The sequence below is a fragment of the Martelella sp. FOR1707 genome (assembly GCF_053484265.1).
Genome location: NZ_JBAKFP010000010.1, coordinates 1 through 53,980, shown reverse-complemented (window position 1 = coordinate 53,980; position 53,980 = coordinate 1). Strand labels below are relative to the sequence as shown.

Genomic DNA, 53,980 nt, shown 5'->3' with positions numbered 1-53,980 from the left:
CGCCGGACCGCCGCCGCCGTCGCGGCCCATGGCCTTCTGCATGAACTCAAAGAACTGGTGACCCTTGGCGCTATCGCCCAACATGGCCTTTGCGTATTCGGCCGCATCCTTGGAAAGACCGCCGTTCTGACCCACGAGGCTGTCGATATAGGCGAAGTTTTCGTTCATACGCGTTTCGATCGCCTGCTTCTGCCCGTCTGCCGGCAGGTGCTTGGCCGCCTCCGGCAAGAGTGCTGCCCGCTCGGCGGCGATATCGATCGGCGGTTCCATCAGGCCCATCTCGGAAGAGAGCGAAAGGAACTTCGAAGTGATCTTCTGGAAGATGTCGACCGGGATTTTCTCTGCCTTCAGGAAATCCGCCATCGGCTTCGACATCGCCTCGTCTTCCGCGATCTCGGCGAGATAGGGCCGGATTTCCTCGGGCTGATCGTCGGCGAACTTGAAATACTCGCCGGCATCTTCGGGAACCTTCACCTTGGCGTCGCGATCGCGATAGCCATTGAGCGCCTTTGCCATCTTGTCCATGGTCTCGCGCTCATCCTTGCCCAGCATGCTGTCGGGCAGTCCCTCGGGGCGATAGAAGGCAGGCGGATCGCCGCCATCTCCAGCGCCGCCATCTCCAGCACCACCGTCGCCAGCTCCCGCCGCAGCCGCCGCGGCATCATCGCCCGCGCCGCCGCCGTCGCCGTCACCAGCACCGCCGCTAGCGCCTCCATCGTCGGCGGCAAACAACAGGATATTCAGAAGATCACGCATCGGGCTTCTCCGTTTTCTTTCTCTTGTTTTCGGTCGATTGTTTGCCGGCCTCGACGGCCTGCATCATCAGCATCGCAACCGCGTCGCGGCCCTCGCGGCAGGCCGCGTTCAAGGCAGTCTGCTCGAAGCTCTGTCCCGTCACCCGGAACGCCTGGCGCACGGTCACGTCCATCAGCCATTCAAACATGGCGCGGCCCGGGGCGGTGCAATAAAGCCCCCACATGAATTCGGCCAGATCGTCGGCGGGCTTCAGCGGCCCGGCCGTTTCCGGGGCCTGGGCGAATACCTTTTCCAGCGCTTCCCAGCCGCCGCCCGCCATGCCGCTCTCAAGCAGGTCCAGCGGCTGAGCCGCCCGCTCAGCGATGAATGGTCCATTGCCCATTTACGCGGCCTCCTGCTCGGCTTCGCGGGCAATCATCTCCGGGGCCTTTTTGGCCGCCTCCTCGGCAAACATCGCGCCGAGCTGTTGAATCCGCGCGTTCTCGATTTCCTGAATGACCTTGGCCTTCTGGTCCTCCGTTGGGATCATGTCCTTCGGGATTTGCAGGCCCTCGGCGATCTTCGCCATCATCTTGTCCTGGTCCTCGTAAAGCCGCGCCCGTTCCGGCCCGGCAATGGCAAGCGTCATCTCGTGATAGTTCGCGATCGCCGCGATCCTGTCGGCATTGAGCGCGGCCGCCATCGGCGAACGCACAGAGGCGGAAATCAAAAGATTGTCGACTGTCCGAAGCTCGCTGAGGAAACCCCATTCCATCAGGATTTCAGCCGAACGCGGCACCACCACCGGCATGATCTCATGCACGAGCCGGCCGAACGCGCCGATATGGATATTCGCCCGCTGCTGAAGCCTTCCAGCCATCTCGGAAGCCGAGCGCGGCGTGCCCTGGTATTCCGGCAGGCGGGTATCGAACATCGCATCACGGATTTGCTGCTGAAGATCGCCGATCAGCATCTTGCCGACGTCCAGACGGCCGTTCGCAGGGTCAAGCCGCTGCACGTCGGGGCCCAGCATGCCGCCGGTCGATTGCATCGGCCAGAACTGCCCGGGCCCCATCCGCACGGTATCGGGATTGAAGGTGCCGCCGGCGCGATAGCCCCATATGCCGAGCATCGCGATCGCGGCGGATTTCAGCGCCAGCTCCTGGGCCTTGTTCACCGTCTTGATCGTCGGCAGCGCCGTCAGCACCACACCGCGCCCATAGGCCTCGCCCGGCACGCGATAGTAGCGGGCAACCGCGATCGGCTGCGTCCGGTAGCGTTCATGATCGATCACGCTGCCCTCGTTATCGAGGCGGGCGCAGAAATGCCAGCCGCCGCGCGGATCCGCGTCCGCCCACCATTCCTGATGCAGGATGATGTTGTCGGAGGGGTTCCGCTGGGCTTTTTTCCGAAATTCCTCCGAAAACCGCCCGTCAGGAAAGGCCGCGACGATCTGGTCGGCGGAAAGCTCCTGATCCCAGCACACATAGCGCACCCGCCCGAAGGCGTCGCACAGGATATAGAGCTGATCGAAGGGGATGCAGGCGAACATCAGCGGCTGATCACGCGTCCCCTTGACCGGGAGAATGGCCCCGGTGCCCATCGAAAGGTCGATGCACATTTCGTGCACCGCCGTATCCCAGTCGCCGGCAAGGAAAAACGGGTGGATTTGCTTTGCCATCTCCTCCAGCCGCCGGTTGAGCGTGGCAAGGTCTTTCTCGATGACGGCAAGACGTGCGAGCGGCCCGGCTTCCAGCGAGAATGTCGGTTGTCCGGCGGGGAAAAGATCACGCTGCAGCGCGCCGGCGAAATACATGGCCGACATCGGCGCGGTCATGTCGAACAGCCGGTCGGGCTGGTTGGCCTTGCGCCCCTTGCCGGTCGGCCGTCGCATCGGCATCACGTAATCATAGGCGTCCTGATAGAGCGGGTTCCAGTGCGAGCGGAGGCTGAACGCCTTGCTGCGTCTGGTTTCCAGCGCCTTGGTGTCGACGTCCCGGTTGCCCTTCATCCGCCAAGCACCGCGCTCATACCGTCCGGGCCATCCTCGAAAAGGCGACGGCCGCGCGGCGGGCGGCGGGAAACAGCGGCCTTGTTGTCGGCGCGGTTGACCTCGGCAAGCTGCCGGTCATTCGACACCGCCTGCAGCTCGCGGCTTTTCTGCGCCTCCTGCTTGGCTTCCTTGCCGGCTCCGCCGCCGAACAGGCCTCTGACGATCCGTCCCATCGCTCGCGATCCCTTCGAATATCCATTTGTCGCCGTCCACATGCCGAAAGCCCGTCATCGCGGCCATGCGTTCGCCCGGCCGGTGACCGGGCCGCACCCGGCATGTGATCACGGCACCATTTTCCGCGAGCCGGGAAAGCGTTAAGTGGGCAAGGCGCACCAGCCCTCGCATGCGCGCCCGCGCGCGAGGGAGGATCGCAAGGCAGAATTCCAGCTCATCGCCGGCCGGCACCAGAAACGCTACCGCCAGCAATCCGTCATCGTCGAACACGGCCGCGCTGTCGCCGGCCTCGCGCATCCACAACAGCGCGCGCCGCACAAATCCGCGCGCCCCGGCCGCCTCCAGGCAATCCGTCAGCGCCGCCGGAGCCGAAAACCTCAAACGTCCCATACGTTGAAATCCCGCTTCGGCCCGGCCTCCTCGCGCTTCTTGCGCTGGCTGAACAGGCTCGACACATTGGCGGGCAGGGAATTCTTGGCGGCATCGCCGATGACCGAAGCGAGCCCGCGATAACCCAGGCAGCGATATTGCTCGGCGTCATGGGGGTGAGAATATTCGTTCTTCACCACGGCGAGCTTGTCGGTTCCGCCGATGCTGGCCTGTTTCGTCAGCTTGTAGTGCGCGGCAAAACCGCCGATCATCAGCCGGCAAGACGGGTCGACCAGATAGCGCTCCGTTGTGCCGTCGATCCGGCCGCCAAGATACCAGCGGACCGCCTCTTGTCTGATGCCGGGTTCGTTTGATGGCGCCGGCATGATCGGCATGCGGATGACGTTCTGAACCGTCAGCACCCAGTTGAATTCGCCGGTGTTCGTATCGCCGCCCATGAACGCGGCGGGGTCGCACCAGACGCCGGCGATCGGCATGCCCGGAAAGCGCGACATCAGCACTTCCAGCAACATGTTGCCGAAGGTGGAAGGTCCGGTTCCGGGCTCGCTCGCCACCTCGCAAAGCAGCCGGTTTTGCCCATTGGGCAAGAACTGGCCGATCGTCGCTGCGGGCGATCCGCCGGCATCCATGCCCATCGTCAGCGGAATGCCTTTGACCGGCGCGATCGCCTGGTCGGCAACATGCCGGTTCTGCGAGAATTCGGGATAGACCGGCTTGCCGTCCTGGGCATAGCCCGCAAGGCCGTGCACCATGCGGCGCACGATATGTTCCGGCTGGGTCTTGGCCTCCAACTCGTAGGACGAACGCGGCTTGCCGACGCGGTTTTCCGCCCCGGCATCAAGGCCGCCGGGCTGCTGGAAAAAATTGAAAGCCGGGTTCTTCTGATCCTTGTGATGGCCGTAGCCGCATTGCTTCAACAGCGGGTGGTCGATATCCGGCGGGTTCATGTCGCCCCAGAAGATGCGCGGCAGAACCACCTCGTTGGGCTCGACCGTCATGCCCATCAGCTCCATGGCCTTGCGGCCGTCCTTCGACACGCGGTCAAGCTCGGACGGCGCGATCATCTCGACCGGTGGATAACGTCCGGTGCGCTGAAACAGGAGGCCCGGGACGCGTTCGTCAAGGAGATCGACCTCGTTGCCCCAGCCTGCCGAAGTCTCGAAACCCTTGATGTACTGCTCGACATTGGCGTCGCCGATCGCGCCGGTTTCGAGGATGAAATCGATCATCACCTTGTCGGGTCCGCGCCAGGCCTCCCATTTCAGCCGGTGCTTGATCGGCCGGTCTTGGCCGCCCTCGTAGGAAACCGTCCAGGGATGATCCCGGGGAAACATCTCATGCCAGGAGGCGAGTGCGGTTCGGGCGAAATCGCGATAGGTGTCGCGCACGGTCGACAGCTTGAAGCGGACCCAGCCATCCTTGCAGACCGGCATGTAGGACGCGGCCAGCATCGGCCCCTTGGCGCAGGAAACGACGGTCTTCCCGGAGCCCGCAGGCCCCATGATGATATCGATCGGCCCTCGCGAGACCAGAAATGCCGCACCCACAGGCCCGGGCGGCCTGTAATGTTTGAGATCGATACCCAAGACCCTTGCCCTCGCGGAATTTGTGGGGTCGGGCGCGCCCGCGCCCCGTCCATCGCGAGAACAAATTTAGTTCGCGGCAAATCCGGTTAACTGGCAAACTCGGCAGGGCCGGTGTGTGTGAGGCACGACACCCCGGGGGAGGGGTGGCGAAAAAAATTTTGAAGCTGGGCGGCGGCGGAAAATGCCAGGGGAGGGCGATCTCGCGCGAAAAAGAGGGGTCGCCCCACTGATATGCAATCAGTCGCATCCCCAACGATATCAACAACTTAGGTGACTTGTGACTTTCACCGCAAATGTCACACGGCTAACCCATTGATTTCATTCAATCCGGTTTGTCGAACCGGGTCATGTCAAACACCGCGTCATCGCGCGCCCGTTCGATATGCATCTCCCCGATCACCATGACGCCCATCGGTCGATCGGGCGGAAGGTCAACCTTGGTCGGAGCCTTGCTCTCGAAGTAGGGCAGAAGCTCGGCGTTGGCCTTGCCGATCATCTCCTGCGCCTTGATGACCAGCCCCGTCATAGCGCCAGGCAGAACCTTCCCGGCGCGCACGAGCGCATGCAGGTACAGGCGCGGATCGTGTTCGCCGGGATCGTATCCGGCCAGCTCGGCCGCCAGAGCATAGGGGTTCGCATTTGCCATGCCCAGGAGGTTCAGCCCTGGGTGACGATAGCCCATCCGCATCGCCACGTCCCGAAATTCCGCATTCGCCTTGTTCTTCGAGCCCTTCGGCCTCCCGCGCCCGCGTCGCGCCTCTGATATTTTGTCCGCCACATGGCGCACCGGGCCCGTAAACAGCGATTGCTGCTCGTCGATCTCGTCGAGCATCAGCGGAAGCTGGTCGGCCTCGGCCTCGTCGGGCGCAAGCTCGGCCGCAAGCCCGGTCAGCGCCGCCTCGACCTCGGCCTTGCCGCTGCCGATCTTCGCCGCCCGATCGGGATCCACTTCGGGCCCAGGCGAACCACCGCCATCGCTGCCCGCCGCGCCGGAATTCCCCGGCGTGTGAGCCCCTTCAGTCCCCTTTTTCGCGTCGTCGTCGGCCATGTCCGATTATCACCCCAATTCTTTATTCGGTTCACTGGATCAACCGCCGGTCAACCGGCAAATCAACCGCGATTTCTGTTTGTTTTCAGTTATATACACCTATGGGTTGACGGGTTGACGTGTTTTGTTTCGCGTATACGCATGCGCGCGCGCGTGAAAAACTCCCTATATCGGTCAACCCGTCAACCGTCAGCATAAGCCCTTGTTTTCCCTGAAGTATCGCGGTTGACTTACGGTCAACCCATCGTCAACCGCCGTCAACCACCCGCGCCCGTCGAAGATGCCGGAACGCTCCGCGCCAACCGTGACACCGATTTCGCCGCGTCAAGTGCCCGCGCCGGGCAAAATCACGGGGCATTCGCCGAAAGCGCCGCGACCAGCGGCGCTCTGGCACGATCCGGCGCGGGCTCCGCTTAATCCCCCTCAGGGCGCGGGAATGTTCAATGCGCTGGCGCATTGGCGACAACGGTTGACGGCTTTGCGACAAGGGGCGCGGGTCGACGGGCAGGGGCAAAGCGATCGATGTCGCCCGACATGAAGGGCGCTACTCCTTCAGCGCATCCGTCCAGGGCGGCGCGCCTGGCGTGAACACCCGGTGGGCGATCGACGTCTGCCAATACAGTTCGCGATCGCCCGTCAGCGCCTCGGCGATCTTGTCGATCGCGTCGGTCATCTCGCCGGCGGCCGCATATTCCGGCGCGGAGAAATGCGCCTCGGTGCGCAGCTCGATCGCTACCTTCCGGCAATAATAGAGCTTGTCGAGGAACTGCTGACGGGTGAACGGGTGGAGGGTCTTGCGTCGTTTGCGGGTCATGGCGTTCTCCTTTTAGAACAAAGGAAGAACATAATTTATTCAGCAAGCAAGTGCTAGGCCTCGACAACCGCCCGCAGTCAGCGATAGCTTTCTTCATGCAGGTTTCAGAAAAGTTCAGCCATCCGATCTTCCGTGGGAACGACCGTGGGCTTTGGGGAAAACCTGGGGACGGCGAATTTTTTGAAGAAAAAATCGTCTATAGTGATTCTCTCGGGCATGTCCCGATGCAGAAATGCGGCCGGCGAAGGAAGTTGGCGCTTCCTTGCCGGCCGCAAAATAAATGATCCGCTTGTGTTGGTGCACTTGGAACGCGGATCACTCGGAACAAGAAGGTTGTTACACTCTTCTCAAGCAGCTGGAGCGTATAGCCGACGACCTTTCGAGACAAGTGCTCTACTGTCGATACGAAAGGAATTCGGCAATGGTGAAGAAAATACGTTCTCGTCCTGTTCGCAAGAGTTCGCCAGAGGTGACACGCGAGATGGCGGTTGTAATCAAAGTGCTTTTGGCGCTCGGAGTGCCACAACACAAGATCGCCGCTATCTTCAACATAAACCCCGGGCGCGTCAGCGAAATAAACACGGGGAAAAAATTCTCTGGCGCTGATCCGGACCAGGGCGACCTTTTCATATGACATCTGATAATCGAGCGGGCCGGCTTGGGCACGGCCCGCTCACCCATCCTCATCAACCCCGCCCAGCGCCAGGTCATAACCGGCAAGATCAATAATCGTGCAGCTCTTGGCCTGCCGGTTGATCTTCACCATGTAGTGCTTCCGCTCCAGCCCCGGCGGGGCCACCATTTCCGGGGCCTGTCGCAGCGCCTGGGTCCACACGCCGCGGGCATAATCCGTGCGGGCGAACAGCTCCTGCAGCTTGCCCTCGTCATTCACCGGCACGGCAAGGCCGTAGCCCTTGCAGGGCTTGCCCTTGTCGCGCAGGCCAAGCCCCATCATCGCAAGGCTCGATCGCGCCTCGTCCAGCGGCACGGCGTCAATCTCCAGCAGCTCCAGCAGCCGGCCCACGGTGTATTTTTCGCCATGGCGGTACTGGTCGATCGTCGCCGCGAGGATCCTGTCCAGCACCTCCTGCCATTTCGGCGTCTGCGCCGCCCGCTCGTCGGCCGTGGCGTCGCGCAGCATGGTGATGATCGCTTCTTCGTTGTCGGCGGGAAAGCCGGTCAGGTCGGCCATGCCCTGGCGGCCCACGGCCAGCTCCGCCGCCGCAAGCAGCGCGCCATAGGTGTCGATCGCGCGCGCGTCGAACCCCACCTTGTTGAGGATCACCTTCCAGGCCGGCAGGATATGGGCGTGGAAATCGTGAAACCCGTCCATCACCTGGCGCAGCAGCATGCGGCCAGCAACATCGGAAATCACCGGCGCGCGGCCATGGCCCTTGTCCAGCGCGCGAAGGTTCAGGATCGCCATGCGGGTCTTGTCCTGCACCGTCAGCGGCGGGTGCAGGATGGAGGAGAACATGAAGGCGTTGCGCAGCTGGAATTCCACGCCGGAGTGGTTCTGGCTGCCGCGATGCATCTCAGCACCGGAATAGGCCTGCCGCGCCAGCTCGATCACCTGTTGCTCCTTGGCGCTGCCCGCCCGCGCCTCAAATTCGTCAACAGCCACCGGCCGGCTGTCATGGCCGATGTTCTGATAGATGCCGGCGGCCGTCGTGTTGGCCGTGGAAAACAGCGTGCGGCCGAACAGCGAGCGGATAATGTTGTGCAGCGTGGATTTGCCGACGCCGGCGCCCCCCGTGGTGAACACGATCGGCCGCACGTCCAGCGCACCGCCCATCAGGCTCGCCATCATCCACCCCAGCAGAAAAAGCGGGTCCAGCTTCGGCCGCTGCCATTTCCACGTGGTCAGGTCCTGCAGCAGCTGGTGGGCCGGGCTGTCCATCACGCCGATCGGCTCCATCCACGGCTCCATGATCGCCGCATCCTGCTTGTAGAAATAGCCGAAATATTCGCCGGGCTTTGCCCGCTGCAGCTTCCAGCCGGTCGCCCGGTTCTCGCGGTTCACGGTCGTGTCCACGGTCCACAGCCATTTGCCGGAATGCCAGATCATCCGTTCGTCGTCGGTCTTCCAACCGCCGCGCCCGCGCACATTTTCGGCCGGGTCGAAGATCCCGCGCCGCCCGGCCTCGTTGATCAGCGCTTCGGTGCATTTGTCGCGCTCCAGCCGGTTCACCTGCGGCGGTATCAGCTCGCCGGTCTTGGGGTCTTCCTTGGCCTTGGAATAACCCGGCCAGGCCCATTTCAGAAAATTGCCATAGGGCGCAAACAGCATGGTTAGCGTCGGCAGGTCCCAGCGCCGCACCTCATGCAGCTGGCCGGAGGCGGAGATGATGTAGACAGCATCGCCCTTCAGGCCCAGCACGGTCACCGGGCAGTCCGGCGGCAGCGCATTGGCGGGAAAGCCCGGCCATTTGCCGGGCTGAATGCCGTTGCGGGCTTCGTTCGGGTCGGCCATGTCGGCCGCCGGCGTCTGCTCCTCCATCTCGCGCAACGCGTCGGTAAAAGCCGCCTTCGCGGCCTTGCGCCCGCCCTGAATTTTCGGTGTTTTCGCCATGTCCGCCCGTCATTTCCAAAATGCATTGCGCCGTGGCGGCCGCAGCCGCCACGGGGATTACCTTGCCTACAGCGTCTTGGTGTTCACGCCGGATCGGACCGAAAGCTCGGTTTCATAGGCTTCGGCCTCGCGTTCCGCGCTGTCGGCCATCGCCTCGAAATATTCCAGCTCGGAGATCACGCCCTTGTCGATCAGCAGTCGGGCAAGCCCGCCCTGGTCGGCCTTCGACATGTCGACGCCAACGCGCAAATGCTTCGGCGTCTGGTTCTGGTGATCGGGCATGAACGCGATCGCGGTCTGCACGCGGTGGGCGGCACGCTCATAGCGCTCGCGGGCGTGGATCAGTTTTGCCTGGTCTGTCATGCTCTCACCGCGTCTTGATCGTCGCGCCGAACCCCTCGACCATCCCCGTGGTCAGGTCCTCGGGATCGATCTTCTTCTTCGGCGGGGCAGGGGCCATCACGCGGGCAAAGGCGCGGTGCTGGTCCGCCGCCTTCTTCAGCTCCAGATAGACGGAGACGAAAACCATGAAATAGGCCCGGTCCCAGTCCATCATCTCCTTGCCAGCCAACACACCGGCAAGCTTCACATGGGTCCAGCACACCTCGGGCGTGGCGCGCTCGCCGATCTTGTCGGCCAGCGCCTTCACTTCCAGCATCAGGTGGTCAGGCCCGGCCATCTTCGGCCCCTGGGTCGTGGCGTCGGGATCGAACGTGTCGAAGGAGATGTTCACCCGCACCATGCCGTAACTGGCAACCCGCGCGGCCTCGTCGGCGACCATCGCCAGCATGCGGTTGCTGTCATCAAGCGGCGTGGAAAACGCGGCCGGCCAATAGTCGCCGGGTTCGGCGTTCACGTCTCTGGCGGTTCCGGCTTGCTCCTGGGCGAGGTCTGCGTTGGCTGCTGGCTTCTCAGCACTTTCGCCGCCTGCGATGTCATCGCCATGAGTATCGCCGCCGTTGCCGGCGCTCTCCCCGCCATGATCATCGCTCTGCTGGGCCCCGCCGATGTCGCCGCCGGCCGTTTCTGCATTTTCTGCTCCCGCTTCGCCGTCCGGGCCGGGGGCAGCCTCACCCACGGGCGCGTCATCAGCTCCATCAGCCGCGCCCGGCGCGCCGGCCGGCTTCTCGCTTCCGCCTTCAGCGGCGTTAGCACCGTCGCCCGGTACCACCGCGCCAGTCGCCTCTGTCGCGCCGCCTGCCTGTTCAACCGGCTGGTCTTCTTCCGGCTTTGCATCTGCTGGCTTTTTCGCATCGGTCTTTTTCCTTGTCATTGTTCGTCTCGCTTCATGCCCAGCGCAGCCATGTATGTGTCGAGGATCGCCGCTTCCTCCATGCGCTGCTGTTCATCCTTGCGGCGCAAGGCCACCACGGCCTTGATCGCTTTCTTGTCGAAGCCGGTGCTCCCGGCCTCGGCATAGACCTCCTTCTTGTCGTCGTTGATCGCCCGGCCTTCCTCCTCCAGCCGCTCGATCCGCTCCACGAAGGCGCGCAGCTGGTCGGCCGCGATCCCGGAATTGTGTCCCGCTTCACTCATCATCCTCATCCTGCATCATGTCGTTGAAGTCCTTGCCGATATGGCTGGCGATGGTGGCGAGCGGCTTGCCGGCGCGCTCCAGCGCCTCCATCGCCGCGTCAAACTGCTTGGCCGCCTGGCGGTTGCCCCAGTCATTGTCCTTCGACACCACGATCTGGCTCACGCAATCCATCCACACCGGCGCATTGGCGAGGTTGGAAAGCATGCCCGCCGCCCACACGCGGGCCTCGGGAATGGAGCCGGCAAGCGAAACCCCGTCCTCGACACCCTCGCACAGGATCAGCGGATGCGGCCGGGTCGCGCGCTCTGGCGACAATCCCTCCGGCCCGTGGGCAATGCGGATCACCGCGCCCTTGGCCTCGCCAAACATCAGCTTGGCGTTTTCATCCGCGCTCACGGCAAATTTCTTTGGCGTCAGCGGGTCCAGAAACGTGCAATGCACGGCGGTCAGCTGTCCGGTCGGCGCGCGCATGGCGGAAAGCACGGCCGGCAGAAGCGGGCCGGGGTTTTCCTTCCAGCGCCGGCCGTTTTCGCTCCGCCACACCGCGCGCGGCCAGTATTCGGCGGCGGCGGCAAAACGGAAGGTCTCAAGATCAAGGCTCGCGACATGCTCCAGCGCGCAATTGCGCCCGGCGAAATAGCGCCGCGCATGCGCCTCGGCAGCGCCGCCCGTGCCGGCGGCCGCGCCGTCCAGAAAAAGCCGCTCGGCCGCCTGCATGCGCCGCTGGCGGGTGCGGGCGGCATCGCGCTCGGCGGCGGCGCGCGCGGCCTTGGCGCGCTCGGCCATGCGCCGGCGCTCGCTCTCGCTCATATGGCGAAGCCCGAGAAAATCGCGCCCCCATTCGCAGGCCGCGCGAATATCCTTCTCGTCGCCGGCGGTGAGGTAAGCCACCATGCCCAGCACATCGCCGGAAAGCCCGGTGCGCCAGTCTTTCCACGCGCCAATATCGCGGTCGAGCGCCACCTTGAATTCCGGGCTGCGGTCATGGTCCAGCGTCACCGGGTTATGCGCCACCCAAAGCCGGCCCTGGCGGCGGCCGTCGGGCAAAAGCTGCAGGCATACGGTCTCGATCCGGTCCTTCAGCCCCTGCTTGATTTCCGGCAGATCGTTCCTCATGCGCCGAACACCCGTTCGATATCGGCAAGCAGCGCCTCGGTCTCGCAGCTGTCGCGCTCGTCTTCCAGCGCGTTCAGCGCCATGGAAACGGCGGCCTTGCTCATGCCGGCGGCCTTTGCCAGCCGCGCCTGGGGAACGCCCATGTAGATGTTGGCGATATAAAGCGCGAGCCGGCGCGCCTTTGCGGCCGCCATCCAGGCCGGGTCCGCCGTCGCGCGCCGGCCCGGGCTTGCGTCCAGCACCTCGGCCGGGCAAAGCGAAAGCGCGCGCGCGGCATAGGCAACAGCCATGCGGTAGGCGGCACTTGCCGCCGCGTCGGCCTCGCCATCGCCGCGCGCAAGCCGGCGGATCGCCAGCCGCGCCCTGGTCAGCGTCACCCGCGTCAGCGGCCGCCGCCCGCGTTCGATCTGGCGCAGATAATCCCCGGAAAACCCGGCCGCCCGCGCCACGGCGCTGCGTGAAAATCCGCTGGTTTCGATCGCATCCATAAGTCCCGCAATATCCATCGCCACCCCTCGAAAAGAAGCGGCCCACGCACTACAAAAGAGCCTTGAAAAATGCGGCCCGGGGGCCGCAGTGGTTACCCCTTGGCGGCAAGCCGCGCCTCCGCCGAGAGCTTCAGCTCAGCCGCGCGCACCCAGTTGGAAAGCGCGCCGGCGGGGCCGCTGGTCGATGTCGCCTTGATGCCGCCGAGAATGATCTGCGCGCCGTTCCAGTTGTCGCGCACCTTCGCGCCCTCGCGTTCGGCAAGCCGCTCGAACGCCGCCTTCGCGCCGGCGCGGTGCGCCTCCACGCTCGCGCGCATCTCCGCATGCGGCACGAGCTCGACGGGCGGAATACCCGCCCGCGCGGCCTCCACCACGCCAATCAGCCGCCGCAACTCATCATGGTTGATCGCCGCCTTTTTCATCACATGCCCATCCGTTTGCGCCGCTCGGCGGCCTCGCGGTTCATGTCGCGCTGGATATCCTCGGCGGTTTTGGGCTTGGGCCTGGTCTCGTCCGCCCAGGCGGGCAACACGATCTCGATCGTCTCCGCGTCGATATGATCCCACCGCACGGCCTGCGGCTTTTCCGCCCGATCGACGAAATGCGTCAGGTGCCCGCAATTGAACACGAGGCAGTTCCGCTGGTTGACGCCTCCGCCAAGCTTGCGCGGCTCCGCCGTGAGCGGCGCGCGATCGACTACGACCAGCCTGATCAGGCCATGATGCTCGCCGGTCCCCACATGCAGCTCGCGACCAACCGTCGGCAGGTTCCCGCGAAAGAACCTGCCGGCGACATCGCTGTCGACGGTAATCCGCAGCTTCGCCGCGCCGCCCTTCAGCTTCACCAGCGACACACGGACGCCGGTATCGTCCGCATTGCGGCTCGCCTCTACATCAACCTTCTCGAATGCCATTGCCTTCACCTCTCTCCAAGTGCCTTGATGTCATCCACCACCGCGCGCCGGCCTTTTGTTGCGAGGCCGCGCAGCATCAGGTGGCCGGTGGCGGCGTCGAAGCCTGCTTCCGTCAGCGCCGCGCCGCCGCATTCAAGGGCGGCGGAAGCGCGGTTCATGGCGTCGATCATGGTCCGGCAGAAGCCGCGCACGGCGGCGGGATCGCGCGCCGTCTCCGGCAGGCGGGATCGCACGGTGATGATCGCGCCCTCGTGGCTCATGGCGTCACCGCCGGCGCCAGCGCGAGCGCGAAAAACAGCGCCATGGCGCACACCAGCAGCGCGCCGCCGATCGTGATCCGCGCGTTCATCGCCGCGCCCCCGTCACACTGTCCCATTGCCGGCCGACCAGCTTGACGATCACGCAAAGCGCGGCCAGCACATGCCACACGGCAATGCCGGGCGCGGCTGCCACAAACAGAAATTCGAAAAGGGAGAGGGGAAAGGTCATGCCGCGCCGCCTTGCCGGTAGGCCGGGCAGGTCGCACAGTCACGTTCCGGCCGCACCATCTGCCCGCCGGAAACCAGCTGCAGCAGCCATGTCGGGCAGTCGACGAAGCGATGGGGCTCATTGTCGGGGAAATCGCAACGCATCACGGTTTCCTTGCGGGGACCGTTAGCCCCGTTCCGCATGCCTTCGGTTTCGGAAAGGTGAACGCACTTCATGCGTCACCTTCCCGATCTTCATCAAACTCGTCGAGTTCCCTCGTGGTCATCTTGATGGCCATGTCCAGGTCGGCCGTGATCACACCGTAGGGGGCCGGTTTGCTTGGGGAGGGCATATTGCGCGCCGCCGCTCTCGAGCATGCAGCCTCCCACCACTTGGAATTCCTTGCGTCGACGTCAGAAAAGTCACGCTGCCAAAGCCAGAAAGAACCCGGCGTGTTACAGGTTTCACGCCATCCCCAGCGTTTTAGGTAGGCGCGTTTCAGGTTGTCGAGATCATTCTCCGCCCGCTGAATATCCCGGTAGAACGTGGTCATGCCGCACCGCCTTTCGCCTGGGCGCGGAACTCGACCTCAAGGGCCGCCAGATCGAGGGCGCTGGATTTCACGAGGTCGCGGATTGGCGTCGTCGGCTTGTACCAGCTATCCTCGAAGGGCCACCATGCAGGGGAGCCGGTCAGCCGGAAATCGTCATAGGCATGCAGCGCGTAACACCCGGCGGCGGCCGCCAGCTCGCCGGGATCGTGCCTGTCGTCATGCTCGGGCGTCCAGCCCTCTTTCTCGACCTGCCGCACCCGCTCCTCGATGACCGAAAGCAGCGCCTTCAGCCCGGCCTCGCCGGTAAGGCAGGCCAGCTCGTCGAGCGCCACGCGGACGGGATCGATCTTCTCGTCGCAGGCGGAGCAGAAATCATCCTCGACCCAGCAGCACGGCGTTCCGTCCGCATGCAGACAGGCCGAGATATCGGTACAGCCGCACATGCGGCACTTTCGTTCGTCGAGCATCACCGCCCTCCCTTGTGTCGAAACAGAGACTCACCGCATGCTTTCGCCTTTCGGAGAAAGGAGAGGCAGATGGAAATGAATGATCGGGAACTGCGCGATTTCATAGAACTGGTGGCCGCCTCGGCCGTAGCGTCGAAAGCGGTACTGACCTGCTCGTTGGCCGGCATGCCGGTCAGTCGCGAGAATTGCGCGCGCATATATGGCCAATGGCTGGACGGCAGCACGCCGTATTTCGATAGCCTTGTGCTGGCTGTCGATCGCCATATCGAGGAAATGCTGACGACCGGCGAGCTTATGTCTCCGCCGCAGGGCTCGGCCTGACGCAGCGCCGACGCTTCGCGGGCAATTGCCACGATCGCCGCTGAGGTCACGTCGCCGTGTTGCGCCGGCGGCGGGGATTTGATTGCCTGAAATGCAAACTCGGCCATCACCGCCCTCCCTCTGCCGTCATTGCCTCGAGGCGTTCCGCGATCAGCTCGTCGAGCGCGCCAGACAGCTTGCGCAACGTCCGTTCGCTCACCGTTCGCCGGCCGGCCTTGCGGGCGGTGTAGGTCGTTGGATGAACGCCCGCTCGCTTGCAAAGATCGGCCTGCGAAATGCCGGCTCCCGCGCGCTTCGTCTCGATTTCTGAAAACATTGCAAATCACCCTTGCGGTTTGCTCTGCATATATGCATAAGCAAAATTGCTTATTCTGCAAGGTGTTTCTTGTGACCGCGTTTGCACTTCAACAGAATATATTTGCGCGCATGACCGAAAATCAGCGCGACACAAAGGCTTGGCTAAAGGCTGTGGCAGATCATATGAACCTGTCGCTGTCCAAGCTCGCCAGCAATTCAGGCATGGCAGCCTCCACGCTCACGCGCTATTACAACGACAATTCGGGCTCGGTTGGCATCACCCAGGGAACGCTGGAGAATGTCGCCCGCTATTCCGGCTTCCGTCCGGGGCAGATGCCCGGCCGCAACATCAACGGCATGGCCGAGCCGGATGCGCTTCTTTACGCCAACGACAACGAGCCGCATGCCGGCTGGGTCGATGCCGCCGTGAATGCCGCCAAGAGCGGCCGCAACGGCATAGAGGCGTGGGTGATGAAGGGCGGCGCGCTCGACGGAATGGGCGTCATGCCCGGCGACGTGGTGTTGATTGACCAGAACCGCCGCGCCAAGACCGGCGATATCGTCATCGCGCAAATCATAGATCCCGTGCGCGGCACAGCGGAAACGGTGATGCGTCTCTATCAGGCCCCGTTCATCACCGCCCATTCCATGCGTCTCGGGCCGCAGCGTCCCGAGCATGTCGATGACGATCGCGTGTCGATCGCCGGCACGGCCATCGGTATCATCAGAAACCCCCTTTCGCACTGAACTGAGCAGGCATGCGGGCCAATAGGCGCGCACTGAACTGAGCAGGCATGCAAATCCCATCCCTCTAGATCGTCTTCACGTGCCCCGCGCGACCGCTGGGCCGCTCCAGCCTTGTGCGCTCGCATTGAACTGAGCAGGCATGCGGAATTGCTTAGTCCGTTCCGGCCCCGATAAGCGTCACTCAGAACCATCGATATGCAGAAATGCAAATCTCTGCTTGCCATAATAAGCAAAAACGCTTATTGATTTGCAGTATCGCAAAACGATGGAGATGCGGCATGACCTACGAGACCATGAGCGCGGCCGATGTCGCCGAGACATTCGGCATCGCCCGCGCAACCTTCCTGCACCGGCGCGGCGAGCTGGAGCGCAAGCACGGCTTCCCGCCGCCGCTGCCGATCGCCAAGCCGTTGCGCTGGCGCGCGGCCGCCGTGCGCAAATGGCATGCGGCATGGGATGAGGCGGGCCCGAAGCAATCGGCCGCCGACCTGCGCCAGACGGTCATCACCCAGGATCGCGCCCTTCTCCTCAGCCGCTACGCCGCCGCCAACCACAACGGAGCCGCGGCATGAGCGTCCACTTCGATATCGCGGCATCGAGCGCGCGCCTGCGCGGGCAACTGGCGAAGGTCCAGACCGACGAGAACTCGACGACTGGCACCCGCATCAAGTTCCGCAATCCAGAAACGCTGGTCGCCATCAACGAGATGATCATGCGGGAGATGAACCGAGGCACGGAAAGCCCGGACATTGTCGCCGCAATTCTGGAGATCGCGGCGGACATGCTGTTCTCTCTGACCGGCGGCGATCGCGAAATGATGGAGCGTAACGCACCGATCTTTTCGGCGCTGTTTCAGCTCCAGCTGCGGCGCAAAGTGACCGGAAAAGGCGTTCGCGGCGGCGCGCGCGCCAAGCCCATAACCGAACCCGGAGGCCACGCATGAGCGCCGCCGCCGTCACCCTGTTCGACAAGCCCGCCGTGGCCGCGCCGAAGCGCGCGCTCACCGCCGCCCAGCGCGAGGCGCTGCGCCATGTCAAACAATATCGCCGCCACCGCTGCACCTTTTCCGGCGGCTGGTATCTCGGCCCGCAATTCTTCAAGCGCGCCACCATCGCCGCCCTTGTGCGCGAGGGCCTTGTCCGCCGCGAGAAGAACCCCGGCCACGGCAAGGGCTACCACCTGGAACTCACCATGGCCGGCGGCGTCGTTCTGGAAAAGCTGGAGAAATCCGATGCCCGATAAGGCCGCCCGCATGAACGCGATCAAGCGCCGGCTCATGGAGCTGAACCGCGAGATCACCGAGACCATGGCCGAGATGGTGGAAACCGCCGGCGAGGATCCGCACTGGGAAGGCTTGGCAGACCTGAAGGCGGAGAGAAACGCCGCCCGCCTGGCGCTCAACAATGTCTGCGCCACCGCCCAGGCAACCGCCATGGAGTTTTCCTCCGGCATCGCCCCGCCGCGCTTCCCGCGCCGGCCCTCCCGAATTCAGCGGCAAAGTACTGCGTAATCGCCGCCAACTTCCCGCGCTCTTGCCAAGTGGGCGCGGGCAGGGGAGGCGGGCCGTATCTCCCAACGGCCCGCCTCCGGAAATCCCCGAAGAAATCCCAAGGGGCCTTTTCCCAACCGGCCCGGCGGGTGTGACCCAACGAAAAGACCACGCGGGAGCCAACCCGTTCCACCCCGCGCCGGCGTCTTCCCCTCCCGCCGGCGCGGCCCCTTTTGATGGAGATGAGGCATGAAATCGTCATGGATCACACTATCAGGCGCAGGCTTCGCCGCCATCGCCATCGCGGGCTTCGTCCGCTTGCCGCAGTTCTGGCTCCCGGAGCTGGTCGTGCTTGTCTGCGGCGCGGCCATCTTCGCGATCGGCGCCGTGCTTTGGCTCGATGATTGCTTCGACCTGTTCGACAGCCGCCTGCCGGAAGACGCGGCCCCGCGATGCGAAGCCTGCGACGCGGAGATCATCGATCTCTACGCCTATGACACGCTCAACGGCGTCGTCATGTGTCCCGACTGCGCGCCAACCTGGCAGGATTTCCAGGACAATCCGGAAAGCTTCTATCACTTCCAGAACGGCGAGCCTGTCCACTACACCGCCAAAACCGCCGCCCCCGTCATCGCCGCCCATCTGGCATCCGGCGGCAAGCTCACGGACGCCAAGGTGCCGATGTCCGACATACGAAAAAACAGGAGATGAGCATGCCCAACCAATACGATATCGAATTCGAAGATCAGGGGCAGGACCTGCTCCGCATCAGCTGCAACGCCGAAACCGGCGAGATCACCGACGCCGGCCCCTTCCACCGCTCGTTCTACGTCGACGGAAATCACTTCGTCGACGTCGACCAGCTCACGGACAACCGCCTCGTGCACTTCCGCAGGGGCGACGGCGGAGACAAATATTTCCGCTGGCCGATGATCCGCCTGTCCCTCGATGGCCGCGTGATCGCCGAAGTCGCGCCGGCGCAGAAATAGGGGGCGGATATGCCAGCCCTCAACTTTCAGCGCCGCTTTGCCGAAGATGTCGAATACGGCATCAAGCGCCAGTCCGTCCGCGCCCGGCGCAAGGATGGCCGGCCCCACTGCAAGGTAGGCGACGAGCTGAAGCTCTACACCGGCATGCGAACCAAGGCCTGCCGCCTGCTGGGCAGGGCCACGGTAATCAGGCTCGCGTCCGTGCGCATTGAAGGCACCTGCATGTATCTCGACGGGCGGCCGCTGCTCTCCGCCATCTACGATCGCGACCAGATCGAGGAAACCGACAACGAGTTTGCCCAGGCCGACGGCTTCAAGGGCTTCATGGATATGGCCGACTGGTTTGACGACACCCACGGCCTGCCGTTCGAGGGTGTCGTCATCTATTGGGATCAGCCGCGATGACCAGGCTTTCACAACAACAACGCGACGAACTGATCCGCGCCACCGATCGCGCCCGCCAATACCTGCGGGAGGGCGACCGTATCACCTTCTCCTCTTGTCCCGGCACAAAGCGCTGGGGCGTGTTCGTCGGCTTCTCCGGCGAATGCGTCGTCACCAAGACCCGCGACGACATTTCCGCCCGCAGCATTTCCAAGGTCAACGGCCTTCGCGTGGATTTCACCGACAAGGGCGTTTGCGATGTCTGCGCCAACAACGACATGGGCCAATGGAACGGCGTGATCAATACGCACCGCTGGTCACATCTCGGCTGCAACGGCCTCGGCTGTCCCTACGGTCGCTGCATTGGCGACGAAGACATTCCTTTCTGAGTGTTCAAGGATCCTGTCATGCGTAAAAACACCCCAAAGATAAAATACGTCTCATGGCGCAATGGCCGTCCGCGCTTCACGCCGTCGCCCACGCTGCGCCAGCGCGGCTATCAGCCGCATGATCTGCGCGGCGAGGATGGCGAGTGGATGACCGCCGGCGAGGCGCTGGACTGGTCGCGCGCCTTCGAGCGCGAGGCGCAAGCGCTGAAAGCGGCCGTCGACAAGCGCCGCAACCGCAAGCCGCCCCCGCCGCCGAAGCCCGTCAGCTTCTACACCGTCGCGGATTTGCTGCGCGATTTCGAAATGTCGCTGGCCTTCCGCGATCGCGCGGAGAAAACACAGGCAGACTACAGCCAGAAGATCAGGTCGATCGAGCGCCATCTGCCGGATGCCTGGAAGGCGGAGGCCGAAGCGCTCACCCAGCCGATCTGCTTCGGCATGTATGACGAGCTGCGCGGCAAGACCGGCCTGCCCACCGCCAACGCCGCGATGCGCATCCTCGGCATCGCCTACACCTGGGCCATGTCGCGCGGCAAGCTGCCGGGCATCGCGGTCAACCCTGCCCACAAATTGCAGATGAAGAAGCTGGAGCCGCGCGTGCGGGCAGGCGAGCGCGAGGAGATCGAACACATGATCGCGACGGCAGACAGGATCGGCCGGCCGGAGATCGGCGACATGATCGCGCTCGGCGTCTGGTCCGGCCAGCGCCAGGGCGATCGCCTGGCCTATCAGCTCGCCGGCCGCCGCAACGGCCGCATCATGCTGCGCCAGTCCAAGACAAAGGTGCTGGTCGATATCCGCGAATTCTCCGAGCTGAGAAAGCGTCTCGATGCCGCCCAGGAGCGCCGCAAGCTGGCGGAGGTGGTATCAAGCCACGTCATCCTCGACGAGCGCTCCTGGACCCCATTCAAGCCGGATCACTACCGCCACGTCTACGACGAGGTCCGCCGCCACGCGGTCAAGAACACGCCGGCCCGCCCGGGCCAGCCGGCCATCCCCGGCATGCCGAGCTGCGCCACGCTCCGCGACCAGGACCTGCGCGACACGGCGGTAACCTGGCTGTTCCGCGCCGGCTGCACCGTCGGCGAAATCTGCGCCATCACCGGCCACAGCCTGCAAACCGCAACCCAAATCCTCGAACACTACTTCGCCCGCCACCCCGAACTGGCAGACAACGCGATCGACAAGGTCGAACTCTGGTGGGCCGACAAGAAGGGAGAATGAAATGGCGGGCATGAGTTCTCATCAAAGCAGAGGGCGTGGTGAGAAAGTCTGGCTAACACCGCCGGAACTGATCAAGGCCTTGGGGCCTTTTGACCTCGATCCGTGTTTTTCAGAGCCGCGCCCCTGGGACACCGCCCTACAACACTATGGCCCTGAGGCAGCCGGTGGCCTTGGCGGCCTATTTGCAGAATGGCATGGTTTCGTCTGGTGCAATCCTCCCTATGACCAAGAGTTAGGAAAGTGGCTTTCCCGGTGCGCCGACCACGGCAATGCGCTGGCGCTCATCTTTGCGCGGACAGAGACCGGCGCGTTTCATTCTGAGGTTTGGCAAAGAGCGGATGCAGTGTTCTTCTTTGCGGGCAGAATTGTTTTCCGGCACCCCAACGGAGGTAGAGCTAGATCCGGCGGTGGAGCGCCTTCTTGCTTGGTGATGTACGGAGAAACCGCCGTTCTAAGGGTGCTGGCTGCCGGGTTGCTCGGCCGGTTTGTCTCGCTAACGGATTTGGCAAGAAGACTTGAGGACAAGCGCTGGCTTCAGGTTCAATCAAAATGATCGATCACCCCTGCGACCTTCACGAGGGTTTCACGCTCGCCTACTGCACCGCCTGCGGCGGCACGGAAGCCCACGACGATTTCGCCTGCACCGATTGGGCGCGTCGCCTGACCGATCAGGCCATGGCCGAACACGTCGCCGCCTTCCTGCGCGAAATGCGCGCCATTCTCCCCGAAGTCGAAATCACCGCCGAACACGTCGCGAAAAAGTTCGAAATAGGTATAGACGAAGCCGCAGCGATCATGCAGAAAGTCGTGTGACAAAGCCTGAAGCATTAACGCCGATCACCGCAAAATGTCACAAATGACTATCCGCGTAAGCTACTGAAATAAAACAAAGTTAATATTACTCTTAATCAGCGGGTCGTAGGTTCGAGACCTACATCACCCACCATTTCTTTCTACGACATGGATATTCTTCGTTTCCTGAGAACTGCTCCCCTTGGCGAATCTCAGAAGCGTTTTCCAGTTCACCTGCTGCGGATAGCCGGTGAGCGTGACGACGATATCTCTTCGGCACTAACGGTTTCGTCTGCAAAGAGGCGCGGTATGTCAGGTCACGCCGATGCGCTGCCGCTTCATCAACCTGCTCGTGAATGAGAAACCGAGCGCGAAGGCAGGGCAAATAGGCCAGGGCTTGTCAAAGCCCTGAGGCTACCGATCAATTTTGGAAGAAATGGCTCCCCGGGTCGGATTCGAACCGACGACCTATCGATTAACAGTCGAGTGCTCTACCGCTGAGCTACCAGGGAACAATCGCGCCGTCTGAGGCGCTGCGGTGTGAGCGGGTTAATACAAATGGTGAGGCGATTTGCCAAGCCCTTTTCGACAAAAAAAGCAAAGAAGTTTTTCACCCTCGCGCGTTCCGTTTCGCTCGGTCGGGATGCGGACCCGATCGGGCCGCCGAGAGAGGTCAGGACTGCGCCTCGACGCCGTCTGGTTTGTTACGACCATCGCCACGCTCGGATTGGTGCAGATCGCGCATCAGTCTTTCGATACGGCGGCGCTGGCGCTGGCTGCGCAACTGCGATGCGGCGTAGCGGCGCGGAGACACGACCAACCCGTCGCGTTCGCCGACAATATCGAAAACCCGTTCGGCTGCGACCGGCCGGTCTTCCGAGGTATAGGTCGCCACGATGGTGATATTGATGTTTTCAATGGTCTCGAACCGATCGAAATCCGGCGGCGACATCTTGGCGATCAATGCACGGAACGTGCCGAGGTCGAGATGCTCGGCCGCCGCCAGCGGACCCTGAAACAATTTGGCGCGCGGATCGGATGCATTGTTCTCATCGAAGGTGAGGTTGCTGAGCGAGTAGCTGAAGTGCTCGCTGTCAGTCCCGTTCTTCACGGTGAGATCGAGCAGGACAGCGTCGATGAAGAGCGCCTTCGCGCTCATATTGGCAACCAGGCAATGGCCGTCGAGGGTCGGGCTCCCGCCGCGATTGATCAGGATCTTGGCGCGCCGTCCCTCACGGAATCCGCTGAAAATCAATTGCAGATAAATCGCCCAGATAAAAAGCGTGGCCACGCTGGCAACCGCGCTGATCGCGCCTGCGTTTTCTTTGACCCAGCCCCACATTTCAACCTCCGCGGCTTGTCGGGGCCATTCGCCTTTCTAAAGCTAGGTCCCGTCGTCGTCCTTCGGCGTCTCGCCGGCGTTCTCTTGTGTCGCAACGTCTGCGATCGGCTTGGGTTCCTTGTAATCGCCCTTTGCAAGATAGACGGTGGAGGTGGGATAGGCGAAACCGGAACCGTGGCGTTCAACGATGTCGCGAACCGAAAGCAGCAATTGCTCCTGCACCTCCAAGAAGACGTTGATGTCGGAAGCCGAGATATTGGCGTAGATGTCGATCAGCACGGCCGAATCGCCATATTCCACGAGCCGGACGCGCCTTGGTGATTCGAGCACGCTTTCATGGGATGCCAGTAGCGCGCGGATATCCTCCATGATCTTGTGCAGCGTGTCGGCGCCGGTTTCGTATCGAAGGCCGATCTTGTGGCGGAACAGGAAGACGTCGCGGCGGCTGTAATTGGTGATCTTGCGTTTCACCAGATCGGCATTGGCGACGATGATGAGGGTGCGGTCGAGTGCGCGAATGCGGGTCGAACGGATGCCGATTTCCTCCACCGTGCCGGCGGTATCGTCGAACTGGAAGAAGTCGCCGACCCGCACGATACGGTCCGCGTAAAGCAGCACGCCGCTGATGAAGTTTTCGAGCGTCGGCTGGGCGGCCAGCGCAATCGCCAGACCGCCGACGCCGAGACCGGCGACGACGCCGTAAATCGGAATGCCGATCTGGGTGGCGCCATAGCCAAGCACGATGATCGCCACGATGAAGGACATCACCTGGAAGCCGGTGCGCAGCAGGCTGGCATCCAGCGAGGCATTGCTGACGGCGGGATTGCGGATGGTCCACATATAGAGCGTCTGCAGAAGCTGATAGGTGAACCAGGCCGTGGCCGTCCAGATGAGCGCGCTCAAGGCGCTGGTGGTGACATAGAGCAGGTCGCCGGTGATGTTGATCTGCTCCTCGATCAGGAAGCGAATGAAGTTGGCCGCAGCGATGATCAGCAGGGGAGTGACGACACGGCGCATCTGCCGTCTGGCGGGATCCAGCGGCACGGCGCGTCGCGCATTCCAGCGGCTGAACCAGACCAGCGCGACCACCGAAACGACGGTGATGAGCGCCAAGCCCAACCATTGCCAATAGGCCTGGTTGCCGAATTCATAGCGCAGCCAGTATGGGCCATCGAGAATGAACTCATACCAGCGCGGCGCGACCAGATTGCCCGGCGTGTAGATGTAATACTCGTAGAGGTCTTCGCCAAGGTCGGCGATCATCGGCAGGGCCTTGACCTCGTCGTAATCATCATCGATCTGGTTGATGGTGCTCTGGGTGAAAAGATATTCGCCCTCCCGCGGGCCGTCCCTTTGCCGTTCGATGGTCAGGCTGGTGCCGGGGATGATCCATTTTGCCGGCAGCGCTTCTGCGTCCGCATCCGAGAGCGCGAACGCGCCAGCTGCATGCCCGGGTATATCCTCCACCGGCGGCAAATAGGTCCGGTCGAATATCTCCTGGAGCTGCAACACCGTCTCGATGCTTGCGCGCTGACGCGACGCGGCCGGTATCGCGGAGAGATCGAATGTCTGCGCCGCCTTTTCTAGGAGCGACTGCACCAGCACGAGCTGCTCGCGCTGGGCCTCGGTCATGAAGAAGGTATCGCCGTCAAAATAGCTGTCGCGCACCTCAAGCCAGAGTTCGCTGGCGGTCTGCATGATCACCAGAAAGCTTTCCAGCGTCGCGCGCGGGCTGCGGGTGTCGGGCGGCGAGATGGGGTTTGTCACCAGACGCTCGTAACGCGCCTTGAGGCCCGCGTTTCCCCGGCCATCCTCGAAGATTTCCTGAACCAGCTCGGTGGAGGTTTTTTCGTCGTCGGGCACTTGTGCGGCGGCGGGCGAGAGCTGAAGACATGCCGCCGTCAAAAGGGCGAAAACGCACCACGCCGCAAAAAATCTGGCGGAATTGAAGATGGTCGGCATTGGTCCCCTCCGTTGCGATGCGCCGGCATTTCGACCCTGAAACCGGACTTCGTGACACTAACCGATTCGCGCGGCCTTTTGAGCCTGCGGCGCCGCTTTTTGCCGGCTTTGGCGGCAACAGGGTGCCTGGCAGAGCCGGCGATCATCTGTCCCGATGCGCCAACGAGCATTCGGGGCCCCTTCGTGAAATAAAATGAGGTGGCGCCGGGCAGCGCTATTGCAAATCAAAATAAATCATTCTAAATCCGCGCCAACCCTTCGATCGACAAAGTTTGGCCTCGTGGCGGAGTGGTTACGCAGAGGACTGCAAATCCTTGCACGCCGGTTCGATTCCGGCCGAGGCCTCCACTCCCTTTTTTGACGAAAATTCAGCGCCGTCCTGACAGCATCGCCAGATGCCTGTGCGATCGTGTCGTGATTTTCATGACCATAGATGTCGCCGGACACATGGTATCGCTACCATTCTTTTGTTTGAATAACTTGCTTCCCGATTGTTCAAGCGTTTTTCGAGCCCGAATATCTTCTTTGTTATCGAAGTATGGGAGGTGAAGAGCCTCGGTTTTTTCATCTAAAAATTAGTATCTCTTGTTCTGGTCGCCTAGGAGATTCTTCGCCGCTGAGGAACTTTTTTGTTCAAGGTCCCGTTTAAAATTTACGCGGATCGAACAGACGAGCCGCAAACATAAGGTTGTTTGAACAGGGGGAGTCCTTCTAAAGCGAGGGCTCCAGAAGGAGGACGACATGTTTGCCTGTCGCAGTAAATCTACACTTCTGGCGAGTGCTTTTTTCGCAGGGTCGCTCGCCTTTACATTTTATGGTGCGAACCCTGCCAATGCACAGTCTCTGAATATCGGTGGCGAGAACGGGATAAGCGTCGGGGTCAACACCGACACTGATCCCTCCGGCGGCATCGGCGCAGGCGTTGACGCAAGCGTCGGCGGCTCGGATGGCGTGAATGCCGGCGCGGCAGCCGGCGTCGGCGGCGGTCAGGCTGCAAGCGTCGATGCCGGTGCGAGCGTTGGCGGTTCCGGTGGTGTTGACGCCGGCGCGTCGGCCGATGTCGGCGGCGGACAGGCGGCGAGCGCCGATGTCGGCGCAAGCGTTGGAGGCTCCAGCGGCCTGAATGCCGATGCATCCGCCGATGTTGGCGGCAGCAGCGGGATAGGGGCTTCGGCCTCCGCGATAATCGGCGGCGATAGCGGCGCGAATGCTGATGTCGATGTCGGCATTGGCGGCGATGATGGCACCGGCGCTGACGTTGATATTGGCCTCGGCGGCAGCGGAGGCGGCAATACTGGCGGTAACAACGGCGGCGGCGGGAATGCCGGTGGCGGCAATAACGGCGGCGGTACTGCCGGCGGCGATGGCTCGGGCGGCGGTACGATGCCTGACAATCGCGAGGACCAGCGTCTCGTCATCGCCTTCGACGATCTGAGCAGCGGCGAGCAGCAGAACGTGCGAAAACAGTGCCAGGCCGTGATGCGCACGCCGGATAGTTATGAAGTCGGCCTGCAGCGGCTCTGCATTCTGGTCAACCAATATCGTTGATCATCAAATGCCAGTGGGGCCGGCGCGCGCGCCGGTCTCTTCGTCATGTCCCGGGTGAGCAGGCGCGGCCTTGTGCGCCTTCTTCTTTTAGGCTTTTTCGCAAAACTCCCGTCTTGCATGGAGGCGACAGCGCATCTATGAACACAGTATGAGCGTCGGGACGGCGCTGAACGCTGATTGTTTGCGAGGTTGTTGGCCATGATGAATTTCGAAACGGCGCGCAGGAAGATGGTGGAAAACCAGATCCGGCCGACCGATGTGACAGCCTATCCTGTGCTCGAGGCCTTTCTTGCCGTGCCGCGGGAGGCGTTCCTGCCGCCGCAATCCAGGTCGCTCGCCTATATCGACGAGGACATTCAGGTAAAGCCCGCCAATGAAGCCGGCCCCGCCCGCTACATGATGGAGCCGTCGCCGCTTGCCAAGCTGGTTCAGCTTCTGGAGCTTTCCAAGAAGGATGTGGTGCTGGTAGTCGGTGCGGGCGACGGCTATGCCGCCGCGATTCTTTCGCTGCTCGCCCAGTCGGTCGTCGGCATCGACAGCGATGAGGAACTGGTTGAAAGCGCGAGCGCGAAATTCCTGGAACTCGGCTATGACAATGCGGTCGTGGTCAGCGGCGTCCTGCCCGAGGGCTATCCTTCCGAGGCGCCTTATGACGCGATCTTCCTCAACGGCGCCGTCGAGGTCGTTCCGGAGGCGCTGCTGAACCAGTTGCGCGATGGCGGCCGGCTCGTCTGCGTCGAGGGTACAGGTTATTCCGCCCGGGCAACCCTCTATCATCGCGATGGCGATGTGTTTTCGTCGCTCTCCTCCTTCAATGCCGCCGTCAAGCCGCTTCCCGGTTTCGCGCGAGCGAAGGCCTTCGAATTCTAGAGATTTGTAAGTTCTACCGGACGTGTCCCTAAAATCCTGTGTATAGCACTGAAAATATGACGGTTTCGGTCTTCATGCGGCTGGAGCTGGCGTATCGTTGTCGATGATTCGACGCTAGGGACATCAACGCGCGGGAAGGTTTGTAATGGCGCAGCCGAAATTGCAGCAAGAGCCCTCGATGGAAGAAATTCTCGCTTCGATTCGCCGTATCATCGACAGCGGCGACGATGTCGGGCGTTCTCCGCGCGCTGCGCGTGACAATGCTGCCGCGCCAAGGGAAGAGAGCTACCGCGCGCCCGATGCCTATCGCCAGAGCGGTCATGACGCGGGCGATGCATCCCCGGCCGCGCAGGATCCCGAGCCTTTTGGCGACAATTCCTTCGTCTCGCGCCGTCCGGCCTTCACCTTTGATGATGATTCCCAGTCGTTGAACGAGACGGAAGCGACGCAGGGTGAAGAAGCCGAACAACCGTTCGAGGTAAACCAGGAGCCGGTGACGCATCAGGCGTCCGAACCGCAGGTGCGGCAGGCGCCAGAACCGCAGCAATCGGCAGCGCCCCGGCCGCATCCGCTGGAACGCGATGCGGTCTATCCGGGCACGATCGGCGAGGTTGCGCGTCAGGTGCGGGAGGCGACCGGTGGGGCCCATGAGCCCCAGAGCGCCGCGCACGCAGACGAGGCCGACCATTCGCCGCGCATGGAGGAGCGCCAGGAGCATCTTCTTTCCTCCGATTCCGAACAGCGGATCGGAAATGCCCTGCATGCGCTTTCCGACGCGCTTGATCGCGAGGGCGCGCGCAAGATCGAGGAAATCGTGATTTCGGAACTGCGTCCGCTGCTCCGGGACTGGATCGAGGAGCACATGCCCTCGATCGTTGAGGAAATGGTCGGCAAGGAAATCGAGCGGATGCGCAACGCAAAGCGCTGAGAACAGGCATGTCCAACCTGTCCAGGCCGTCCCTTCCGGGGCGGCTTTGTTGTTGACAGGCCTGAAGCCAAGCGCTTAACAACGACAGGCCGCGAAGGGCCGCCGCGAAAGCCGCGGCAACCCGCCGCCGTTTAATCCGGACGCAGGCGCGCTATATGTGTTTCGCCCGGTTTTGGTATCAGCAGGAATTGGCGAAGACATGCTTGAGAAGACGTATGACGCGAAAAGCGTCGAACCCAGGATTGCCACCCGGTGGGAACAGGCCGATGCCTTCCGCGCCGGAGCCAACGCAAAGCCGGGCAGGGAGAGCTTCTCGATCGTGATCCCGCCGCCGAACGTGACCGGCTCGCTGCATATGGGTCACGCGCTCAACAACACGCTGCAGGACATCATGGTCCGCTTCGAGCGGATGCGCGGCAAGGACACGCTGTGGCAGCCCGGCATGGACCATGCCGGCATCGCCACCCAGATGGTCGTCGAGCGCCAGCTCATGGAACGCCAGCTCCCCGGCCGCCGCGAGATGGGCCGCGACGCTTTCGTCGACAAGGTCTGGGAGTGGAAGGAAGAGTCCGGCGGCCAGATCATCAACCAGCTCAAGCGCCTCGGCGCCTCCTGCGACTGGTCACGCGAACGCTTCACCATGGATGAAGGGCTGTCCGAGGCCGTGCGCGAGGTGTTCGTCTCGCTCTACAAGCACGGCCTGATCTATCGCGGCAAGCGGCTGGTCAACTGGGATCCGGAATTCGAAACCGCGATTTCCGATCTCGAGGTCGAGAACCGCGAAGTCGACGGCCATATGTGGCATTTCAAATATCCGCTGGCCGGCGGCGAGACCTATACCTATGTCGAGAAGGACGCGGACGGCAACGTCATCCTGGAGGAGGAGCGCGATTACATCTCGATCGCGACCACGCGCCCGGAAACCATGCTCGGCGATGGCGCTGTCGCGGTTCATCCATCGGATGAGCGGTATGCGCCAATCGTCGGAAAATTTTGCGAAATTCCGGTTGGTCCGAAAGAGCATCGCCGTCTGATCCCGATCATCACCGACGAATATCCGGACAAGGATTTCGGCTCCGGCGCGGTCAAGATCACCGGCGCGCATGATTTCAACGACTATCAGGTCGCCCGCCGCAACCACATTCCGCTTTACCGGCTGATGGACACCAAGGCGGCGCTGCGCGACGATGGCGAGCCCTATGCCGTCTGCGCCGAGCAGGCGATGAAGATCGCGAAATCCGGCGAGCTGCCGACCGAAGCCGAGGTCGACGACATCAACCTCGTGCCCGATGAATATCGCGGCCTCGACCGCTATGCCGCCCGCAAGCGCATCGTCGAAGCGATCAATGCCGAGGGTCTTGCCGTCACCGTGAAGGACGAGGAGGGCAATGACATCCCCTTCGTCGAGAACAAGAAGATCATGCAGCCCTTTGGCGACCGCTCGGGCGTCGTCATCGAGCCGATGCTGACCGACCAATGGTTTGCCGACGCCAAGGAACTTGCCAAGCCGGCGATCGAGTCGGTGCGCGAGGGCCGCACCAATTTCGTGCCGAAGAACTGGGAAAAGACCTATTTCGACTGGATGGAGAACATCGAGCCGTGGTGCATCTCGCGCCAGCTCTGGTGGGGCCACCAGATCCCGGCCTGGTACGGACCGGACGGACAGGTCTTCGTCGAGAAGACCGAGGAAGAGGCGCTCGACGCCGCGATCCAGCATTACATCGCCCATGAGGGGCCGTGGAAGGCCTGGGTGGAGGAGCAGCTCGAAAACTACGAGCCGGGCAATATCCTGACCCGTGACGAGGACGTGCTCGATACCTGGTTCTCCTCCGCGCTCTGGCCGTTCTCGACGCTCGGCTGGCCCGAGGAAACGGACGAGCTGGCCCGCTATTATCCGACCAGCGTTCTCGTCACCGGTTTCGACATCATCTTCTTCTGGGTTGCCCGCATGATGATGGCCGGGCTCCACTTCATGAAGGATGAGGACGGCAAGCCGGTCGAACCCTTCCACACTGTTTATGTCCATGCCCTGGTGCGCGACAAGAACGGTCAGAAGATGTCGAAGTCGAAGGGCAACGTCATCGATCCGCTCAACCTGATCGAGGAATACGGCGCCGACGCGCTGCGGTTCACGCTGGCGATCATGGCCGCGCAGGGCAGGGACGTGAAGCTCGACGAGAGCCGCATCGCCGGCTACCGCAATTTCGGCACCAAGCTCTGGAACGCCACGCGCTTTGCCGAGATGAACGGCATGAAGCTCGACGGTTCGTTCCGCCCCTCCGGCGCGACCCAGACCATCAATCGCTGGATCCTGACCGAGCTTTCGAAGACCACCGAGGACGTGACCACGGCGATCGAGAGCTTCCGCTTCAACGAGGCGGCCGATGCGCTCTACCGTTTCGTCTGGCACGAGCTCTGCGACTGGTATCTGGAACTCCTGAAGCCGGTGTTCATGGGCGAGGACGAGGCCGCGAAAGCCGAGGCGCAGCATTGCGTTGCCTATGTTCTGGTCGAGACCTACAAGCTCCTGCACCCGTTCATGCCGTTCATGACCGAAGAGTTGTGGAACCATATCGGCGGCGAGGGGCTCTGCTGCCACGCCGACTGGCACGAGCCGGGCTTCCGGGATGAAGAGGCGGCCGACGAGATTAACTGGCTTGTCGATCTGATCTCCGGCATCCGTTCTGCGCGGGCGGAAGTGAATGTGCCGCCGGCGGCGAAGGCGCCGCTGATCCTTGTTGGCGCCAATTCAACGACCCGCGAACGCACCGCCCGCCATTATCCGGCGCTGGAGCGGCTCGCCCGCATCGATTCGCTTGATTTCGAGAAGGATGCGCCCAAGGGCTCGGCCCAGGTCATCATCGGCGAGGCGACAGCCTGCATTCCGCTTGGCAGCCTTATCGATGTGGCGGCTGAAACCGCGCGCCTGACAAAGGCGATCGGCAAGGTCGACGCGGATATCGAGCGCAGCCAGAAGAAGCTCAGCAACGAGAAATTCGTCGCCAATGCCGATCCGGAAGTGGTGGCCACGGAGCGGGAGCGCTTTGAGGAACTGAAGCAGCAGCGCGAGCAGCTTGCCGTGGCGCTCTCGCGGGTGACCGAAGCCGGGTGAGGGCTTTCGGCAAACGGCGCGCGGTGACCGCGCGCCGTATCTCAGCGCAACATCAGGACCCAGTTCTTACCGTCGCATGCCCAGCCGTCGGCCTTGACGATTGGCCGGGAGGCGGCCGGCGCGAAGCCGTGGGCCTCGTATAGCCGCATCGCATTTTCGTTGGCGTCTGACACGATGATGCTCATCGACCGGTTCCCCGCAAGCGCAATCGCCTGTTCGAGAAGCCGCGAGCCAAAGCCGCGCTTGCGGTATCCGGCCTCGGTGGCCAGAACGTTGACGTAGAGGCTGCCAGGCGCAAGGCTTTCCAGCTCCTCCAGCGGGAGGAAGACCGGCGGCGTGTTGGCCGGGTCAACGGGTTCCGGCGCGTCGCTGATCGGATAGGTGATCAGCAAGGCCCGGGCGCTGCCATCGGCCTCGATGACATGGGCGTTGGTCCATGAAAACCCGCCCTCATCCCGCATGGCGCGGGCGCGCCCGGTGGCGAAGGGGTCGGCATCCGGGGCTATCATTTTCCAGAAATAGACGGGCAGGCCTTCGCCGGCGATGTTGATAAGCGACGCCATGGCTGCGGCATCATCCGGCCGGGCCGGCCGGAGCGTATCGGTTGCGGTCAACATGATCATTCCTTCTGTCTCGGTGTTTCCGGCAGTCTTGTGACGGAACGATCCCGCGTTTAGAAGTGTACTTGTGGTACAGTGAAGAGCTGGCGGGGAATGCATGGCGAAGGCAACAGACATGCGGTCGCGGCTGATGGACATCGCCGAAGCGGCGGTCCTGGCCAAGGGGTTCGGTGCGACCTCCATCGAGGAACTGATCACCGAGGCCGGGATTACCAAGGGCGGCTTCTTCTATCATTTTCCCGACAAGAATGCGCTCGCCCGCGCCCTTCTTGTGCGCTATCTCGAACGCGAAGAAGACCTGTTGGACGGCATATTCGGCCGCGCGCGGGAATTGCATGAAGACCCGCTGCACGCCTTCCTGATCGGGCTGAAACTGCTCGCCGAACTGATGGACGACCTGCCCAACGGCCACCCCGGCTGCCTTGTCGCCACCTATTGCTACAATGAGAGACTGTTCGACCGCGATGTCCGCGACCTTTACACCGAGGCGCTGCTCACCTGGCGTGCCCGGTTTCGCGCCTATCTGGAGGAGATCGCGGAACGTCATCCGCCGCGCGAGCCCGTCGACCTCGATGCGCTTGCCGACATGGTCAACAACACGGTGGAGGGCGGCATCATCATGTCGAAGGCGCTCCGCGACCCTTCAGTGCTCGGCAAGCAGGTGTTGCAGCTCAGAACCTATATCAAGCTTCTTTTCGAGGCTTGAGACTGTACCGACGGTCAAGTGGGCGGAGTTCTGCCGGTGCGCATTCCCGTCCTGTGTTTGAGGTACCGTCGTCCACCTATCTGATATTAAATAGTAATTTCATTTCTTCTTCGTCCGAACCACGGGTTCACTAGGTTGGCGAGGCGAAATCGGGGACAAACCGAGCCAACGTCGCATCGCGGCGTCGCCCCCGCAGGTTTGCCTGGGGCTACCCGAAACCAGTTCAGGAATGAGACTATGAAAAACTACCTTTTGTCCGCCCTTGCGGCGGGCGTCGTGATGATCGCTGCCTCTTCGGCGTCAGCCGAACGGGTCCGGGGCCCGGCCGATGCCGAAGTCCTTGTCGCCAGCGCCGAGTCGGCCACGGACGTGCAGGTCGCAGATGGTGCGAGCGCGGCGGGCGCGCCCGATGTCGAAGCCGTCTATGACGAGATTCTCAAAACCTACGGCGTGGTGCCGACCTTCATGAAGGTCTATCCCAAGCACGGCATTGCCGCGGCCTGGGCGCTGACGCGGGATATCGAGGTCAACGAAAACACCGCGCTTTCGGCGAAAACCAAGTCGCTGATCAATATCGCGGTGGCGGCCCAGATCCCGTGCCGTTACTGCGTCTGGGTCGACAGCGTTGCGGCAAAGCAGCTCGGCGCGAGCCAGCAGGAAATTGCCGAGGCGGTCGCGCAGGCGGCGCTTACCCGGCACTGGTCGACGGTGCTGAACGGCATGCAGATCGACTTCGAGGAGTTCAAGGCCGAATTCGGCGGCGAGTAATCCCCGCTGGACACAATGAGAGAGGCGGGGCCACAGGCTCCGCCTCTCAAAAAGGCAGCTCGTCTCAGGCTGTCGGTCAAAGCCGCGTGCCGACAAAGCCATCGCCGGCAATATCGGTGCAAAGCGCCTGCCATTCGCAGCCGCGACAGGCCGATCGGATATCGCCGCGTGCGAATGCCTGCCTCAGAGCTTCGATATCGTGTTTCTCAAGGACAATGGGATCGGACAGCCCGTTGCCGAACCGTCGCTCGACCGCTGCGGCAGCCCTCTTGTCGCGCGCGGTCACGCTTTCGCGGTGGCAATGCGGATCGGGTTCCGAAAGCAGCGGGGCGCAGATATCGTCCGGGCCCGAGACGATTTCGATCGGCTCGCCGCCCGCAATCCGTTCTACAACCACCGTCATGTTGGCCGTGAAGGCGGGGCTGTAGCCCTTGCCCGCATAGGTGAGCATGCAGAGCAGATGGTGCGGGCGCAGCCTCACCGTCATCAGCCGGCGCGCTTCGGCCCGCGGACAAGCGCCTTCAGCAGGCCGGCGGCGAGCGCCGATTTCAGCACGGCGCCGATCAGGAAGGGCAGGACGCCCGCCGTGAACGCGGCGCCGACGCCGATCATCAGCGAAAGCCAGGCAGCGCCGAGCAGCAGGCAGAGCGCATTGCCGGCAAGCATGGCGAGGAAGGCGAGGCCGACGCGATGGCCGTTCCAGCCGCGCTCGGCCAGAAAGCCCGCGACCATGCCGGCGATCGGGAAGGCGAACAGATAGCCGCCGGTTGGACCCATGAAGTGGGCAAAGCCCGCAGCGCCGCCAGCCAGAACCGGCAGGCCGAGAGCGCCCTCGATTAGCCATGCGACGATGGTGAGCCCGCCGAGCCGCCAGCCGTAAAGCGCGCCGACCAGCGTGACCGCGAAGGTCTGCATCGTCACCGGAACCGGAACCATCGGCACTTCGATATAGGAGGACAACGCTAGGAATAGGCTTCCCAGAAACACCGCCGCCGCCTTCCAGGCGAGGCTGCGGTCTTGCGGGGCGAGCGGGCTGAAAACGGGCAGGAGGGCGGGATTGGATAGTCGCATGGGATGTTCCTTTTAAATTATAGATAATTTGTAGAATCTATCTCTAAAGGAATCCACATAACGTCGCACAAGGCAAGCCCCGCGCTTTTCTGAAGCGCGGCTGCTGTGGAAAGCGGCGAAGATCGGGGAGTGATCCAGGGCGCCGGACCCTTGATGTGACAAAGCGCGTAGGGCTTCAACCGGGGGTACGGGTGACCTGCATTCTGGCGGGCTTCTGCCCGATCCACTGCACGTGGCGGCCGAGCAGAAGGGCTGCAGCTTCTATATCGCCGCGGCGCAATGCCAAGAGGATGGCGCGATGGTCGCGATCGGTTGGCGTGTCCCATTCCGCGCGCCAGCCGGAAAACAGGAAGCGCGCACTTGCTGTGTGAAGGTCATCGATGCTGCGCATCAGCCGTGGCATGCCGCAGGGAGCGAGGATCAGCCGGTGGAAGCGGCGGTTCGCCTCTTCCCAGGCATGCACATCGCGGGCCTGATCGCCGGCGCGGGTGGCGTCCTCGGCTTCATCGAGAATGGCGCTGGTGAGGTGAGGCGCGGCATTGCGGAGCGCCAGCACTTCGAGCGCCGAGCGCATCTCGGCGATCTCGCGCACCTCCTCCATGCTGAAGCCGGCCACGCGCACGCCCCGGCGCGGCTGACTTTCCACCAGCCCCTGCGCCTCAAGCCGGCGAAACGCCTCGCGCACCGGCACGTGGCTTGCGCCGAACTCCTCGGCGATATGATCCTGCCTGAGCGGCGCGCCGGCCGCGATCTCGCCGGAGACGATGCGCTCCGCCAAGGCGCGGCTGATGCGAGCGGTGATGGGTTCGGACTTGGTCATGGAATTATAGATAATCCGGGCAGGGCAGAAGGTCGATAGGGCGGAATGCAAGAAATCCGGCGGCGTCCATTATAAGTGCCGCTCTGGCTGGAAACGTTCGGTCAGGCCGTCATTTGTTCTGCGGCGATCGGGAAGGGCAGTGCGTGTTCCCACCAGAGATAGCCGAAAATCGGCGTGCGATACATTCTCATCTGGTCCCCGTGCCCCATCTCGTCGATATGAGGAACTTGCGAGGACAGGAACCGGAAGGGAGTCGATGAGGATCCGATATCGGCCGGCAGTTCAAGCCAGTGGATCGTCCCGTTCGCGGCTGCCAGAGTCTTGTGTCTGTCATAGAGGACGTAAACGACATCGCCGTAATAGCGGGCATTGCAGGCTGACGCCAAAAGGCCAGCAGAAGCCGCGAAGTTTAGCCCGGTCAGCCATAACAGAAGCTCGCTCGGGATATGGACAAGTGTCGATAAGGCCGGCAGCGCAAAGAGCCCGAACCCGAAGCAGCGCAAGAAAAAGAATACGACGATTCTCATGCGTCGCGGTCCTGTTTGTTCCAGGACCGAGTGTAAGTCCACACGACAGGGTTGCGCAAGGATGGTCGGGTCGGGTGCCGTTGCCGCCAGAGGTCTCGCAAAGCGCGCGAAGAGCGGGGGGCGGCCTTGGGCATTGCCGGCAAACAGAAAAGGGCCGCACAGTGGCGGCCCTTTCGAACGGGTATCGAAAACCCAGCGATTAGCGCTTGGAGAACTGGAACGAACGGCGGGCTTTCGCGCGGCCGTACTTCTTGCGCTCGACGACGCGGCTGTCGCGGGTCAGGAAGCCGCCGCGCTTGAGAACCGAACGCAGTTCCGGCTCGAAATAGGTCAGCGCCTTGGAGATGCCGTGGCGAACAGCACCGGCCTGGCCGGAAAGGCCGCCGCCGGTTACCGTTGCGACGATGTCGAACTGGCCATCACGGGCAGCGGCGACGATCGGCTGCTGGAGAACCATCTGCAGCACCGGACGACCAAAATATTCGGAGAAATCCTTGCCATTGACGGTGATCTTGCCAGTGCCGGCCTTCACCCAAACGCGGGCGACGGCGTCCTTGCGCTTGCCGGTGGCATAGGCGCGGCCAAGGTCGTCGACCTTGCGCTCGTGAACCGGAGCGGCGGGGGTTGCTTCAGCGGTCGCAGCGTCGCCAAGCGTCTTCAGATCGGACAGATCGGCCATTATGCGCTCCTCACATTCTTCTTGTTGAGCTTGGCAACGTCGAGCACTTCGGGCTGCTGGGCTTCATGGGGGTGGTTGGTGCCTGCATAGACGCGCAGGTTCTTCATCTGGCGACGGCCAAGCGGACCGCGCGGAATCATGCGCTCGACAGCCTTTTCGATGACGCGTTCCGGGAAACGGCCCTCGATGATCTGGCGCGCAGTGCGTTCCTTGATGCCGCCGGGGTAACCGGTGTGCCAGTAGTACATCTTGTCCGTGTACTTCTTGCCGGTCATGGCGACTTTTTCGGCATTGATGACGATGACGTTGTCGCCGTCGTCAACATGCGGGGTGAAAGTGGCTTTGTGCTTGCCGCGCAGGCGCATGGCGACGAGGGTGGCGAGACGGCCGAGGACGAGCCCTTCGGCATCGATCACGATCCACTTCTTTTCCACCTCTGCGGGCTTCTGGGAGAAGGTAACCATTCTTGTTGCTCTCGATTTTGATCCAGCCCCGAAGGGTGGACGTTTCTTGTTGCTTTGCTTGGGGTGAAGCCCAAGCCTGATGGCATATTCGGACTGGCCGGATATGTTGGCGGTTGTATAGAGCCAAGGCTGAAATTGGTCAAGAGTGAAAGAGTGGCGTCTATATGATTTATGTCAATAAAATCAAAGGTTTAAAATTACGGTATAATAATACCGCATTTTGTTGTGTGATGAAAGCCGCCAATCTACCAATGAGTCATGCTCGGGCTTGACCCGAGCATCCAGGCCATACGGAGAACGTCGCCTGGACCCTCGGGTCAAGCCCGAGGGTGACGCGCGGCGTGTGAGGGGGGCGACGACAGAATATCGCGCGAAGGGCGGCCGCAGAACCGCGTATCAGAAGGCTTCCATGCATCACCTTAGCGCGCGATCAAGCTCTTTACATCTGACGATAAACATAAGAACATATAAAGAACAAAATCGGAGGCAATACACATGGCATTTAACCGCAGGGTCAGCCTGATCACACTTGGCGTCGCGGATATCGCGGCGGCGACGGCGTTTTACGAGCGGCTGGGCTGGAAGAAATCATCCGCGTCGCAGGAAACCGTCAGCTTCTTCGGGCTCAACGGCATCGCGCTTGGTCTTTTCGGGCGAAAGGCTCTGGCCGAGGATGCCGGTCTGGAGGGCATCCCGGACGATCCGCCGTCTTTTTCAGGCGTGACGCTTGCCTATAATGTCAGCTCCGAAAGCGAAGTAGACGAGGCGCTTGTCTTCGCTGAAAGCTGCGGCGCGCGTATCGTCAAGCCGGCGGAAAAGGTATTCTGGGGCGGCTATAGCGGCTATTTCGCGGACCCGGACGGCCATTTGTGGGAGGTCGCCTTCAATCCGTTCTCGCCCCTCGACGAAGACGGACATATGACCCTGCCGGATTAGCGCCCTTCAGCCATGCGCGCGGATCACCGCGAGAAACTCCTCGCCGTAGCGCTGCAGCTTGGTCTGGCCGACGCCCGAGACCGCAAGCATGGCCTCCGGCGTGTCCGGGCGTTCGGCGGCGAGTGCAATCAGCGTGGTGTCGGGGAAGATGACATACGGCGGCACGCCGCCTTCCTTGGCAAGCGCCGTTCGGGTTGCGCGCAGGGCCTCGAACAAGGCGCTATCCTGCTCGGGCACGGCGGCGCGCTTTTCGCTGCTGCGCTTCGATGACCCTGGGGAGCCGCCGCGCGTGGGGCGGTCCTTGCGAAAGCGCACGGCCCTTTCCTTGCGAAACACCGCGCGGGCCTCCGGCATCAGCTTCAGCGCGCCATAGGCCTCGTGGTCGACCGTGATCAGGCCGGCCGCGAGCAATTGCCGGTAGACCGACTGCCAGGTCTTGACCGGCAGGTCGCTGCCCGCGCCGAAGACCGGCATCTGCGTGTGTCCGAAGCGTTCGGTCCGCTCGGTTTCCTTGCCGGTCAGGACGTCGATCAGGTGGCCGGCGCCGAAGCGTTCGCCGGTGCGGTAGATCGCGGCCATCGCCTTGATCGCGGCATCCGTGCCGTCCCAGGTCTCGACCGGCTTCAGGCAGGTATCGCAATTGCCGCAGCCGCCGGGATGGGCTTCGCCGAAATGGGCCAGAATCGCCTGCCTGCGGCAGCCCGAGGTCTCGCAGATGCCGAGCAGCGCATTGAGCTTGGCGCGTTCGACCCGCTTGATCTCGTCGACCGCGTTGCCGTTGTCGATCATCCGTCCGCGCTGCACGACATCGGCCATGCCGTAGACCATCCAGGCCTCCGACGGCAGGCCATCACGCCCCGCGCGGCCGGTCTCCTGATAATAGGCCTCGACCGAGCCCGGCAGATCGAGATGGGCGACATAACGCACATTCGGTTTGTCGATGCCCATGCCGAACGCAACGGTGGCGACGAGGCAGAGCTCCTCTTCCTTCAGGAAAGCATCCTGATTGGCGTCGCGTAGCGCGCGGTCCATGCCGGCGTGATAGGGGAGCGCGCGGACGCCCTGGCCGTTCAGCCATTCGGCGGTCTCCTCCACCTTGGCGCGCGACAGGCAATAGACAATGCCGCTGTCGCCCTTGTGGCGGGTGAGGAAATCCAGCAATTGCCGGCGCGGCTGATCGCGCTCGATGATCTCGTAGGTGATGTTCGGGCGGTCGAAGGACGTGGTGAAGACTTCCGCCTCCTGCAGCGACAGCCGCTCGATGATATCGTCGCGGGTATGCGGATCGGCGGTCGCCGTCAGCGCCATGCGCGGCACGCCGGGAAAAATGTCCTTCAGCGCATCGAGCGAACGGTATTCCGGGCGAAAATCATGACCCCATTGGGAAACGCAGTGCGCTTCGTCGATCGCGATCAGCGCGATCTTCACATGCGCCATCATCTCGCGGAAACCAGCCGTCGCCATCCGCTCCGGCGTCACGTAGAGAAGGTCGAGCTCGCCATTGTCGAGCCCCCGGCGGATCGCGCCATATTCCTCGCGCGAAAGCGTCGAGTTCAGCGCCCCCGCGCGAACGCCGAGCTGTTTCAGTGCCTCCACTTGGTCGCGCATCAGTGCAATCAGCGGCGATACCACCAGCGCCACGCCCGGGCGGCAAAGTGCGGGCACCTGATAGCAGAGCGATTTGCCAGCGCCCGTGGGAAACAGGACCACGGCATCGCCGCCAGCCACCACCTGTTCGACAACAGCCTGCTGCTTGCCGCGAAAGGCCGTATAGCCATAGACGGATTTGAGGATGGAAAGCGGATCGGCGACGTTTGACATGTTGGAGCAATAGCGCGGCCAACGGCGCGCGCCAAGGCCGGGGCGGGACAGGCTTGGGTGTTTGCCGCGTTTTTCTTGCATTCGGCGGCGGCGGGAGCGATAAGCCGAACGATAGATGAAGGCAGATAGCATATGGCAGGCACGAACAGCGAGCGTCCGCTTCTGGCGGAAGGCCCCGTGATCATTCTGGTCAATCCGCAACTCGGCGAGAATATCGGCATGGTGGCCCGCGCCATGGCGAATTTCGGTCTCGCCGAACTACGCCTCGTCGAGCCGCGCGACGGCTGGCCGAGCGACAGCGCGCGCTCCGCCGCCTCGAAGGCCGATCATGTGATCGATGGCGTAGAGGTGTTCGAGCGGCTGGAGGACGCGATCGCCGATCTCAACTTCGTCTATGCCACCACCGCCCGTAGCCGCGACGGCTTCAAGCCGGTGCGCGGGCCGACGGTTGCCGCCGATACGCTGCGCGCCCGCCACAGGGCAGGGGAGCGTTCAGGTATCCTTTTCGGGCGCGAGCGCTGGGGGTTGAAGAACGAGGAGGTGGCGCTCGCCGATGAGATCGTCACCTTCCCGGTGAACCCCGCCTTCGCCTCGCTCAACATCGCCCAGGCTGTGCTGCTGATGTCCTATGAGTGGATGAAATCCGGCATGGCGGATGAAAGCGCGACGCCGTTTCAGGCGCTCGAGCAGACGCCCGCCACCAAGGAAAACCTATTTGGCCTGTTTTCCCATCTCGAAGAGGCGCTCGATGCGCGCGGATATTTCCGCCCCGCCGACAAAAAGCCCAAAATGATCGACAATCTAAGAGCAGTCTTTACCCGCAGGGCGATGAGCGCGCAGGAAATTCATGTGGTGCGCGGGGTGATTTCCGCGCTCGATCGCTATACCCGCAAGAACCCGCGCGGCCAGGATGGCGGCGATGAGCGATGACGGCCCGGTTCTCATTTTCGATTCCGGCATTGGCGGGCTGACCGTGCTGCGCGAGGCCCGGATGCTGATGCCGGAACGCCGCTTCGTCTATATCGCCGATAACGCCGCCTTTCCCTATGGCGACTGGAAGGAGGAGGCGCTGCTCGAGCATCTGCTGCGGCTCTTCGGGCAGTTGCTGGAGGAAATCCGCCCGGCCTGCGTGATCATCGCCTGCAACACGGCCTTCACGCTTGCCGGCGCGGCATTGCGCGAGCGCTTCCCCGAAACCGATTTCGTGGGCACCGTGCCCGCCATCAAGCCGGCCGCCGAACGCACAGCCACCGGCCTGATCTCCGTTCTGGCAACGCCCGTGACGGTGAAGCGCGACTACACCAAGGGGCTGATCGAAAGTTTCGCCAGCCATTGCCACGCACGCCTCGTCGGCTCGCGTTATCTGGCGGCGCTCGCGGAAGACTATATCTGCGGCATTGCCGTTGCGGATTCGGCGCTCTGGGCGGAAATCGCGCCGTGTTTCGTGGAGGAGGAGGGCAGGCGCACCGATATCGTGGTGCTGGCCTGCACGCATTATCCCTTCCTTGCCAACCGCTTCCGCAAGCTCGCCCCCTGGCCGGTGGACTGGCTGAACCCGGCCGAGGCGATCGCCATGCAGGCAAAGCGCGTGCTGGGGCCATCGACAGCCGCCGCCGATGGCGGCCCCAACCATGATTTTGTGATCTTCACCGGGGCGAACCTGCGTCCGGAAACCGTGCGGCTGATGCAGGGCTTCGGCCTCAAGATCGCCGCGCGCCGGGCGGGGTGAACGACGGCAACTCGGGTCAATACGGCTCCTGTGTGACTCGGTATCTCCTGTCTGGAGTGGTGTTTTGCTGACTCGACGCCCTAGGAGGGGTCATGCTCGTGCTCGACACGAGCATCCAGGCCACACGGAAAACGGTCTTTCGACAATCGCTCTCTCCATCTGCTTCAAGGCTCGGGCTTGACCCAAGCGTCCGATCGTCTCTGCTGCGTTATCTGAGCGCTTCATCTCATGCTGCTGCGAGTAAGCCACCGCAACCGCCGAACCTGACGTACGCTGCCTGGATCCTCGGGGCGATCCCGAAGATGGCGCCTGATAGGGCGGGGCTATCGCCTAGGGCTTTTTCGCATAGCCCCCCATTCTTCTCGCCCCGGAGGGGAGAGATGTCGCGAGAGCGACAGTGAGGGGGGAGGATATCAACGCTAACGCCGTCAAAAGACGAGATGCTGCTTCACCCTCACTGCCCCTTTCGGGGCATTTTTCCCGCCAGCGGGAGAGAGTATTGGGAGCAAGTTGCCAAGCCATTGCGATAGCCCGCCGCGTAGGGGGAGAGGGCGGCCGCCTCCACTTGCTTCAATGCGTTAGTGAGTTGACCAACTTATATGAGTTAGTTAAAACAACTCACAAATAGAGCCGTTGCCGATCGGAACACAGTCGGCTTGGGAGGCGGGTCGAGCGCTAATATAAGTCTGAGCGGAATCGATGCCGCAGGACGAGGCCGGAATGAGCAGGAAAGACACGTGACCAGGAAAGATATGGGAAAACGCGAGCGGCTGGTGGAGGCGGCGGTGAACCTTGCCTACCGGCAGGGCTATACCCGCACGACGATCGCCGACATCGCGAAGGAATCCGGCGTGCCGCTCGGCAATGTCTATTATTACTTCAAGACGAAGGATGACATTGCCACCGCGATCCTCGACCACCACAAGGGTCAGTTTGAAGGCCTGAAGGCGGAACTGGCCGAATTGCCGTCGCCCAAGGCCCGTCTCGTCGCCTTCGTGAACAAGACCGTCGGCGAGGCCGGCGAGATTGCGCTGAAAGGCAGCCCCACGGGCATGCTGAGCGCGGAGCTTCTGAAGGCCGGCGACAAGGCGGCAGTGGAAGCCTTTCCGTTGCTCGCCGCGCCAATGGAATGGATGGCGGAGCAGTTTGCCGAAATGGGCCATGGCGATGACGCCGCGGCGCTGGCGCTGCAATTGCAGTCATCGCTCCAGGGCGCATCGCTGCTGGCGCAGAATGCCCGCAACCCCGAGCTTCTGACGCGCGAGGCCGCAAGGCTGAAAATGTGGGTCAACGGGCTTTAGCCCGGTGCGCTTCACCCGGCCGCCAGTCCCGGGATCGGCACGCCGAAGGTCTGGGCGAGCAGGACGAAGTTGAGGCTGAGCACGGCGATCGCGGCGAGGATGGCGAGCGCGCCGATCAGCCGGCCATTGGCATACTCGCCCATGATCTTGCGGTTGCGGGTGAAGATAACCAGCGAAATCATCGGCACCGGCAGCGCGATAGACAGGATGATCTGGCTGACGACCAGCGCCTGGGTGGCGTTGACGCCAAGGGCGACGACCACAAAGGCCGGCAGCATGGTGATCAGCCGGCGCAGCCAGATCGGGATCCGGAAGCCGACAAAGCCCTGCATGATCATCTGCCCCGCCATGGTGCCGACGACCGAGCTGGAGATGCCCGATGCGATCAGCGAGATCAGGAAGACGGCCGCAGCAGCGCCGCCGAGCAGGGGCGTCAGCATATGGTAGGCGGTCTCGATTTCGGCGACCTCGCTGTGGCCTTTATGAAATGCGCCCGCGGCCATCATCACCATCGCCATGTTGACCACGCCCGCCACCGCAAGCGCCGCCACCACTTCGATATTGGAAAATCGCAGCACCCGGCGGCGCTCGGTTTCGTTCTTGACCGCGACCCGATGCTGGGTGAGGCCGGAATGGAGATAGACGGCATGCGGCATGACGGTGGCGCCGATAATGCCGACCGCAATCGCCAGTGCCGTGGCATCTGGAATGTCCGGGCGGATAAGGCCCGTTGCCGCCTCGCCCCAGGCGACGGGGGCAATGAAGAGCTCGATGACATAGCAAAGCCCGATCACACCGATCATGGAACCGATGATCAGTTCCATGGGCCGAAACCCGCGCCGTTCAAACAGCAGAATGCCGTAGGTTACGATCGCGGTGACGCCCATCCCCGCCATCAGCGGCATGTTGAACAGCAGGGCAAGCCCGATCGCCCCGCCGAGAAACTCGGCAAGATCGGTCGCCATCGCCGCGATCTCGCTGACAATCCAGAGCAGGATCACGACCGGTTTGGAAAATTCATCGCGGCAGACTTCCGCGAGATTGCGCCCGGTGACGATGCCGAGCTTGGCCGACAGCGCCTGAAACAGCATGGCGACCAGATTGGCGAACAGCACCACCCAGAGCAGGGTGTAGCCATAGCCGGCGCCCGCCTGGATATTGGTGGCGTAATTGCCGGGATCGACATAGGCGATTGCGGCGATCACCGCCGGACCGACAAACAGCAATGCCGATTTCGGCCGCACCCGCCCGGAGGCGAGGGCCTGTTCGATGGCCGTATTGGTCTTGTCCGTGAGCGAGCGGCGCTTGGTCTTCAGGTCGGTCATGGGGCGAGGCAAGTTGGATAGTCTGGAATTATTAAAAATATAGCCTAGGCTACATTTTTGTCAATCGTCGTTATCATGGCGCGATCGAGGCCGTCCGCCAATGGCGATTTGCCTTGTCGTCGACCACCGGATACAAGGTACAGACGATAATTTACCCTCGGCTACAGATTGATCCAGTATTGCAGGGAGCGACCGGTGAGCGACGATCAAAAACCATCCGATTGCGACGCCGCCGACCGGTTTTCAAAGGCGCGGTCCGAGCGCGCCAGCGCACTTCTGGAGGACTACACAGAGCTGATCGGCGACCTGATGGCCGAGCACGGCGAGGCGCGGATCGCGGATATCGCCCGTTCCATGGGGGTCGCCCACCCGACGGCCACCAAGGCGGTGGCGCGGCTGAAGCGCGAGGGGCTCGCAACCTCGCGGCCCTATCGCGGCGTGTTTCTGACGCCGGCTGGCGAAGCGATGGCGGAAAAGGCGCGGCAACGCCACCGGATCGTGCACGATCTGCTGCTGGCCCTCGGCGTGCCGGCGGAAGCGGCCGAACTCGACGCCGAGGGCATAGAACACCATGTCTCCGACGAGACGTTGAAGGCTTTCGCGGCCTTCCTGACCGGAAAACACGAGCGCGAGCCGCCGAAAGACTGAGGGCGTCACGGCCGCTCAGTCCCAGAATGGCCGACCGGCTTCCCTGCGGGCCTCCGCCGGCGTGACGTCGATATCTCTCAGGTGGTCGTCCGATAGTTCAAGGAGATCCATCCGCTGACGCCGCCGCTGCGGCCAGCGGACGAAAAGGGTGTGGAGCATAATCCCGGCGGAGCGGCGGATGGCGCTGAAGCGGGCAGGGCTCCGGGCCGGGGCGGAGTCGGTCATGGGGTATCCTCTCGTTTTCGAGGAGATTTATGCCGCCGCCTCGCCCTTTGTTTCGGTCTTGGCCGAAGCTATCGGCGATGACGGTGCGTTTCCCCGGTGCTAGATTGGCCCCATGACAAACACGGTTTCCGCAAACACGCTCGCCTCCGTCGCCGCCCTGATCGGCGATGTCGCGCGGGCGAACATGCTGTCCGCGCTGCTTGGCGGCAAGGCGTTGACCGCCGGCGAGCTTGCCGGCGTCGCCGGTGTTACGCCGCAGACCGCGAGCGGCCATCTGGCCCGTCTTGTCGATGGCGCGCTGGTGGCGGTCGAAAAACAGGGCCGGCATCGCTATTTCCGCCTCGCCTCCGCCGATGTCGCCGAGACGCTGGAGCATCTGAGCCTGCTTTCGGCGGCCGGTCCCGCCCGCTATCGCCCCACTGGCCCGAAGGACGAGGCGATGCGGGTGGCGCGCACCTGCTACGACCACATGGCCGGCGCCATCGCGGTCGGCATCACCGATTCGCTGGTACGCGCGGGATATCTCGAATTCGAGGGAGCCGCGGGGCTGGTGACTGACAAGGGCCGGGCGTTTTTCTGCGATTTCGGCATATCGCTGGAAGAGGCCGGCAAAAGCCGGCGGGCGCTCTGCCGCACCTGCCTCGACTGGAGCGAGCGCCGCCACCATATCGGCGGCTGGCTGGGCGCCGCCATGCTCGCGCGCTGCCGCGAGCGCCACTGGCTGCGCCCGGCGCGGGATGGCCGGGCGCTGACCCTGACGCGGGAAGGGCAGGCCGGCTTTGCCGCCACATTCGCGATCGACCCGTCGGTGCTGCGCATCGTCGCCTGAGGCGGAAAGCTGTGGGTAACGCCCGCCGCCGCACGACCGCGCTGGCGCCGACCTGCTATAGCAGGCTATGCGACCCCGCTTATCTGCGACGCGTCCGCGACAAATCCATCCGAAACGAAGGTGAAGGCGAAGTGCAAGTCGACATCGATATGGGAACGACATCGACCGGTGACGTGGCCAGTCTCGATATCGAGGAACTGCTGGCGACCCGGCTTCTGGTGCAGGGCAATTCCGGCTCCGGCAAGTCGCATCTTCTGCGCCGCCTGCTTGAGCAATCGGCCAAATGGGTGCAGCAGGTGGTGATCGATCCCGAGGGCGATTTCGTCACGCTTTCGGATGCCTTCGGCCATGTCGTAGTCGACGGCGAACGCTCGGAAGGCGAGTTGATCGGGATCGCAAACCGCATACGCCAGCACCGCGTCTCCTGCGTGCTGACGCTGGAAGGCCTCGAGATCGAGGACCAGATGCGCACCGCCGCGACCTTTCTCAACGCGCTGTTCGATGCCGATCGCGATCACTGGTATCCGGTGCTGACCGTGGTCGACGAAGCCCAGATGTTCGCGCCGTCCGGCGGCGGCGAGGTGGCCGAGGAGGTGCGCCGACAATCGCTCGGCGCCATGACCAACCTGATGTGCCGGGGCAGAAAGCGCGGGCTTGCCGGCGTGATCGCCACCCAGCGGCTGGCCAAGCTTGCCAAGAACGTCGCCGCCGAGGCCTCCAACTTTCTGATGGGCCGGACCTTTCTCGATATCGACATGGCGCGCGCGGCCGATCTGCTCGGCATGGACCGCCGCCAGGCCGAACAGTTCCGCGATCTGAAGCGCGGCAATTTCGTAGCGCTCGGCCCCGCGATGTCGCGCCGCCCGCTGAAGGTGGTCATCGGGCCCGTGGAAACCTCTGCGCGGTCCTCCAGCCCCAAGCTGATGCCGCTGCCGGACAAGCCGGAGGATGTCGACGATCTGATCTTCACGCCCGATCCGGAGGACCTTGCCCGGCAGGCAAGCGCGCCGCGCCGTGTGACGCCGCGTCCGCGCCCGACCGTCGATATCATCGACCAGCTTTCCCAGTCCGCCGACGCCGCGCCGGAGCCGCGCGGCCCACGCGCGAGCGCGATGAGCGACGAGGAGCGGGAGGACTGGATCACAATGACGCTGGCCGAGATCGCGGATGGAAAGGAGTCGGCTTTCCGTTCGGATTCAGAGCTTTACCAGGATTTCCTGATGCGTGGTCGTATGAAGCGGATTTCCGGCGCGCCGCTTTCCATGTCCGATTTCCGCCGCCGGCTTGCGGTCGCCCGTTCCGGCGTCGATGACGCGATGGCCGAAAGCGAGGGATGGCAGATGGCGCTGTCGCTGACGCCGCATGTCACTGATGATCTGCAGGGCGTGTTCCTGATGCTGGCCAAGGCCGCACTCTCCGGCGAGCCGTGCCCCTCCGATGCCACGATCGCGCGCGCCTATGGCACCCATTCCGCCCGACGCGCCCGGCGCTTCCTCGACTGGTTCGAGGAGCAGGGCCTGATCGTGCTCCACACCGAGCCCGGCGGCAAACGCGTCGTCGCCTTCCCCGACCTCGACGCCAAGACCGAAGGCGGCGACCCCGATGCTCCGGCGGATGCCGGCGAACGGCGGGATGCGGCGGAGTAGGGTGTCCGGCCCCGTTCGCCCGCCCTGTTCAACGCTCCCCGAGAAGCCGTTGTGGCGGTCGCTGTATTTTGCTGAACTGCCACCCTCTGATGAGCCATGCTCGTGCTTGACACGAACATCCAGGCAACACGGAGCACGCCGCCTGGACCCTCGGATCAAGTCCGAGGGTGACGCCTGATAGGGGAGAGTGCCGTCGGAGAGGGGGGCTATGGCGTCTCAGGTAAACAAACCGTCGGCCACGCTACCCCGCATTCAGATAGCGGATCGCCTCGTCGCGGCGGAACAGGTAGAGCAGGGTTCTGAGCGCCGTGCCGCGTTCGCTCTTGAGTTCAGGGTCCTTGCTGACGATATAGCCGGCATCCTTGCGGGCGGTGGCGAGGATGTCGCCGTGGGCCTCGAGGCTTGCGAAGCGGAAGCCGGGAATGCCGGACTGGCGGGTGCCGAGCAGCTCGCCTTCGCCGCGCAGCTTCAGATCCTCCTCGGCGATGCGGAAGCCGTCATTGCTTTCGCGCAGCACCGAAAGCCGGGCGTGGCCCATTTCCGAAAGCGGCCCCTTGTAAAGCAGGATGCAGGAGGAGGCCTCGTCACCGCGGCCGACGCGCCCGCGCAACTGGTGAAGCTGGGCAAGGCCGAAGCGCTCGGCATGTTCGATCACGATGATCGAGGCATCCGGAACGTCGACGCCAACTTCCACCACCGTGGTGGCGACCAGAAGGCGGGTTTCGCCCGTCCTGAACGCCTCCATCGCCGCATCCTTGTCGGCCGATGACATTCGGCCATGAATCAGGCCGACCTTTTCCGGCCCGAGCGCCTTTGCCAGTGTTTCGTAGCGTTCCTCGGCCGACATCAGCTCGACGGCTTCCGATTCCTCGACCAGCGGGCAGATCCAGTAGGATTTTTTTCCTTGGCCGAGCGCATCGCGCAACCTGCCGACGACATCGCCGATCCGTTCCAGCGGGATCGTGACGGTCTGGATCGGCTTTCGCCCGGCCGGCTTCTCGGTGAGGTTGGAGACATCCATGTCGCCGAAGGCGGCAAGCACCAGCGTGCGGGGTATCGGCGTTGCCGACATCACCAGAAGATGCGGCGCCATGCCCTTGGCCGTCAGCCGCAGACGCTGGTGGACGCCGAAACGGTGCTGCTCGTCGACAATGGCGAGCCGGAGGTCGTGATAGCTGACATTGTCCTGAAACAATGCGTGGGTGCCGATCACGATCCTTGCCTCGCCGCTGGCGATCTGCGCCTCGATCTCCTTGCGCTCGCGCGCCCTGGTCTTGCCGGTCAGCAGGCTGACGGTCACGTCGGCCTTTTCGGCGAGGGCCACGATGCCCTCATAATGCTGGCGCGCCAGGATTTCGGTCGGGGCCATCAGCACCGCCTGACCGCCATCCTCGACCACGGCCAGCATCGCAAGCAGACCGACAATGGTCTTGCCGGAGCCGACATCGCCCTGCAGCATGCGCAGCATCCGGGTCTCCTTCGACATGTCGTCGAGGATCGCCGTCACCGCCTGTTCCTGTCCGGCGGTCAGCGCGAAGGGCAGGGCGGCGCGCACCTTGTCCGAGAGCGCGCCCGTTGCCCGCACCGGCCGGCCCCTGGCCTTGCGCATCCGGCTTCTGACCAGCGACAGCGAAAGCTGGCCCGCCAGAAACTCGTCATAGGCAAGCCTGCGGCGCGCCGGCGCCTGCGGTTCGATATCTGTTTCATCGCGCGGGGTGTGGAGGGCGGCAAGCGCCTCGCCGGTCGTCGGAAAGCCCTGTTTTGCAACGATTGCGGGATCGATCCATTCGGGAAAGACAGGAATGCGTTCAAGCGCCGCCTCGATCGACCGCCGCAGGATCTTGGCGGAAAGCCCCGCCGTCAGCGGATAAACCGGTTCCACCGCCGGCAGCGTATCTGCCTTTTCTGCCGGCACGATATAATCGGGATGCACCATTGTAGGGCGACCGTTGAACCATTCCGCGCGGCCGCTCACCACAACCATCTCGCCGACCGGCAACTGCTTTTCCAGCCAGTCGGCCCTGGCGTGAAAGAAGGTCAGCGTCAGCTCGCCGGTCTCGTCATGCAGATAGACGCGATAGGGCGTGTTGGAACGGGAAGGGGCCGGCTGGTGGCGGTCGATGCGGCCTTCCACCGTCACAATCGCGCCTTCGGGCAGATGCGCGACGCCCGGCTTCAGCCGACGGTCGATCACCGAAGTCGGCGCGTGAAACACGAGATCGATGACGCGGGCCTCGTCCTCGCTGCCGGTCAGCTTCATCAGCAGCTTGGCAAGTTTGGGCCCGATCCCCGCAAGCGAGGACGCGGGCGCGAACAGGGGATCGAGCAAAGCAGGTCGCATATTTTTGAAATGAACCCGCTGAGAGGCTTTGGCAAGGCTGACAAGCGCGAAACGAGCCGCTATAGAGGCCAATCAACAGAGAAGGTATCGAAATGACCGGTTTGAAGCGCACCAGCGCCGACCTTGACCCGCGGCGGCGGCGCATGCTGTTTCGCGCGTGGCACCGCGGCATTCGCGAGATGGACCTGATCCTCGGGCAATATGCCGAGGATAATATCGCCGACATGGACAACGCGACGCTCGACAAGTTCGAGACGATCATGGCCGAGGAGGACAACGACCTGATCGCCTGGATCAACGGCGCTTCGCCCGTGCCGGAACATCTGCGCATGCCCCTGTTTGAGAGCATCGCCGCCTATCGGCCGGACTTCGATCCGGTGGAAAAGAACGCCTGAGGCGCGGCCCGACCATGATTTCCGGATTCAACCCGAAGAAACTCGAAAGCCTGACCGGCGCGGTCACCATCGCCAATGCCGTGCCGGGCACGGAACCGCTGGTGCTGGCCGAAATGGCGCGCGCCGGGCAATCGGTCGCCTATGTCCTGTCTGACGGCCAGCGGATTGCCGATTTCGAGCAGATGCTCGGCTTCGTTGCTCCGGATATCCCGGTTCTCACGCTGCCGGCCTGGGATTGCCTGCCCTATGACCGGGTCTCGCCCGGCGCCGATACTGAGGCGCGCAGGTTGTCTGCGCTTGCCGGCCTTGTGGCCCATGCCAAGAAGCCGCATCCGGCAATCATCCTCGTCACCGTCAACGCGATGCTGCAGAAGCTGCCCCCGCGCGAGATCGTGGCCTCGCTCGGCTTTTCCGCCCGCGCTGGCCAGGTGATCGATATGGATGCAATTGTCCATCGTCTCGCCGATGCCGGTTTCGAGCGCGTGCCCACCGTTCGCGCCGTTGGCGAATATGCGGTGCGCGGCGGCATTCTCGACGTGTTCGTGCCGGGCGCGGACAACGGCGTGCGGCTCGATTTCTTCGGCGACACGCTGGAAACCATCCGCGCCTTCGACGCTGCAAGCCAGCGCACCACCGGCACGGTCAAGTCGCTTGATCTCAACGCCATGAGCGAAGTGACGCTCGGCGACGACAATATCGCGCGGTTCCGCAAGAATTACCTCTCCATGTTCGGCGCTGCCACCCGCGACGATGCGCTCTATCAGGCGGTCTCGGAAGGCCGACGCTATGCCGGCATGGAACACTGGATGCCGCTGTTTTACGAGCGGCTGGAAACCATGTTCGACTATCTCGACGGGTTCAGCGTGGTTGTCGATCACACCGCCCGCGAGGCCGCCGCAGAGCGCGCGGCGCTGATCGAGGATTATTATCAGGCCCGGCGCGCCAATATGGGCGAGGGGCGCGGCGGCGCGCCCTACAAGCCGGTGCCGCCGGATACGCTCTATCTCGACGACAAGGCGTTTTCGGCGGGGCTTGATGCCATCGGCTCCATCCGGCTTTCGCCCTTCAACGAGGCCTCCAGCGTCGGCAAGCCGGTGATCGCGATCGAGGCCCATGCCGGCCCGCGCTGGGCGACCGAGGCCAAGGCGCGCGATGACGACGCCCGCGTCAACGTGTTCGAACAGGCGGTGCGCCATATCGCAGACAAGCGCGCCGGCGGCGGCAAGGTGTTGATCACCGGCTGGTCGGAAGGCTCGCTCGACCGGCTGCTGCAGGTGCTGAAGGAGCACGGGCTTGAGAAGATCAAGCCGATCGGCGCGTTGGCCGAGGTCGCTAAGCTTGGCAAGGGCGAAGCCGCCAGCGCGGTGATGAGCCTTGAAGGCGGGTTCGAGACTGGCAACCTTTTTGTCATCGGCGAGCAGGATATTCTCGGCGATCGTCTGATCCGCAAGAACCGCCGTCGCCGCAAGGCGAGCGATTTCATCTCCGAGGTTTCCGGGCTTGATGAGGGCTCGCTGGTGGTTCACGCCGAGCACGGCATCGGCCGCTTCATCGGGCTGAGGACGATCGAAGCGGCAGGCGCACCGCGCGATTGTCTGGAACTGCAATATGCCGACGACGCCAAGCTGTTCCTGCCGGTCGAAAATATCGAGCTGTTGTCGCGCTACGGGTCGGATGCCGCCGAAGCGCCGCTCGACCGGCTCGGCGGCGGGGCGTGGCAGGCCAAGAAGGCGCGGCTGAAGAAGCGCCTGCTCGACATGGCCGACGAGCTGATCGCGATTGCCGCCAAGCGCGCCACCCGTTCAGCACCCGTGTTGCAGGCGGCCGAGGGGCTTTACGACGAGTTCGCCGCCCGCTTCCCCTACGAGGAAACCGAGGACCAGTTCAACGCCATCGAATCGGTGCGCGGCGATCTCGGCCTTGGCCGGCCGATGGACCGGCTGATCTGCGGCGATGTCGGCTTCGGCAAGACGGAAGTAGCCCTGCGCGCCGCTTTCCTTGCGGCCATGAACGGGGTTCAGGTCGCCGTCGTGGTGCCGACAACGCTTCTGGCGCGCCAGCATTACAAGACCTTTGCCGAGCGGTTCCGCGGCCTGCCGATCAAGGTGGCGCAGGCCTCGCGCCTGGTGCCCGCCAAAGAGTTGGCGCAGACCAAGAAGGACCTTGCTGACGGCAAGCTTGATGTCGTGATCGGCACCCACGCGCTGCTTGGCACCGCGATCAAGTTTGCCAATCTGGGCCTGCTGATCATCGACGAGGAGCAGCATTTCGGCGTCAAGCACAAGGAGCGGCTGAAGGAGCTGAAGAGCGACGTGCATGTGCTGACGCTGTCGGCAACGCCGATCCCGCGCACGCTGCAGCTTGCCATGACCGGTGTTCGCGAACTCTCGCTGATCACCACCCCGCCGGTCGACCGCATGGCGGTGCGCACCTTCATCTCGCCGTTCGATCCGCTGGTGATCCGCGAGACGCTGATGCGCGAGCATTTCCGCGGCGGCCAGAGCTTCTATGTCTGTCCGCGCCTTTCCGATCTGGAGGAAGTTCAGGCCTTTCTGCAGGCAGAAGTGCCGGAGCTGAAGGTGGCGGTCGCCCACGGCCAGATGGCGGCCGGCCAGCTCGAAGACATCATGAACGCCTTCTACGACGGCAAATACGACGTGCTGCTGTCGACCACGATCGTGGAATCCGGCCTCGACGTGCCGACCGCGAACACGCTGATCGTCCACCGCGCCGATATGTTCGGCCTGGCCCAGCTCTACCAGCTGCGCGGCCGCGTCGGGCGCTCCAAGACGCGCGCCTTCGCGGTGTTCACGCTGCCGGTCAACAAGCGGCTTACCGATACCGCCGATCGCAGGCTGAAGGTGCTGCAGTCGCTCGACACGCTCGGCGCGGGTTTCCAGCTCGCAAGTCACGACCTCGATATTCGCGGCGCCGGCAACCTGCTCGGCGAGGAGCAGTCCGGCCATATCAAGGAAGTCGGGTTTGAGCTCTATCAGCAGATGCTGGAAGAGGCGGTGGCCGAGGCCAAGGGCGACGAGGATGCCGGCGGCTCCGACTGGTCGCCGCAGATCGCGCTTGGCACGTCGGTGATGATCCCGGAAAGCTATGTGCCGGACCTCAACCTGCGCATGGGGCTTTATCGCAGGCTTGGCGAACTGACCGACGCGACCGATATCGACGGCTTCGGCGCGGAGCTGATCGACCGCTTCGGGCCGATGCCGGAAGAGGTGCAGTCGCTCTTGAAGATCGTCTTCATCAAGTCGCTGTGCCGCATCGCCAATGTCGAAAAGCTGGATGCCGGGCCGAAGGGGATCGTGGTGCAGTTCCGCAACCGCGAATTCCCGAACCCGGCGGGTCTCGTGCAGTTCATCGGCGAAAACAGCGTTTCGGCCAAGATCCGCCCCGACCACAGCATCTATTTCAACCGCGACCTGCCAACGCCCGACAAGCGTTTGGGCCAGGCGGCGGTGATCATGAGCAAGCTGTCGAAGCTCGCCGCAGCCTGAAGACGCCGGCTGTCACGGGTTTTCCGCCCGAGGCGAAATCGGCGACGTTGTATCGTGCGATGAGGGTGAGGTGCTGTTGCGGCAGATGGGCCCGGAAGGGATCGCCGATCAGGATGTCCGCGCCCGTTTCGGCCAGCGCATTGAGGCTGGCGAGTGTCTGATCGGCTGTTTCAGGGTCGTAGAATACATCGCCGGCCAGCACGACTGCCGGCTCCCGGTTCGATGCATCGGAATTTTCTCGGTCGTCGCCGCTTGCTCCTAATACTCTCTCCCGCTGGCGGGAGAGATGCCCCGAAAGGGGCAGTGAGGGTGGCG

The 53,980-nt window shown here is 63.2% G+C and carries 63 protein-coding genes, 2 tRNA genes and 1 pseudogene (1 of these 66 cut by a window edge); 28 read left to right on the top strand and 38 right to left on the bottom strand.

Annotation, left to right across the window (positions count from 1 at the left end; genetic code table 11):
• From V6765_RS22455 to V6765_RS22425, 7 genes are all read right to left on the bottom strand, one after another.
• Positions 1-756, bottom strand: the 5' portion of a protein-coding gene (locus tag V6765_RS22455) for a hypothetical protein (RefSeq protein ID WP_448432841.1). 150 nt of this gene lie to the left of the window's left edge; the window shows 756 of its 906 coding nt (coding positions 1-756); the start codon lies at positions 754-756; the stop codon falls past the left edge of the window.
• A complete protein-coding gene (locus tag V6765_RS22450; RefSeq protein WP_448432840.1) occupies positions 749-1,138 on the bottom strand; it encodes a hypothetical protein in 390 nt (129 codons plus the stop codon). Before V6765_RS22450 ends, V6765_RS22455 begins: the two co-directional genes overlap by 8 nt.
• Positions 1,139-2,746: a portal protein gene (locus V6765_RS22445; RefSeq protein WP_448432839.1), complete on the bottom strand. Its 1,608-nt coding sequence runs from the start codon at positions 2,744-2,746 to the stop codon at positions 1,139-1,141.
• Positions 2,743-2,961, bottom strand: coding sequence for a hypothetical protein (locus tag V6765_RS22440; protein WP_448432838.1), 219 nt, complete (start codon positions 2,959-2,961; stop codon positions 2,743-2,745). The genes V6765_RS22445 and V6765_RS22440 overlap by 4 nt, the downstream gene beginning before the upstream one ends.
• Before the next feature lie 378 nt (positions 2,962-3,339).
• A complete protein-coding gene (locus V6765_RS22435; RefSeq protein ID WP_448432837.1) occupies positions 3,340-4,938 on the bottom strand; it encodes a hypothetical protein in 1,599 nt (532 codons plus the stop codon).
• Between the two features lie 322 nt (positions 4,939-5,260).
• The gene (locus V6765_RS22430; RefSeq protein ID WP_448432836.1) at positions 5,261-5,986 is read right to left on the bottom strand and encodes a hypothetical protein; all 726 of its coding nucleotides are present in this window, start codon (positions 5,984-5,986) and stop codon (positions 5,261-5,263) included.
• Positions 5,987-6,530: 544 nt separating this feature from the next.
• Positions 6,531-6,800, bottom strand: a complete 270-nt coding sequence (locus V6765_RS22425) for a hypothetical protein (RefSeq protein WP_448432835.1) — start codon at positions 6,798-6,800, stop codon at positions 6,531-6,533.
• Positions 6,801-7,221: 421 nt separating this feature from the next.
• Between V6765_RS22425 and V6765_RS22420 the strand changes: the two genes are divergently transcribed.
• Positions 7,222-7,434 carry a hypothetical protein gene (locus V6765_RS22420; protein ID WP_448432834.1) on the top strand — a complete coding sequence of 71 codons (213 nt, stop codon included), beginning with the start codon at positions 7,222-7,224 and terminating at the stop codon, positions 7,432-7,434.
• A gap of 39 nt (positions 7,435-7,473) precedes the next feature.
• Here V6765_RS22420 and V6765_RS22415 read toward each other — a convergent pair whose 3' ends face one another.
• From V6765_RS22415 to V6765_RS22355, 13 genes are all read right to left on the bottom strand, one after another.
• Positions 7,474-9,372, bottom strand: a complete 1,899-nt coding sequence (locus V6765_RS22415; protein WP_448432833.1) for a hypothetical protein — start codon at positions 9,370-9,372, stop codon at positions 7,474-7,476.
• Between the two features lie 66 nt (positions 9,373-9,438).
• On the bottom strand, positions 9,439-9,735 hold the full coding sequence (locus V6765_RS22410; RefSeq protein WP_448432832.1) for a hypothetical protein: 297 nt from the start codon (positions 9,733-9,735) through the stop codon (positions 9,439-9,441).
• Between the two features lie 4 nt (positions 9,736-9,739).
• Positions 9,740-10,645 carry a hypothetical protein gene (locus V6765_RS22405; RefSeq protein ID WP_448432831.1) on the bottom strand — a complete coding sequence of 302 codons (906 nt, stop codon included), beginning with the start codon at positions 10,643-10,645 and terminating at the stop codon, positions 9,740-9,742.
• Complete coding sequence (locus V6765_RS22400; RefSeq protein WP_448432830.1) at positions 10,642-10,908, bottom strand: DUF2312 domain-containing protein; 267 nt, start codon at positions 10,906-10,908, stop codon at positions 10,642-10,644. Before V6765_RS22400 ends, V6765_RS22405 begins: the two co-directional genes overlap by 4 nt.
• Positions 10,901-12,025, bottom strand: a complete 1,125-nt coding sequence (locus V6765_RS22395) for a toprim domain-containing protein (protein ID WP_448432829.1) — start codon at positions 12,023-12,025, stop codon at positions 10,901-10,903. The genes V6765_RS22400 and V6765_RS22395 overlap by 8 nt, the downstream gene beginning before the upstream one ends.
• Positions 12,022-12,531, bottom strand: a complete 510-nt coding sequence (locus V6765_RS22390; protein ID WP_448432828.1) for a helix-turn-helix domain-containing protein — start codon at positions 12,529-12,531, stop codon at positions 12,022-12,024. Before V6765_RS22390 ends, V6765_RS22395 begins: the two co-directional genes overlap by 4 nt.
• A gap of 74 nt (positions 12,532-12,605) precedes the next feature.
• Positions 12,606-12,935, bottom strand: coding sequence for a hypothetical protein (locus V6765_RS22385; protein ID WP_448432827.1), 330 nt, complete (start codon positions 12,933-12,935; stop codon positions 12,606-12,608).
• Positions 12,935-13,426 carry a hypothetical protein gene (locus tag V6765_RS22380; protein WP_448432826.1) on the bottom strand — a complete coding sequence of 164 codons (492 nt, stop codon included), beginning with the start codon at positions 13,424-13,426 and terminating at the stop codon, positions 12,935-12,937. Before V6765_RS22380 ends, V6765_RS22385 begins: the two co-directional genes overlap by 1 nt.
• Positions 13,427-13,431: 5 nt before the next feature.
• Complete coding sequence (locus V6765_RS22375; protein WP_448432825.1) at positions 13,432-13,686, bottom strand: hypothetical protein; 255 nt, start codon at positions 13,684-13,686, stop codon at positions 13,432-13,434.
• A gap of 85 nt (positions 13,687-13,771) precedes the next feature.
• Positions 13,772-13,915, bottom strand: coding sequence for a hypothetical protein (locus V6765_RS22370; protein WP_448432824.1), 144 nt, complete (start codon positions 13,913-13,915; stop codon positions 13,772-13,774).
• Positions 13,912-14,130, bottom strand: a complete 219-nt coding sequence (locus V6765_RS22365) for a hypothetical protein (RefSeq protein ID WP_448432823.1) — start codon at positions 14,128-14,130, stop codon at positions 13,912-13,914. Before V6765_RS22365 ends, V6765_RS22370 begins: the two co-directional genes overlap by 4 nt.
• Positions 14,127-14,447, bottom strand: coding sequence for a hypothetical protein (locus tag V6765_RS22360; RefSeq protein ID WP_448432822.1), 321 nt, complete (start codon positions 14,445-14,447; stop codon positions 14,127-14,129). The genes V6765_RS22365 and V6765_RS22360 overlap by 4 nt, the downstream gene beginning before the upstream one ends.
• Positions 14,444-14,914 carry a hypothetical protein gene (locus V6765_RS22355; RefSeq protein WP_448432821.1) on the bottom strand — a complete coding sequence of 157 codons (471 nt, stop codon included), beginning with the start codon at positions 14,912-14,914 and terminating at the stop codon, positions 14,444-14,446. The genes V6765_RS22360 and V6765_RS22355 overlap by 4 nt, the downstream gene beginning before the upstream one ends.
• Before the next feature lie 69 nt (positions 14,915-14,983).
• On the opposite strand from V6765_RS22355, the gene V6765_RS22350 reads away from it, so the two are divergent.
• Complete coding sequence (locus tag V6765_RS22350) at positions 14,984-15,235, top strand: hypothetical protein (protein WP_448432820.1); 252 nt, start codon at positions 14,984-14,986, stop codon at positions 15,233-15,235.
• Between the two features lie 106 nt (positions 15,236-15,341).
• On the opposite strand, the gene V6765_RS22345 is transcribed toward V6765_RS22350, so the two are convergent.
• Positions 15,342-15,551: a helix-turn-helix domain-containing protein gene (locus V6765_RS22345; RefSeq protein WP_448432819.1), complete on the bottom strand. Its 210-nt coding sequence runs from the start codon at positions 15,549-15,551 to the stop codon at positions 15,342-15,344.
• A gap of 164 nt (positions 15,552-15,715) precedes the next feature.
• Between V6765_RS22345 and V6765_RS22340 the strand changes: the two genes are divergently transcribed.
• The 11 genes from V6765_RS22340 (at position 15,716) to V6765_RS22290 (ending at position 21,307) form a co-directional block, all read left to right on the top strand.
• Positions 15,716-16,279, top strand: a complete 564-nt coding sequence (locus V6765_RS22340) for a LexA family protein (RefSeq protein ID WP_448432818.1) — start codon at positions 15,716-15,718, stop codon at positions 16,277-16,279.
• Between the two features lie 278 nt (positions 16,280-16,557).
• Complete coding sequence (locus V6765_RS22335) at positions 16,558-16,851, top strand: hypothetical protein (protein ID WP_448432817.1); 294 nt, start codon at positions 16,558-16,560, stop codon at positions 16,849-16,851.
• On the top strand, positions 16,848-17,222 hold the full coding sequence (locus tag V6765_RS22330) for a hypothetical protein (RefSeq protein WP_448432816.1): 375 nt from the start codon (positions 16,848-16,850) through the stop codon (positions 17,220-17,222). The genes V6765_RS22335 and V6765_RS22330 overlap by 4 nt, the downstream gene beginning before the upstream one ends.
• Positions 17,219-17,521, top strand: a complete 303-nt coding sequence (locus tag V6765_RS22325; protein ID WP_448432815.1) for a hypothetical protein — start codon at positions 17,219-17,221, stop codon at positions 17,519-17,521. The genes V6765_RS22330 and V6765_RS22325 overlap by 4 nt, the downstream gene beginning before the upstream one ends.
• Positions 17,511-17,789 (top strand): hypothetical protein, encoded by a 279-nt coding sequence (locus V6765_RS22320; protein WP_448432814.1) that lies wholly within the window; start codon positions 17,511-17,513, stop codon positions 17,787-17,789. Before V6765_RS22325 ends, V6765_RS22320 begins: the two co-directional genes overlap by 11 nt.
• A 228-nt stretch (positions 17,790-18,017) precedes the next feature.
• Positions 18,018-18,479 carry a hypothetical protein gene (locus tag V6765_RS22315; RefSeq protein ID WP_448432813.1) on the top strand — a complete coding sequence of 154 codons (462 nt, stop codon included), beginning with the start codon at positions 18,018-18,020 and terminating at the stop codon, positions 18,477-18,479.
• 2 nt (positions 18,480-18,481) lie between these two features.
• A complete protein-coding gene (locus V6765_RS22310; protein WP_448432812.1) occupies positions 18,482-18,757 on the top strand; it encodes a hypothetical protein in 276 nt (91 codons plus the stop codon).
• A gap of 9 nt (positions 18,758-18,766) precedes the next feature.
• Positions 18,767-19,162 (top strand): hypothetical protein, encoded by a 396-nt coding sequence (locus tag V6765_RS22305; protein ID WP_448432811.1) that lies wholly within the window; start codon positions 18,767-18,769, stop codon positions 19,160-19,162.
• Positions 19,159-19,530, top strand: coding sequence for a hypothetical protein (locus V6765_RS22300; RefSeq protein WP_448432810.1), 372 nt, complete (start codon positions 19,159-19,161; stop codon positions 19,528-19,530). The genes V6765_RS22305 and V6765_RS22300 overlap by 4 nt, the downstream gene beginning before the upstream one ends.
• An 18-nt stretch (positions 19,531-19,548) precedes the next feature.
• Positions 19,549-20,754 carry a tyrosine-type recombinase/integrase gene (locus V6765_RS22295; RefSeq protein WP_448432809.1) on the top strand — a complete coding sequence of 402 codons (1,206 nt, stop codon included), beginning with the start codon at positions 19,549-19,551 and terminating at the stop codon, positions 20,752-20,754.
• Position 20,755: 1 nt separating this feature from the next.
• The gene (locus V6765_RS22290) at positions 20,756-21,307 is read left to right on the top strand and encodes a DNA N-6-adenine-methyltransferase (RefSeq protein ID WP_448432808.1); all 552 of its coding nucleotides are present in this window, start codon (positions 20,756-20,758) and stop codon (positions 21,305-21,307) included.
• Here the strand turns inward: V6765_RS22290 and V6765_RS22285 are convergent.
• From V6765_RS22285 to V6765_RS22270, 4 genes are all read right to left on the bottom strand, one after another.
• The gene (locus V6765_RS22285; protein WP_448432807.1) at positions 21,295-21,582 is read right to left on the bottom strand and encodes a hypothetical protein; all 288 of its coding nucleotides are present in this window, start codon (positions 21,580-21,582) and stop codon (positions 21,295-21,297) included. The genes V6765_RS22290 and V6765_RS22285 overlap by 13 nt on opposite strands.
• Before the next feature lie 401 nt (positions 21,583-21,983).
• Positions 21,984-22,058, bottom strand: a tRNA-Asn gene (locus tag V6765_RS22280).
• A 161-nt stretch (positions 22,059-22,219) separates the two neighbouring features.
• A complete protein-coding gene (locus tag V6765_RS22275) occupies positions 22,220-22,888 on the bottom strand; it encodes a hypothetical protein (protein ID WP_448432806.1) in 669 nt (222 codons plus the stop codon).
• Positions 22,889-22,930: 42 nt separating this feature from the next.
• Positions 22,931-24,850, bottom strand: a complete 1,920-nt coding sequence (locus tag V6765_RS22270) for a mechanosensitive ion channel family protein (protein ID WP_448432805.1) — start codon at positions 24,848-24,850, stop codon at positions 22,931-22,933.
• Between the two features lie 274 nt (positions 24,851-25,124).
• Between V6765_RS22270 and V6765_RS22265 the strand changes: the two genes are divergently transcribed.
• A tRNA-Cys gene (locus V6765_RS22265) sits at positions 25,125-25,198 on the top strand.
• Positions 25,199-25,561: 363 nt separating this feature from the next.
• Here V6765_RS22265 and V6765_RS22260 read toward each other — a convergent pair.
• Complete coding sequence (locus V6765_RS22260; RefSeq protein ID WP_448432804.1) at positions 25,562-26,389, bottom strand: hypothetical protein; 828 nt, start codon at positions 26,387-26,389, stop codon at positions 25,562-25,564.
• A gap of 210 nt (positions 26,390-26,599) precedes the next feature.
• Here V6765_RS22260 and V6765_RS22255 point away from each other — a divergent pair, with 210 nt between their 5' ends.
• From V6765_RS22255 to V6765_RS22245, 3 genes are all read left to right on the top strand, one after another.
• Positions 26,600-27,268 (top strand): protein-L-isoaspartate O-methyltransferase family protein, encoded by a 669-nt coding sequence (locus V6765_RS22255; RefSeq protein ID WP_448432964.1) that lies wholly within the window; start codon positions 26,600-26,602, stop codon positions 27,266-27,268.
• A gap of 145 nt (positions 27,269-27,413) precedes the next feature.
• Positions 27,414-28,196 carry a PopZ family protein gene (locus V6765_RS22250; protein WP_448432803.1) on the top strand — a complete coding sequence of 261 codons (783 nt, stop codon included), beginning with the start codon at positions 27,414-27,416 and terminating at the stop codon, positions 28,194-28,196.
• 199 nt (positions 28,197-28,395) lie between these two features.
• Complete coding sequence (locus tag V6765_RS22245; protein ID WP_448432802.1) at positions 28,396-31,308, top strand: valine--tRNA ligase; 2,913 nt, start codon at positions 28,396-28,398, stop codon at positions 31,306-31,308.
• Between the two features lie 41 nt (positions 31,309-31,349).
• Here the strand turns inward: V6765_RS22245 and V6765_RS22240 are convergent, their stop codons facing one another.
• Positions 31,350-31,925, bottom strand: coding sequence for an N-acetyltransferase family protein (locus V6765_RS22240; RefSeq protein ID WP_448432801.1), 576 nt, complete (start codon positions 31,923-31,925; stop codon positions 31,350-31,352).
• A 100-nt stretch (positions 31,926-32,025) separates the two neighbouring features.
• Between V6765_RS22240 and V6765_RS22235 the strand changes: the two genes are divergently transcribed.
• Both V6765_RS22235 and V6765_RS22230 read left to right on the top strand, forming a co-directional pair.
• Entirely contained in the window at positions 32,026-32,634 is a 609-nt protein-coding gene (locus V6765_RS22235) for a TetR/AcrR family transcriptional regulator (RefSeq protein WP_448432800.1), read from the top strand.
• Between the two features lie 237 nt (positions 32,635-32,871).
• On the top strand, positions 32,872-33,402 hold the full coding sequence (locus tag V6765_RS22230; RefSeq protein ID WP_448432799.1) for a carboxymuconolactone decarboxylase family protein: 531 nt from the start codon (positions 32,872-32,874) through the stop codon (positions 33,400-33,402).
• Between the two features lie 76 nt (positions 33,403-33,478).
• Here the strand turns inward: V6765_RS22230 and V6765_RS22225 are convergent, their stop codons facing one another.
• The 6 genes from V6765_RS22225 to rplM all read right to left on the bottom strand — a co-directional run bounded on the left by V6765_RS22225 (position 33,479) and on the right by rplM (position 36,963).
• Positions 33,479-33,889 carry a DUF1284 domain-containing protein gene (locus tag V6765_RS22225; protein ID WP_448432798.1) on the bottom strand — a complete coding sequence of 137 codons (411 nt, stop codon included), beginning with the start codon at positions 33,887-33,889 and terminating at the stop codon, positions 33,479-33,481.
• The gene (locus tag V6765_RS22220) at positions 33,889-34,473 is read right to left on the bottom strand and encodes a biotin transporter BioY (protein WP_448432797.1); all 585 of its coding nucleotides are present in this window, start codon (positions 34,471-34,473) and stop codon (positions 33,889-33,891) included. The genes V6765_RS22225 and V6765_RS22220 overlap by 1 nt, the downstream gene beginning before the upstream one ends.
• 175 nt (positions 34,474-34,648) lie before the next feature.
• Positions 34,649-35,293, bottom strand: a complete 645-nt coding sequence (locus tag V6765_RS22215) for a GntR family transcriptional regulator (protein WP_448432796.1) — start codon at positions 35,291-35,293, stop codon at positions 34,649-34,651.
• Positions 35,294-35,394: 101 nt separating this feature from the next.
• Entirely contained in the window at positions 35,395-35,820 is a 426-nt protein-coding gene (locus tag V6765_RS22210; protein WP_448432795.1) for a hypothetical protein, read from the bottom strand.
• Between the two features lie 199 nt (positions 35,821-36,019).
• On the bottom strand, positions 36,020-36,499 hold the full coding sequence (gene rpsI, locus V6765_RS22205; RefSeq protein WP_448432794.1) for a 30S ribosomal protein S9: 480 nt from the start codon (positions 36,497-36,499) through the stop codon (positions 36,020-36,022).
• Positions 36,499-36,963, bottom strand: coding sequence for a 50S ribosomal protein L13 (rplM, locus tag V6765_RS22200; protein ID WP_174801068.1), 465 nt, complete (start codon positions 36,961-36,963; stop codon positions 36,499-36,501). Before rplM ends, rpsI begins: the two co-directional genes overlap by 1 nt.
• A gap of 495 nt (positions 36,964-37,458) precedes the next feature.
• Between rplM and V6765_RS22195 the strand changes: the two genes are divergently transcribed.
• Positions 37,459-37,899 carry a VOC family protein gene (locus V6765_RS22195; protein WP_448432793.1) on the top strand — a complete coding sequence of 147 codons (441 nt, stop codon included), beginning with the start codon at positions 37,459-37,461 and terminating at the stop codon, positions 37,897-37,899.
• A 6-nt stretch (positions 37,900-37,905) separates the two neighbouring features.
• Here V6765_RS22195 and recQ read toward each other — a convergent pair whose 3' ends face one another.
• Complete coding sequence (recQ, locus tag V6765_RS22190; RefSeq protein WP_448432792.1) at positions 37,906-39,720, bottom strand: DNA helicase RecQ; 1,815 nt, start codon at positions 39,718-39,720, stop codon at positions 37,906-37,908.
• Positions 39,721-39,852: 132 nt separating this feature from the next.
• Between recQ and V6765_RS22185 the strand changes: the two genes are divergently transcribed.
• The 3 genes from V6765_RS22185 to V6765_RS22175 all read left to right on the top strand — a co-directional run bounded on the left by V6765_RS22185 (position 39,853) and on the right by V6765_RS22175 (position 42,750).
• Positions 39,853-40,650: an RNA methyltransferase gene (locus V6765_RS22185; protein WP_448432791.1), complete on the top strand. Its 798-nt coding sequence runs from the start codon at positions 39,853-39,855 to the stop codon at positions 40,648-40,650.
• The gene (murI, locus tag V6765_RS22180; RefSeq protein WP_448432790.1) at positions 40,631-41,449 is read left to right on the top strand and encodes a glutamate racemase; all 819 of its coding nucleotides are present in this window, start codon (positions 40,631-40,633) and stop codon (positions 41,447-41,449) included. Before V6765_RS22185 ends, murI begins: the two co-directional genes overlap by 20 nt.
• Positions 41,450-42,186: 737 nt before the next feature.
• A complete protein-coding gene (locus V6765_RS22175) occupies positions 42,187-42,750 on the top strand; it encodes a TetR/AcrR family transcriptional regulator (RefSeq protein WP_448432789.1) in 564 nt (187 codons plus the stop codon).
• An 11-nt stretch (positions 42,751-42,761) separates the two neighbouring features.
• Here the strand turns inward: V6765_RS22175 and V6765_RS22170 are convergent, their stop codons facing one another.
• The gene (locus tag V6765_RS22170) at positions 42,762-44,075 is read right to left on the bottom strand and encodes an Nramp family divalent metal transporter (protein ID WP_448432788.1); all 1,314 of its coding nucleotides are present in this window, start codon (positions 44,073-44,075) and stop codon (positions 42,762-42,764) included.
• Positions 44,076-44,270: 195 nt separating this feature from the next.
• On the opposite strand from V6765_RS22170, the gene mntR reads away from it, so the two are divergent.
• A complete protein-coding gene (gene mntR / locus V6765_RS22165) occupies positions 44,271-44,723 on the top strand; it encodes a manganese-binding transcriptional regulator MntR (RefSeq protein WP_448432787.1) in 453 nt (150 codons plus the stop codon).
• 15 nt (positions 44,724-44,738) lie between these two features.
• Here mntR and V6765_RS22160 read toward each other — a convergent pair whose 3' ends face one another.
• Positions 44,739-44,948 (bottom strand): DUF1127 domain-containing protein, encoded by a 210-nt coding sequence (locus V6765_RS22160; RefSeq protein WP_448432786.1) that lies wholly within the window; start codon positions 44,946-44,948, stop codon positions 44,739-44,741.
• Between the two features lie 112 nt (positions 44,949-45,060).
• Here V6765_RS22160 and V6765_RS22155 point away from each other — a divergent pair, with 112 nt between their 5' ends.
• Positions 45,061-45,777 carry an ArsR/SmtB family transcription factor gene (locus V6765_RS22155; RefSeq protein WP_448432785.1) on the top strand — a complete coding sequence of 239 codons (717 nt, stop codon included), beginning with the start codon at positions 45,061-45,063 and terminating at the stop codon, positions 45,775-45,777.
• 131 nt (positions 45,778-45,908) lie between these two features.
• Complete coding sequence (locus V6765_RS22150) at positions 45,909-47,423, top strand: helicase HerA domain-containing protein (RefSeq protein ID WP_448432784.1); 1,515 nt, start codon at positions 45,909-45,911, stop codon at positions 47,421-47,423.
• 241 nt (positions 47,424-47,664) lie between these two features.
• Here V6765_RS22150 and recG read toward each other — a convergent pair whose 3' ends face one another.
• A complete protein-coding gene (gene recG, locus V6765_RS22145) occupies positions 47,665-49,764 on the bottom strand; it encodes an ATP-dependent DNA helicase RecG (protein WP_448432783.1) in 2,100 nt (699 codons plus the stop codon).
• A gap of 92 nt (positions 49,765-49,856) precedes the next feature.
• On the opposite strand from recG, the gene V6765_RS22140 reads away from it, so the two are divergent.
• Both V6765_RS22140 and mfd read left to right on the top strand, forming a co-directional pair.
• Positions 49,857-50,159, top strand: coding sequence for an FAD assembly factor SdhE (locus V6765_RS22140; protein ID WP_448432782.1), 303 nt, complete (start codon positions 49,857-49,859; stop codon positions 50,157-50,159).
• 14 nt (positions 50,160-50,173) lie between these two features.
• The gene (mfd, locus tag V6765_RS22135) at positions 50,174-53,665 is read left to right on the top strand and encodes a transcription-repair coupling factor (RefSeq protein WP_448432781.1); all 3,492 of its coding nucleotides are present in this window, start codon (positions 50,174-50,176) and stop codon (positions 53,663-53,665) included.
• Here mfd and V6765_RS22130 read toward each other — a convergent pair.
• Positions 53,631-53,980 (bottom strand): annotated as a pseudogene (locus V6765_RS22130) (hypothetical protein); the annotation flags it as partial. The gene mfd and the pseudogene V6765_RS22130 overlap by 35 nt on opposite strands.

Coding starts and splice junctions, on each gene's coding strand:
- V6765_RS22220 (WP_448432797.1), bottom strand. CDS start 34,473: ATGCGACTATCCAATCCCGCCCTCCTGCCCGTTTTCAGCCCGCTCGCC.
- V6765_RS22365 (WP_448432823.1), bottom strand. CDS start 14,130: ATGAAGTGCGTTCACCTTTCCGAAACCGAAGGCATGCGGAACGGGGCT.
- V6765_RS22170 (WP_448432788.1), bottom strand. CDS start 44,075: ATGACCGACCTGAAGACCAAGCGCCGCTCGCTCACGGACAAGACCAAT.
- V6765_RS22375 (WP_448432825.1), bottom strand. CDS start 13,686: ATGAGCCACGAGGGCGCGATCATCACCGTGCGATCCCGCCTGCCGGAG.
- V6765_RS22320 (WP_448432814.1), top strand. CDS start 17,511: ATGCCCGATAAGGCCGCCCGCATGAACGCGATCAAGCGCCGGCTCATG.
- V6765_RS22420 (WP_448432834.1), top strand. CDS start 7,222: ATGGTGAAGAAAATACGTTCTCGTCCTGTTCGCAAGAGTTCGCCAGAG.
- V6765_RS22350 (WP_448432820.1), top strand. CDS start 14,984: ATGGAAATGAATGATCGGGAACTGCGCGATTTCATAGAACTGGTGGCC.
- V6765_RS22295 (WP_448432809.1), top strand. CDS start 19,549: ATGCGTAAAAACACCCCAAAGATAAAATACGTCTCATGGCGCAATGGC.
- V6765_RS22250 (WP_448432803.1), top strand. CDS start 27,414: ATGGCGCAGCCGAAATTGCAGCAAGAGCCCTCGATGGAAGAAATTCTC.
- V6765_RS22255 (WP_448432964.1), top strand. CDS start 26,600: ATGAATTTCGAAACGGCGCGCAGGAAGATGGTGGAAAACCAGATCCGG.
- V6765_RS22275 (WP_448432806.1), bottom strand. CDS start 22,888: ATGTGGGGCTGGGTCAAAGAAAACGCAGGCGCGATCAGCGCGGTTGCC.
- V6765_RS22215 (WP_448432796.1), bottom strand. CDS start 35,293: ATGACCAAGTCCGAACCCATCACCGCTCGCATCAGCCGCGCCTTGGCG.
- rpsI (WP_448432794.1), bottom strand. CDS start 36,499: ATGGCCGATCTGTCCGATCTGAAGACGCTTGGCGACGCTGCGACCGCT.
- V6765_RS22230 (WP_448432799.1), top strand. CDS start 32,872: ATGAAAAACTACCTTTTGTCCGCCCTTGCGGCGGGCGTCGTGATGATC.
- V6765_RS22385 (WP_448432827.1), bottom strand. CDS start 12,935: ATGAAAAAGGCGGCGATCAACCATGATGAGTTGCGGCGGCTGATTGGC.
- V6765_RS22305 (WP_448432811.1), top strand. CDS start 18,767: ATGCCAGCCCTCAACTTTCAGCGCCGCTTTGCCGAAGATGTCGAATAC.
- V6765_RS22195 (WP_448432793.1), top strand. CDS start 37,459: ATGGCATTTAACCGCAGGGTCAGCCTGATCACACTTGGCGTCGCGGAT.
- V6765_RS22405 (WP_448432831.1), bottom strand. CDS start 10,645: ATGACAAGGAAAAAGACCGATGCGAAAAAGCCAGCAGATGCAAAGCCG.
- recQ (WP_448432792.1), bottom strand. CDS start 39,720: ATGTCAAACGTCGCCGATCCGCTTTCCATCCTCAAATCCGTCTATGGC.
- V6765_RS22285 (WP_448432807.1), bottom strand. CDS start 21,582: ATGCTTCAGGCTTTGTCACACGACTTTCTGCATGATCGCTGCGGCTTC.
- V6765_RS22370 (WP_448432824.1), bottom strand. CDS start 13,915: ATGACCTTTCCCCTCTCCCTTTTCGAATTTCTGTTTGTGGCAGCCGCG.
- V6765_RS22340 (WP_448432818.1), top strand. CDS start 15,716: ATGAACCTGTCGCTGTCCAAGCTCGCCAGCAATTCAGGCATGGCAGCC.
- V6765_RS22315 (WP_448432813.1), top strand. CDS start 18,018: ATGAAATCGTCATGGATCACACTATCAGGCGCAGGCTTCGCCGCCATC.
- V6765_RS22445 (WP_448432839.1), bottom strand. CDS start 2,746: ATGAAGGGCAACCGGGACGTCGACACCAAGGCGCTGGAAACCAGACGC.
- V6765_RS22430 (WP_448432836.1), bottom strand. CDS start 5,986: ATGGCCGACGACGACGCGAAAAAGGGGACTGAAGGGGCTCACACGCCG.
- mfd (WP_448432781.1), top strand. CDS start 50,174: ATGATTTCCGGATTCAACCCGAAGAAACTCGAAAGCCTGACCGGCGCG.
- V6765_RS22425 (WP_448432835.1), bottom strand. CDS start 6,800: ATGACCCGCAAACGACGCAAGACCCTCCACCCGTTCACCCGTCAGCAG.
- V6765_RS22440 (WP_448432838.1), bottom strand. CDS start 2,961: ATGGGACGGATCGTCAGAGGCCTGTTCGGCGGCGGAGCCGGCAAGGAA.
- V6765_RS22245 (WP_448432802.1), top strand. CDS start 28,396: ATGCTTGAGAAGACGTATGACGCGAAAAGCGTCGAACCCAGGATTGCC.
- V6765_RS22330 (WP_448432816.1), top strand. CDS start 16,848: ATGAGCGTCCACTTCGATATCGCGGCATCGAGCGCGCGCCTGCGCGGG.
- V6765_RS22360 (WP_448432822.1), bottom strand. CDS start 14,447: ATGACCACGTTCTACCGGGATATTCAGCGGGCGGAGAATGATCTCGAC.
- V6765_RS22240 (WP_448432801.1), bottom strand. CDS start 31,925: ATGTTGACCGCAACCGATACGCTCCGGCCGGCCCGGCCGGATGATGCC.
- recG (WP_448432783.1), bottom strand. CDS start 49,764: ATGCGACCTGCTTTGCTCGATCCCCTGTTCGCGCCCGCGTCCTCGCTT.
- V6765_RS22310 (WP_448432812.1), top strand. CDS start 18,482: ATGCCCAACCAATACGATATCGAATTCGAAGATCAGGGGCAGGACCTG.
- V6765_RS22290 (WP_448432808.1), top strand. CDS start 20,756: ATGGCGGGCATGAGTTCTCATCAAAGCAGAGGGCGTGGTGAGAAAGTC.
- V6765_RS22335 (WP_448432817.1), top strand. CDS start 16,558: ATGACCTACGAGACCATGAGCGCGGCCGATGTCGCCGAGACATTCGGC.
- V6765_RS22345 (WP_448432819.1), bottom strand. CDS start 15,551: ATGTTTTCAGAAATCGAGACGAAGCGCGCGGGAGCCGGCATTTCGCAG.
- murI (WP_448432790.1), top strand. CDS start 40,631: ATGGCGGCGATGAGCGATGACGGCCCGGTTCTCATTTTCGATTCCGGC.
- V6765_RS22390 (WP_448432828.1), bottom strand. CDS start 12,531: ATGGATATTGCGGGACTTATGGATGCGATCGAAACCAGCGGATTTTCA.
- V6765_RS22140 (WP_448432782.1), top strand. CDS start 49,857: ATGACCGGTTTGAAGCGCACCAGCGCCGACCTTGACCCGCGGCGGCGG.
- V6765_RS22210 (WP_448432795.1), bottom strand. CDS start 35,820: ATGAGAATCGTCGTATTCTTTTTCTTGCGCTGCTTCGGGTTCGGGCTC.
- V6765_RS22400 (WP_448432830.1), bottom strand. CDS start 10,908: ATGAGTGAAGCGGGACACAATTCCGGGATCGCGGCCGACCAGCTGCGC.
- V6765_RS22155 (WP_448432785.1), top strand. CDS start 45,061: ATGACAAACACGGTTTCCGCAAACACGCTCGCCTCCGTCGCCGCCCTG.
- V6765_RS22270 (WP_448432805.1), bottom strand. CDS start 24,850: ATGCCGACCATCTTCAATTCCGCCAGATTTTTTGCGGCGTGGTGCGTT.
- V6765_RS22355 (WP_448432821.1), bottom strand. CDS start 14,914: ATGCTCGACGAACGAAAGTGCCGCATGTGCGGCTGTACCGATATCTCG.
- V6765_RS22380 (WP_448432826.1), bottom strand. CDS start 13,426: ATGGCATTCGAGAAGGTTGATGTAGAGGCGAGCCGCAATGCGGACGAT.
- V6765_RS22325 (WP_448432815.1), top strand. CDS start 17,219: ATGAGCGCCGCCGCCGTCACCCTGTTCGACAAGCCCGCCGTGGCCGCG.
- V6765_RS22410 (WP_448432832.1), bottom strand. CDS start 9,735: ATGACAGACCAGGCAAAACTGATCCACGCCCGCGAGCGCTATGAGCGT.
- V6765_RS22415 (WP_448432833.1), bottom strand. CDS start 9,372: ATGGCGAAAACACCGAAAATTCAGGGCGGGCGCAAGGCCGCGAAGGCG.
- V6765_RS22185 (WP_448432791.1), top strand. CDS start 39,853: ATGGCAGGCACGAACAGCGAGCGTCCGCTTCTGGCGGAAGGCCCCGTG.
- V6765_RS22225 (WP_448432798.1), bottom strand. CDS start 33,889: ATGACGGTGAGGCTGCGCCCGCACCATCTGCTCTGCATGCTCACCTAT.
- V6765_RS22160 (WP_448432786.1), bottom strand. CDS start 44,948: ATGACCGACTCCGCCCCGGCCCGGAGCCCTGCCCGCTTCAGCGCCATC.
- V6765_RS22395 (WP_448432829.1), bottom strand. CDS start 12,025: ATGAGGAACGATCTGCCGGAAATCAAGCAGGGGCTGAAGGACCGGATC.
- rplM (WP_174801068.1), bottom strand. CDS start 36,963: ATGGTTACCTTCTCCCAGAAGCCCGCAGAGGTGGAAAAGAAGTGGATC.
- V6765_RS22235 (WP_448432800.1), top strand. CDS start 32,026: ATGGCGAAGGCAACAGACATGCGGTCGCGGCTGATGGACATCGCCGAA.
- V6765_RS22450 (WP_448432840.1), bottom strand. CDS start 1,138: ATGGGCAATGGACCATTCATCGCTGAGCGGGCGGCTCAGCCGCTGGAC.
- V6765_RS22300 (WP_448432810.1), top strand. CDS start 19,159: ATGACCAGGCTTTCACAACAACAACGCGACGAACTGATCCGCGCCACC.